47 protein-coding genes and 1 tRNA gene (2 of these 48 cut by a window edge) are annotated in these 57,671 nt (G+C 73.1%); 13 read left to right on the top strand and 35 right to left on the bottom strand.

Features of this window, described 5'->3' with window-relative positions; all coding sequences use genetic code 11:
* The 3 genes in view from ABZ805_RS05915 to ABZ805_RS05905 are tightly spaced (at most 55 nt apart) and all read left to right on the top strand, a layout consistent with a single transcriptional unit that may run on beyond the window.
* Positions 1 to 888, top strand: the 3' end of a protein-coding gene (locus tag ABZ805_RS05915; protein ID WP_358434975.1) for a YhgE/Pip domain-containing protein. 1,053 nt of this gene lie to the left of the window's left edge; the window shows 888 of its 1,941 coding nt (coding positions 1,054-1,941); the start codon falls outside the window, past its left edge; the stop codon is at positions 886 to 888.
* 50 nt (positions 889 to 938) lie between these two features.
* The gene (locus ABZ805_RS05910; protein ID WP_358434972.1) at positions 939 to 1,247 is read left to right on the top strand and encodes an antibiotic biosynthesis monooxygenase; all 309 of its coding nucleotides are present in this window, start codon (positions 939 to 941) and stop codon (positions 1,245 to 1,247) included.
* 55 nt (positions 1,248 to 1,302) lie between these two features.
* Positions 1,303 to 2,136: a Sir2 family NAD-dependent protein deacetylase gene (locus ABZ805_RS05905; protein WP_358434969.1), complete on the top strand. Its 834-nt coding sequence runs from the start codon at positions 1,303 to 1,305 to the stop codon at positions 2,134 to 2,136.
* A 241-nt stretch (positions 2,137 to 2,377) separates the two neighbouring features.
* Here ABZ805_RS05905 and ABZ805_RS05900 read toward each other — a convergent pair whose 3' ends face one another.
* Positions 2,378 to 3,367, bottom strand: a complete 990-nt coding sequence (locus ABZ805_RS05900; protein ID WP_358434967.1) for an endonuclease/exonuclease/phosphatase family protein — start codon at positions 3,365 to 3,367, stop codon at positions 2,378 to 2,380.
* A 106-nt stretch (positions 3,368 to 3,473) separates the two neighbouring features.
* Here ABZ805_RS05900 and ABZ805_RS05895 point away from each other — a divergent pair, with 106 nt between their 5' ends.
* Both ABZ805_RS05895 and ABZ805_RS05890 read left to right on the top strand, forming a co-directional pair.
* On the top strand, positions 3,474 to 4,430 hold the full coding sequence (locus ABZ805_RS05895; RefSeq protein ID WP_358434965.1) for an ATP-binding cassette domain-containing protein: 957 nt from the start codon (positions 3,474 to 3,476) through the stop codon (positions 4,428 to 4,430).
* A complete protein-coding gene (locus tag ABZ805_RS05890; RefSeq protein ID WP_358434963.1) occupies positions 4,427 to 5,251 on the top strand; it encodes an ABC transporter permease in 825 nt (274 codons plus the stop codon). Before ABZ805_RS05895 ends, ABZ805_RS05890 begins: the two co-directional genes overlap by 4 nt.
* Positions 5,252 to 5,293: 42 nt before the next feature.
* Here the strand turns inward: ABZ805_RS05890 and ABZ805_RS05885 are convergent, their stop codons facing one another.
* The gene (locus ABZ805_RS05885) at positions 5,294 to 8,416 is read right to left on the bottom strand and encodes a BTAD domain-containing putative transcriptional regulator (protein WP_358434961.1); all 3,123 of its coding nucleotides are present in this window, start codon (positions 8,414 to 8,416) and stop codon (positions 5,294 to 5,296) included.
* Positions 8,417 to 8,954: 538 nt separating this feature from the next.
* On the opposite strand from ABZ805_RS05885, the gene ABZ805_RS05880 reads away from it, so the two are divergent.
* Positions 8,955 to 9,683 carry a DedA family protein gene (locus ABZ805_RS05880; RefSeq protein ID WP_358434959.1) on the top strand — a complete coding sequence of 243 codons (729 nt, stop codon included), beginning with the start codon at positions 8,955 to 8,957 and terminating at the stop codon, positions 9,681 to 9,683.
* A 105-nt stretch (positions 9,684 to 9,788) separates the two neighbouring features.
* Here ABZ805_RS05880 and ABZ805_RS05875 read toward each other — a convergent pair whose 3' ends face one another.
* The 3 genes from ABZ805_RS05875 to ABZ805_RS05865 all read right to left on the bottom strand — a co-directional run bounded on the left by ABZ805_RS05875 (position 9,789) and on the right by ABZ805_RS05865 (position 10,540).
* Positions 9,789 to 9,974: a DUF397 domain-containing protein gene (locus ABZ805_RS05875; protein ID WP_358434957.1), complete on the bottom strand. Its 186-nt coding sequence runs from the start codon at positions 9,972 to 9,974 to the stop codon at positions 9,789 to 9,791.
* A gap of 81 nt (positions 9,975 to 10,055) precedes the next feature.
* On the bottom strand, positions 10,056 to 10,241 hold the full coding sequence (locus ABZ805_RS05870; protein ID WP_358434955.1) for a DUF397 domain-containing protein: 186 nt from the start codon (positions 10,239 to 10,241) through the stop codon (positions 10,056 to 10,058).
* Positions 10,217 to 10,540: a Scr1 family TA system antitoxin-like transcriptional regulator gene (locus ABZ805_RS05865; RefSeq protein ID WP_358434953.1), complete on the bottom strand. Its 324-nt coding sequence runs from the start codon at positions 10,538 to 10,540 to the stop codon at positions 10,217 to 10,219. The genes ABZ805_RS05870 and ABZ805_RS05865 overlap by 25 nt, the downstream gene beginning before the upstream one ends.
* On the opposite strand from ABZ805_RS05865, the gene ABZ805_RS05860 reads away from it, so the two are divergent.
* Positions 10,517 to 10,705: a hypothetical protein gene (locus ABZ805_RS05860; RefSeq protein ID WP_358434951.1), complete on the top strand. Its 189-nt coding sequence runs from the start codon at positions 10,517 to 10,519 to the stop codon at positions 10,703 to 10,705. The genes ABZ805_RS05865 and ABZ805_RS05860 overlap by 24 nt on opposite strands.
* Positions 10,706 to 10,835: 130 nt before the next feature.
* Here the strand turns inward: ABZ805_RS05860 and ABZ805_RS05855 are convergent, their stop codons facing one another.
* The 12 genes from ABZ805_RS05855 to ABZ805_RS05800 form a co-directional block, all read right to left on the bottom strand.
* Positions 10,836 to 13,394 (bottom strand): ATP-dependent Clp protease ATP-binding subunit, encoded by a 2,559-nt coding sequence (locus ABZ805_RS05855; protein WP_358434949.1) that lies wholly within the window; start codon positions 13,392 to 13,394, stop codon positions 10,836 to 10,838.
* A gap of 287 nt (positions 13,395 to 13,681) precedes the next feature.
* Positions 13,682 to 14,536: an ABC transporter ATP-binding protein gene (locus ABZ805_RS05850; protein ID WP_358434947.1), complete on the bottom strand. Its 855-nt coding sequence runs from the start codon at positions 14,534 to 14,536 to the stop codon at positions 13,682 to 13,684.
* The gene (locus ABZ805_RS05845) at positions 14,533 to 15,624 is read right to left on the bottom strand and encodes an iron chelate uptake ABC transporter family permease subunit (RefSeq protein ID WP_358434945.1); all 1,092 of its coding nucleotides are present in this window, start codon (positions 15,622 to 15,624) and stop codon (positions 14,533 to 14,535) included. Before ABZ805_RS05845 ends, ABZ805_RS05850 begins: the two co-directional genes overlap by 4 nt.
* Positions 15,621 to 16,601 carry an iron ABC transporter permease gene (locus ABZ805_RS05840; protein ID WP_358435094.1) on the bottom strand — a complete coding sequence of 327 codons (981 nt, stop codon included), beginning with the start codon at positions 16,599 to 16,601 and terminating at the stop codon, positions 15,621 to 15,623. Before ABZ805_RS05840 ends, ABZ805_RS05845 begins: the two co-directional genes overlap by 4 nt.
* A gap of 1,009 nt (positions 16,602 to 17,610) precedes the next feature.
* Positions 17,611 to 17,964 (bottom strand): Lsr2 family protein, encoded by a 354-nt coding sequence (locus ABZ805_RS05835; protein WP_184483511.1) that lies wholly within the window; start codon positions 17,962 to 17,964, stop codon positions 17,611 to 17,613.
* Positions 17,965 to 18,680: 716 nt separating this feature from the next.
* Positions 18,681 to 19,472 carry a type III pantothenate kinase gene (locus ABZ805_RS05830; protein ID WP_358434942.1) on the bottom strand — a complete coding sequence of 264 codons (792 nt, stop codon included), beginning with the start codon at positions 19,470 to 19,472 and terminating at the stop codon, positions 18,681 to 18,683.
* Between the two features lie 28 nt (positions 19,473 to 19,500).
* Positions 19,501 to 19,965 (bottom strand): aspartate 1-decarboxylase, encoded by a 465-nt coding sequence (gene panD, locus ABZ805_RS05825; RefSeq protein ID WP_358434940.1) that lies wholly within the window; start codon positions 19,963 to 19,965, stop codon positions 19,501 to 19,503.
* Positions 19,966 to 20,019: 54 nt separating this feature from the next.
* Positions 20,020 to 20,916, bottom strand: coding sequence for a pantoate--beta-alanine ligase (gene panC, locus ABZ805_RS05820; RefSeq protein WP_358434938.1), 897 nt, complete (start codon positions 20,914 to 20,916; stop codon positions 20,020 to 20,022).
* Positions 20,913 to 21,824, bottom strand: coding sequence for a DUF2520 domain-containing protein (locus ABZ805_RS05815; protein ID WP_358434935.1), 912 nt, complete (start codon positions 21,822 to 21,824; stop codon positions 20,913 to 20,915). The genes panC and ABZ805_RS05815 overlap by 4 nt, the downstream gene beginning before the upstream one ends.
* Before the next feature lie 129 nt (positions 21,825 to 21,953).
* Positions 21,954 to 23,438, bottom strand: a complete 1,485-nt coding sequence (locus ABZ805_RS05810) for a PrsW family intramembrane metalloprotease (RefSeq protein WP_358434933.1) — start codon at positions 23,436 to 23,438, stop codon at positions 21,954 to 21,956.
* Positions 23,439 to 23,580: 142 nt separating this feature from the next.
* Positions 23,581 to 24,699, bottom strand: a complete 1,119-nt coding sequence (locus tag ABZ805_RS05805) for a DUF6779 domain-containing protein (protein WP_358434931.1) — start codon at positions 24,697 to 24,699, stop codon at positions 23,581 to 23,583.
* 228 nt (positions 24,700 to 24,927) lie between these two features.
* On the bottom strand, positions 24,928 to 25,395 hold the full coding sequence (locus ABZ805_RS05800; RefSeq protein ID WP_358435091.1) for a DUF3180 domain-containing protein: 468 nt from the start codon (positions 25,393 to 25,395) through the stop codon (positions 24,928 to 24,930).
* Between the two features lie 132 nt (positions 25,396 to 25,527).
* Between ABZ805_RS05800 and ABZ805_RS05795 the strand changes: the two genes are divergently transcribed.
* The gene (locus ABZ805_RS05795) at positions 25,528 to 26,472 is read left to right on the top strand and encodes a MerR family transcriptional regulator (RefSeq protein ID WP_358434928.1); all 945 of its coding nucleotides are present in this window, start codon (positions 25,528 to 25,530) and stop codon (positions 26,470 to 26,472) included.
* Between the two features lie 48 nt (positions 26,473 to 26,520).
* Here the strand turns inward: ABZ805_RS05795 and folK are convergent, their stop codons facing one another.
* From folK to dacB, 9 genes are all read right to left on the bottom strand, one after another.
* A complete protein-coding gene (gene folK, locus ABZ805_RS05790) occupies positions 26,521 to 27,018 on the bottom strand; it encodes a 2-amino-4-hydroxy-6-hydroxymethyldihydropteridine diphosphokinase (protein ID WP_358434925.1) in 498 nt (165 codons plus the stop codon).
* A complete protein-coding gene (gene folB, locus ABZ805_RS05785; RefSeq protein WP_358434922.1) occupies positions 27,015 to 27,398 on the bottom strand; it encodes a dihydroneopterin aldolase in 384 nt (127 codons plus the stop codon). Before folB ends, folK begins: the two co-directional genes overlap by 4 nt.
* The gene (folP, locus tag ABZ805_RS05780; protein WP_358434919.1) at positions 27,391 to 28,236 is read right to left on the bottom strand and encodes a dihydropteroate synthase; all 846 of its coding nucleotides are present in this window, start codon (positions 28,234 to 28,236) and stop codon (positions 27,391 to 27,393) included. Before folP ends, folB begins: the two co-directional genes overlap by 8 nt.
* Entirely contained in the window at positions 28,236 to 28,865 is a 630-nt protein-coding gene (gene folE, locus ABZ805_RS05775) for a GTP cyclohydrolase I FolE (RefSeq protein ID WP_358434916.1), read from the bottom strand. The genes folP and folE overlap by 1 nt, the downstream gene beginning before the upstream one ends.
* An 88-nt stretch (positions 28,866 to 28,953) precedes the next feature.
* On the bottom strand, positions 28,954 to 31,434 hold the full coding sequence (gene ftsH, locus ABZ805_RS05770) for an ATP-dependent zinc metalloprotease FtsH (protein WP_358434913.1): 2,481 nt from the start codon (positions 31,432 to 31,434) through the stop codon (positions 28,954 to 28,956).
* 219 nt (positions 31,435 to 31,653) lie between these two features.
* Positions 31,654 to 32,211 carry a hypoxanthine phosphoribosyltransferase gene (hpt, locus tag ABZ805_RS05765; RefSeq protein WP_358434910.1) on the bottom strand — a complete coding sequence of 186 codons (558 nt, stop codon included), beginning with the start codon at positions 32,209 to 32,211 and terminating at the stop codon, positions 31,654 to 31,656.
* A 35-nt stretch (positions 32,212 to 32,246) separates the two neighbouring features.
* Positions 32,247 to 33,263: a tRNA lysidine(34) synthetase TilS gene (tilS, locus tag ABZ805_RS05760; protein ID WP_358434907.1), complete on the bottom strand. Its 1,017-nt coding sequence runs from the start codon at positions 33,261 to 33,263 to the stop codon at positions 32,247 to 32,249.
* A 637-nt stretch (positions 33,264 to 33,900) separates the two neighbouring features.
* Positions 33,901 to 34,986, bottom strand: a complete 1,086-nt coding sequence (locus tag ABZ805_RS05755) for a zinc-dependent metalloprotease (RefSeq protein ID WP_358435088.1) — start codon at positions 34,984 to 34,986, stop codon at positions 33,901 to 33,903.
* Positions 34,987 to 35,074: 88 nt separating this feature from the next.
* Positions 35,075 to 40,354, bottom strand: coding sequence for a D-alanyl-D-alanine carboxypeptidase/D-alanyl-D-alanine-endopeptidase (dacB, locus tag ABZ805_RS05750; RefSeq protein ID WP_358434904.1), 5,280 nt, complete (start codon positions 40,352 to 40,354; stop codon positions 35,075 to 35,077).
* A 510-nt stretch (positions 40,355 to 40,864) separates the two neighbouring features.
* Between dacB and ABZ805_RS05745 the strand changes: the two genes are divergently transcribed.
* Positions 40,865 to 41,356, top strand: coding sequence for an inorganic diphosphatase (locus tag ABZ805_RS05745; protein WP_358434902.1), 492 nt, complete (start codon positions 40,865 to 40,867; stop codon positions 41,354 to 41,356).
* Between the two features lie 67 nt (positions 41,357 to 41,423).
* Here the strand turns inward: ABZ805_RS05745 and ABZ805_RS05740 are convergent, their stop codons facing one another.
* Genes ABZ805_RS05740 through kduI form a run of 3 tightly spaced genes read right to left on the bottom strand, consistent with a single transcriptional unit; the run spans position 41,424 to position 43,793 of the window.
* The gene (locus ABZ805_RS05740) at positions 41,424 to 42,200 is read right to left on the bottom strand and encodes an IclR family transcriptional regulator (protein ID WP_358434899.1); all 777 of its coding nucleotides are present in this window, start codon (positions 42,198 to 42,200) and stop codon (positions 41,424 to 41,426) included.
* The gene (kduD, locus tag ABZ805_RS05735; protein ID WP_358434897.1) at positions 42,197 to 42,955 is read right to left on the bottom strand and encodes a 2-dehydro-3-deoxy-D-gluconate 5-dehydrogenase KduD; all 759 of its coding nucleotides are present in this window, start codon (positions 42,953 to 42,955) and stop codon (positions 42,197 to 42,199) included. Before kduD ends, ABZ805_RS05740 begins: the two co-directional genes overlap by 4 nt.
* Positions 42,956 to 42,971: 16 nt before the next feature.
* Positions 42,972 to 43,793, bottom strand: a complete 822-nt coding sequence (gene kduI / locus ABZ805_RS05730) for a 5-dehydro-4-deoxy-D-glucuronate isomerase (RefSeq protein ID WP_358434894.1) — start codon at positions 43,791 to 43,793, stop codon at positions 42,972 to 42,974.
* A 158-nt stretch (positions 43,794 to 43,951) separates the two neighbouring features.
* Between kduI and ABZ805_RS05725 the strand changes: the two genes are divergently transcribed.
* Positions 43,952 to 45,607 (top strand): L-lactate permease, encoded by a 1,656-nt coding sequence (locus ABZ805_RS05725; RefSeq protein WP_358434891.1) that lies wholly within the window; start codon positions 43,952 to 43,954, stop codon positions 45,605 to 45,607.
* A gap of 100 nt (positions 45,608 to 45,707) precedes the next feature.
* Here ABZ805_RS05725 and ABZ805_RS05720 read toward each other — a convergent pair whose 3' ends face one another.
* Positions 45,708 to 47,198, bottom strand: a complete 1,491-nt coding sequence (locus ABZ805_RS05720; protein WP_358434888.1) for a hypothetical protein — start codon at positions 47,196 to 47,198, stop codon at positions 45,708 to 45,710.
* A 174-nt stretch (positions 47,199 to 47,372) separates the two neighbouring features.
* Here ABZ805_RS05720 and ABZ805_RS05715 point away from each other — a divergent pair.
* The 3 genes from ABZ805_RS05715 (at position 47,373) to ABZ805_RS05705 (ending at position 49,951) form a co-directional block, all read left to right on the top strand.
* Positions 47,373 to 47,446, top strand: a tRNA-Thr gene (locus ABZ805_RS05715).
* Between the two features lie 778 nt (positions 47,447 to 48,224).
* Positions 48,225 to 49,058 carry a DUF4231 domain-containing protein gene (locus ABZ805_RS05710; protein WP_358434885.1) on the top strand — a complete coding sequence of 278 codons (834 nt, stop codon included), beginning with the start codon at positions 48,225 to 48,227 and terminating at the stop codon, positions 49,056 to 49,058.
* Positions 49,059 to 49,225: 167 nt separating this feature from the next.
* A complete protein-coding gene (locus ABZ805_RS05705) occupies positions 49,226 to 49,951 on the top strand; it encodes a hypothetical protein (protein WP_358434882.1) in 726 nt (241 codons plus the stop codon).
* Positions 49,952 to 50,249: 298 nt separating this feature from the next.
* On the opposite strand, the gene ABZ805_RS05700 is transcribed toward ABZ805_RS05705, so the two are convergent.
* From ABZ805_RS05700 to ABZ805_RS05680, 5 genes are all read right to left on the bottom strand, one after another.
* Positions 50,250 to 51,491, bottom strand: coding sequence for a DNA polymerase III subunit delta' (locus tag ABZ805_RS05700; RefSeq protein ID WP_358434879.1), 1,242 nt, complete (start codon positions 51,489 to 51,491; stop codon positions 50,250 to 50,252).
* Positions 51,492 to 51,589: 98 nt separating this feature from the next.
* On the bottom strand, positions 51,590 to 54,469 hold the full coding sequence (gene topA / locus ABZ805_RS05695; RefSeq protein ID WP_358434877.1) for a type I DNA topoisomerase: 2,880 nt from the start codon (positions 54,467 to 54,469) through the stop codon (positions 51,590 to 51,592).
* 277 nt (positions 54,470 to 54,746) lie between these two features.
* On the bottom strand, positions 54,747 to 55,331 hold the full coding sequence (locus tag ABZ805_RS05690) for a hypothetical protein (protein WP_358434874.1): 585 nt from the start codon (positions 55,329 to 55,331) through the stop codon (positions 54,747 to 54,749).
* Between the two features lie 93 nt (positions 55,332 to 55,424).
* On the bottom strand, positions 55,425 to 56,102 hold the full coding sequence (locus ABZ805_RS05685) for a hypothetical protein (RefSeq protein ID WP_358434871.1): 678 nt from the start codon (positions 56,100 to 56,102) through the stop codon (positions 55,425 to 55,427).
* 178 nt (positions 56,103 to 56,280) lie between these two features.
* Positions 56,281 to 57,671, bottom strand: the 3' portion of a protein-coding gene (locus ABZ805_RS05680) for a sodium-translocating pyrophosphatase (RefSeq protein ID WP_358435086.1). The gene runs 919 nt beyond the window's last position; the window shows 1,391 of its 2,310 coding nt (coding positions 920-2,310); its start codon lies beyond the right edge, outside the window; its stop codon occupies positions 56,281 to 56,283.

The raw sequence follows: 57,671 nt of genomic DNA, 5'->3' as shown, positions 1-57,671 counted from the left end.
GCGAACGACCTCACCGAACCGGCCGGCCGGCTGCGGATCGCGTCCGCGGAGCTCACCGGCGGCTCCGGCGGGCTCACCCAGGGCGTGAACGCGCTGGTCGCGAACATCGGCGTCGCCCAGACCAGCTCGGGCCAGCTGCACGACGGCGCGCGGCGCCTCGCCGACCAGGTGCGGGACAGCCTGGACCGGATGCCGCCCGCCGGTCCGACGGAGGTCGCGCGGGCCTCCGGCGAACTCGGCACGCCGTCGGTGGTGCGGGCGACGACGCTGAACTCGGCCGACGTGTACGGGCGCGGGGTGGCGCCGCTGTTCTTCGCGATCGCGCTGTGGGTGTTCGGGCTGTTCGCCTACCTGCTGTTCGCGCCGCTGAACCGGCGGGCGCTGGGTGGGCGCACCAATCCGCTGTCCATCGCCGTCGGCGGCCTGCTGCCCGCGGCGGCGCTCGGGGTGATCGGCGGGCTGGTGCTGCTGGGCGCGGCGGACCTGGTGCTCGGGCTCGACCCGGTGGACCTGCCCGCCGCGGTGGGGCTGGTCGCGCTGGCGGCGGCCGCGTTCACCGCGGTGAACCACTTCCTGCGGGCGGCGTTCGGCGTGGTCGGCGGGCTGGTGTCGGTGACGTTGATGCTGGTGCAGATCACCGCCTCCGGCGGGCTGTACCCGGTGGAGACCGCACCGGCGCCGTTCCAGGCGCTGCACCAGGTGCTGCCGATGAGCTACCTGGTGGACGGGCTGCGGGTCGCGTTCACCGGCGGCGAGTCCGCGCACCTGGCGCGGGACGCGATCGTGCTCGGCGGGGTGCTCATCGGGTTCCTGCTGCTGACCTCGCTGGTGGTGCTGCGGCACCGGACGTGGACGATCGGCAGGCTGCACCCGCAGCTGGAGCTGTGAGCCCCGCTGCGCTGCTCGTCAGGCCCGGGGCGGACCCGTAGGCTGCGTACATGGCTGTTGTGAAGATCAACGCGATCGAGGTCCCCGAGGGCTCCGGCCCCGAACTGGAGAAGCGCTTCGCCGGGCGCCACGGCTCGGTGGAGGACTCCCCCGGTTTCCTCGGCTTCGAGCTGCTGCGGCCCGTGCAGGGCGACACCCGGTACTTCGTCTACACGAAGTGGGAGTCCGAAGAGGACTTCCAGAACTGGGCGCAGGGCCCGGCGAAGGCCGCGCACTCCGGCGAGCACAAGAACACCGTCGCCACCGGCTCCAGCCTGCTGGAGTTCGAGGTCGTCCAGGAGAAGCACAAGGACGCGTGAGCGTTCTCCCGGGCGGGCACCGCGCCCGCCCGGGATCCGAGGGGTGAGGAGCGCGGTGAGCACGGACGCGGTCGCCGCCGCGGCGGCGGAGATCGCCGGGGCGGAAGCGCTGCTGGTGTGCGCGGGCGCGGGGATCGGTGTCGACTCCGGGCTCCCCGACTTCCGCGGCGACGCCGGTTTCTGGCGGGCGTACCCGCCGTACGAGCGGCTCGGGTTGAGCTTCGTCGAGGTCGCCGATCCGGTGCACTTCGCCGAAGATCCCGCGCTCGCGTGGGGTTTCTACGGGCACCGGCTCGGGCTGTACCGCGCGACGGTGCCGCACGAGGGCTTCGCGATCCTGCACCGGTGGGCGCGGCGGATGCCGCTCGGCGCGCGGGTGTTCACCTCGAACGTCGACGGCCAGTTCCAGGTCGCCGGGTTCGCGCCGGAGCACGTCGCCGAGTGCCACGGCAGCATCCACCGGTTGCAGTGCCTGGAACCGTGCACCGACGACGTGTGGTCGGCCGCCGACGTCTCGGTGCGGGTCGATCCGGCGACGATGCGCGCGGAATCCCCGCTGCCCGCCTGCCGGAACTGCGGCGGCACGGCGCGGCCGAACATCTTGATGTTCGGGGACTGGAGCTGGGTCGCCGGGGACGCGCAGCCGCGGCTGGACGCGCTGCAGGCGTGGCGGCGGTCGCTGCGGGCGGCGCGGCTGGTGGTGGTGGAGCTCGGCGCGGGCACCGCGGTGCCGACGGTGCGCAGGCACGCCGAACTGGCCTCGGCCGCGTCCGGGGCGCTGATCCGCATCAACCCGCGCGAACCCGACGTGCGCCACGGCCGCGGCCTCTCCCTGCCGCAGCCCGCGCTGCCGGCCTTGCGCGCCATCGATGCCGCGCTCAACGCATGAACGCCCGCCACTGCGAGCACAACACCCGGCGAGCAGAGCCGCGCCACCGCAGATCGTGCCTGCTTCCGGTCGGCGCGAAGCGCTGAGCCGCCGACCACGCACGCACCCGGACCACCCGCGGGTTCTCAGCGGGATTCGCGCGAGGACGGCTTTTCCCCTCGTGGCGGAGCCGCTCGGGAAAACGATCCCGCAGCGAGAGTCCCGCTGAGGTTCCCCAGGGCGGGACGAGTCCGGCGCGGCCTCAGCCAGGGATCACCAGGTGGGTGCTGATGGCGCGGTGGTCGCTGCCGGGGACGTCGTGCACCTGGTAGTCCTGCGGGACGAGGCCTTCGCTGATCAGCACGTGGTCGATGGTGACGCGCGGCGTCCAGCCCGCGCCCCAGGTCGGGGCGAGCCCGTCCCCGGTGACCTCGGCGACGTCGGCGTAGCCGCCGCCCAGCAGCGCCCGCAGCGGCGAGTTGTCCAGCGTCGCGTTGAAATCCCCGGCGAGGATCCGCGGCACGGCGCGCTCCCCCGGCGGGCGCGGCAGCGCGTCGATCTCCTGCCGCCAGCGGCCGGCCGTGTCCGCCCCCATCGGGTAGAGCGGGTGCACCGCGACGAACTCGACCTCGCGCCCGCCCGGCAGCCGGATCAGCGCGGACGGCTGGGCCAGCGAGGTCGGCGGCACCAGCGCCAGCTCGCGCAGCGGGAACCGGGACGCGATGCCGCTGCCGTCGGCCCGCGGCCCGCTGTGCAGCACCCGGTGCGGGAGCAGGTCGGCGAGCCCGGCGCGGTCCAGCGCGGCGGCGGCCTCCGGGGTGAGCTCCTGCAGGCTCAGCACGTCGACCCGCCCGTCCCGCACCAGGTCCACGACCCGTTCCGCGTCGGCCCGGCCGAAAAACAGGTTGACCGACAGCACGCGCAGCGGTGAACCTTGCACCGGTGTCGGCGAATCCGGGATCGCCCGGGGGAGCACCAGGACCGCCAGCACCACCGACAGCAGACCCACCAGCAGCGTGCTCAGCCACCGGCGCAGCGCCAGGCCCAGCACGGTCAGCACGACCCCCACCGGCACGGCGTACGGCAGGGTCGCGGTCAGCGCGATCAGGTAGCGGTTCGCGGTGTCGAACCCCAGCAGCGCGGGTGCCGCCCACGCGGCGGTGCCGAGCACGGCGAGCACGAACAGCGCGGTCGCGCACCCGTTCTTGCGGCGCGGCGCTCCGGTCTCGGGTTCGGCGACCGCCGCGTCCATCCAGCACCCCCGATGTCGTGCGGCTCACCCGCGCCGTCAGCGCGCTGTGCGCGCGTTGTCAGCGGCACCCCCGATGGTGGGGAGCATAGCGAATCGAGGAGGCGGGATGTCCTACGCGATCCAGGCAGAGGGCCTGGTGAAACGCTTCGGCGCGACCACCGCGCTGGACGGCGTCGACCTGGCCGCGCCGACCGGCTCGATCCTCGGGGTGCTGGGGCCGAACGGGGCGGGCAAGACGACGGCGGTGCGCATCCTGGCGACGCTGCTGCGGCCGGACGCGGGCCGGGCCACCGTGGCGGGGCGCGACCTGCAGCGGGAGGCGGTGGCGGTGCGCGGCCGCATCGGGCTGACCGGGCAGTACGCGTCGGTGGACGAGGAGCTGACCGGGGTGGAGAACCTGGTGCTCATCGGCCGGTTGCTGGAGCTGCCGCGGCGGGACGCGCGGGCGCGGGCGGCGGAGCTGCTGGAGCGCTTCGGGCTCACCGACGCGGGCGGCCGCGCGATCAAGACCTATTCGGGCGGGATGCGCAGGCGGCTGGACCTGGCCGCCAGCATCGTCGGCAGGCCCGAGGTGCTGTACCTGGACGAGCCGACGACCGGGCTGGACCCGCGCAGCCGCAACCAGGTGTGGGACATGGTCACCGGGCTCACCGACGAGGGCGTCACGGTCCTGCTGACCACCCAGTACCTGGAGGAGGCCGACCAGCTGGCCGACCGGATCAGCGTGATCGACCACGGCCGGGTGGTGGCGGAGGGCCGCGCCGACGAGCTCAAGCGCCGCACCGGCAAGCAGACCCTGCAGGTGCGGCCCAGCGGCGCGGAGGACGTGCCGGAGGTGCGGCGCATCGTCGCCGAGCTCACCGGCGCGCAGCCGGCCACCGCCGACGACGGCGGCCTGATCACCGCGCCGGTGGACGATCCGGTGCTGCTGTCGACCCTGGTCCGCAGGCTCGACGACGCGGGGATCACCGCCGACGAACTCGCCTTGCGGCTGCCCAGCCTGGACGAGGTGTTCCTCGCCCTGACCGGGAAGCCCGCCGCGGAAGAGGGGACCGCAGCATGACCAGCACGATCGAACGCGCCACCGGGACCGAGGCGTCCCCGCACCCGCAGGAGCGCATCGGACCGCTGCGCACCGTGCGGCACGGGCTGACGCTCGCCGGGCGCAGCGTGCTCAAGATCCGCAAGTCGCCGGAGGGGCTGCTGGACGTCACGCTGCAGCCGATCCTGTTCCTGGTGATGTTCGTGTACCTGTTCGGCGGCGCGATCGCCCAGGACACCGGCGCCTACCTGCAGCAGACGCTGCCGGGCGTGATGGCGATGAACATGATCTTCGGCAGCCTCGGCACCGGGATGCAGCTCAACACCGACATCAGCAAGGGCGTCTTCGACCGGTTCCGTAGCCTGCCCATCGCCCGCTCCGCGCCGCTGATCGGGGCGGTGTTCGGCGACGTGGTGCGCTACGTGGTGTCGGTGGCGGTGCTGCTGGCGGTGGCGACGCTGATGGGGTTCCGCATCGAGACCGGGCCGCTGCAGGCGTTCGCCGCGTTCCTGGTCGCGCTGGCGTTCGCGCTCTCGATGTGCTGGATCACGGTGTTCCTCGGAATGCTGATCCGCAGCCAGCAGGCGCTGCCGGGCGTGGCGATGGCGTTCATGTTCCCGCTGACGATGGGCAGCAACGTGTTCGTGCCGACGGAGACGATGCCGGGCTGGTTGCAGGCGTGGGTGCAGGTGAACCCGGTGACGCAGCTGGCGGACACCGCGCGCGGGCTGATGATCGGCGGGCCGGTGGCCGGTCCGCTCACGGCGACCGTGATCTGGATGGTGGTGTTGACCGCGGTGTTCTTCCCGCTGGCGATGTGGGCCTACCGGAAGCGGGTGTGAGTTCGCCGGGCGGGAGGCTCTCGGGGGGTCTCCCGCCCGCGTTCACCCCCGGTCGCGGTCCAGCGCGGAGCGGAGCTCGGCGTGGGCCGCGGCCCTCGGCTGCGCCGCCGCGGCGTCGAAGACCGCCCGGTGCGGTTCTCCGGTGGACGCCAGGCGGTCCCGGGTCCGGCGCACGTCCGGATCGCCTTCGTCGAGGGCGCCGCGCAGCGCGACGGCCAGCCCGAGCAGCCGCGCCGTCCCGGCCGGGTCGCCGGCGTGCCACCGCCAGCGCGCCGCGCACTCCGCGACGGCCGCCGCCTCCGGCATGCTCCGGATGCCGACACCGCCGTCGAGGGCCTTCGCGAGCAGCGCCGGAACCTCGTCGAGGCGATCCCGGTCGAGCAGGGCCCCGGCGCGTTGCCGCAGCAGCGCGGGACGCAGCAGCGCACCTTCGTGCTCGTCCACCACGGCGCGCTCCGCCTCGTCCAGGTACCGCTCGGCCGCGTCCGGACCGCCTTCCTGCCGCGCGCATTCGGCGAGACCGGTCAACGCCCACACCGCGAACCACGGCCTGCCGGGCGCCGCGATCTCCCCGGCCCGTTCCAGTTCGGCGCGAGCGCGCGCGAGGTCGCCGGCCCGCACCCGCTCGATCCCGATGCGCACCATGATCGTGACCAGGTCCGCCTCGGAGCGCAGCTGCCGGATCGTCTCCAGCGCCTCCACCATCAGGTCGATCGCGCCCGCGTGATCACCGCGCATCGAGCGGAGGCCGGCGAGGCTGCTGATGCTCTGCGCCCGCCCCCACCGGTCGCCGATCCGGCGGAACGCGTCCGCCGCGGTGCGCAGGTCCTCTTCGGCGGTCCGCGGGTCGCCGCCGTGCTCGGCGCTGACGGCTCGCTCGAACACGGCCGCGGCCCGCACCCACGGGTCGGGGTGCGCCGCGGCGAGCTCGATGACGCGCCGCACCTCGGCAGGTTCGCCGAGGAACAGCCACGCCCCCGCCTCCAGCAGCGCGGAAAGCCGGTAGCGGTGCATCGCCCCGCTCGCCGCGGCCGCGCGGGCAGCGGACCGGACCTGCTCGGCCCAGCCCTCGCCGCTGCCCGCCAGCGCTCGTCCGAGCCGCACGACCGCCCTGGCCTGCGGTGCGGCCGGGCCGGGGAGCTCGGCGACGGCCGTGAACCGGGCGATCACCTCCTCGTTCCACGCGGACACCGACCAGTACCAGGACAGCGCGGCGACCAGCCGCAGCCCGCGGTCGGCGTCGCCCGCGTCGACGGCCCGGTGCAGCGCGGCCAGCAGGTTGTCGTGGTCGGCGTCGAGCCGGTCCATCAGGTCGAGCTGCTCGGCCCCGTACAGGCCCGGTTCGGCTTCTTCGGCGACGGCGAGGAAGTGCGCGAGGTGCGCGTCGCGGGCCCGGTCGGCCTCGCCGTCGTCGAGGCAGCGCTGCCAGCAGTAGGCGCGGACCGTCTCCAGCATCCGGTAGCGGCCGTGCTCGACCACGGTCACCAGGGACTTCTCCACCAGCGAGGACAGCAGGTAGAACACGTCGGCGGCGGGCAGTTCCGCATCGGCGCACACCGCGGTCACCGCGTCGGCGCGGACCGCGCCGGTGCACACCGACATCCGGGCCGCGAGCCGCCGCTCCCGCTCGTCGAGCAAGTCCCAGCTCCAGTCGACGACGGCCCGCAGCGTGCGGTGCCGCGGCATCGCCGCCCGGTTCCCGCCGGTGAGCAGCCGGAACCGGTCGTCGAGCCGGTCCGCGATCTGCCGCAGCGGCATCGATCGCAGCCGGGCGGCGGCGAGTTCGATGGCCAGCGGGATGCCGTCCAGCCGCAGGCACACCTCGACGACGTCGGGCGCGGTGTCCGCGGTGAGCGCGAAGCCGGGGCTCGCGGCGGCGGCGCGGTCGGCGAACAGCCGCACGGCGGCCGACGCGGCCGGGTCGGTCCCGTCGGCGGGCAGCGCCAGCGGGCCGACGGGCAGCAGCTCCTCCCCGGGCAGGGCGAGCGGTTCGCGGCTGGTGGCGAGCACCCGCAGGTCGGGGCGGCGGCCGAGGAGCTCGTGCGCGAGCCCGGCGGCCGCGTCGATGACGTGCTCGCAGTTGTCGAGGACGAGCAGCGCGGGTTCGGCGCCGAGCGCGTCGGCGAGCCGGGCGGCGCCGGGCGCCTGCGGTGCCTCCAGCAGCCGGGTCTCGCGGATGCCGAGCGCGGCGAGCACGGCGGCGGTGAGGTCGCCGCCGTCGCGCACCGGCGCCAGCTCCGCGAACCACACCCGGCGGCCGGTGGTCTCGGCGGCGATCTCGGTGGCCAGCCGGGTCTTGCCCGCGCCGCCCGGGCCGAACAGGGTGACCAGCCGGGAGCGGTCGAGGGCCGCGCCGACCTGCGCGATCTCGTCCTCCCGGCCGACGAAGCTGCTCAGCCGGGCCGGGATGCCCGGGTGCGCCGCGGGCGTCGGCGGTTCGGGTTCGTCGTGCAGCAGCTCGGTGCGCAGCGCGGCCAGCCGCGCCGACGGGTCGGTGCCGAGCTCCTCGGCGAGCCGGGCGCGGTGCGCCTCGTAGGCGGCGAGCGCGTCGGCGCGGCGACCGGCGGCGTGCAGGGCGCGCAGCCGCAGCGCGGTGAGCCGTTCCCGCAACGGGTGCCGAGTGCAGAGCCCGTCCAGTTCGGCGATCACGTCCGCGTGCCCGCCGAGCAGCAGCTCGGCGTCGATCCGGTCCTCCACCGCGCCCAGCCGGGCTTCGTCGAGCCGCGCGACGTGGGGTGCCGCGAACGCGGTGTCGGCGAAGTCCACCAGCGGCTCACCGCGCCACAGGGCGAGCGCCTCCCGCAACGCCGCGGCGGCGCCTGCGGCATCCCCGCCGCGGAGCCGGTCCCGGCCTGCCGCCGCGAGCCGGTCGAACCGGTGCACGTCGACGTCCGCCGGTTCGAAGGCGTACCCCGCGGGCGTGGAGCTCAGCCGCAGGTCGCCGCTGCTGCGGCGGGCGCGGGAGACCAGCGATTGCAGCGCGTTCAGCGCCCCGGCCGGTTGCGCGGCGCCCCACAGGTCGGCGATGAGCGTGTCGGCGGGCACCGGGCGTCCCGCGTCGAGCGCGAGCCGTGCGAGCAGGGCGCGGACGCGCCTGCCGCCGACCTCGACGGGTTCCCCACCGGTCGCGTGCAGCCGGAACGGCCCCAGCATCGCCACTCGCACCCGTCCAGCTTGGCAGCAGGCGGGGCGGCGCAGGTGTGCACCGGTCCTGTGGACAACTCGGTGGATGGTTCGAGCTGCCCACAGCTGATCCACAACCCGGAACAGCCTTGCTGAGCTGCGAGGACACCGCGACGACCGGGCCGCGCGCGCTGCCTCGAACCGCGCCCAGCGCTGCGTTTTCGCAGTTCACGGCCGATTTCGCCGCCACGCCGCGATCGGGGGACGCCGATCGTCGGAGCCCACCGGCCCCGCGAACCCCTCCTCCGCGCACCCGTCCCCGAGTTGTCCACAGGTTCCATCCACAGGGGGCGGAGTTGTCCACAGCCCCGCTCCCCCACTGCCGCTGACGTGCGAGGGGGATCACACCGGACCACCCCCGGCGCACTGGGATCATGAAATAACGGACATACCGCATGACCGTGCCCGGCTCCCCCGTCGGCACGCCCGCGATCCCGTGTCCCGGCAGTCCGGCGGCCACGACCCGCCGACCGCCACCGAGACCCCAGCCGACTTCCCCCAGCCGACCTCCGGAGCCTCGATGCACTCGACCGCACTCGCTGCCGCAGCCGCCGAGCCGACCGGGTTCACCGGTTGGGTCGTCAGCGTGATGGAGACCCTGGGCGGCCCCGGCGCCGGCCTGATCATCGCGTTGGAGAACGTGTTCCCGCCGATCCCCAGCGAGCTGATCCTGCCGCTGGCCGGGTTCGCCGCCAGCCAGGGCGACATGAACATCGTCTCGGCGGTGCTGTGGACGACGATCGGCTCGATCGTCGGCGCCCTCGTCCTGTACTGGCTGGGCGCCTCGCTCGGGCGGGACCGGATGCGGCGGATCGCCGGACGGCTGCCGCTGGTGAAGGTCGCCGACGTCGACCGCACCGAGGCCTGGTTCGCGAAGCACGGGGTGAAGGCCGTGTTCCTCGGCCGGATGATCCCGCTGTTCCGCAGCTTCGTCTCGCTGCCCGCCGGGGTGGAGAAGATGCCGCTGCCGACGTTCGTGCTGTTCACGGCCTTGGGAAGCCTGATCTGGAACACGCTGTTCGTGGTGGCCGGCTACCTGCTCGGCGAGAACTGGTACCTGGTCGAGGAGTACGCGGGGATCGTCTCCAAGGTCGTCGTCGGCGCGGTCGTGGTGGCCCTCGTCCACTTCGTCGTCGCCCGCCTCCGCCGCGACCGCCGCGAGCGGGACCTGGCCGACGAGATCACCGAGGAACTCCCCCGCCTCGACCCCGGCGAGGCCCCCACCCAGCGGCTCCCGCGCATCCGCTGACCCGGGTGAATGGCCCATCCACCCGGTCCCGCCGGTCGAATGGGCCACTCACCTGAACCGGATCGGGTCAGCGCGCGGCGGGCGGGTCAGCGAGCGGCGGGCGGGTCAGCGCGCGCCGGGCAGCTCGGCGAGGAACCGGCGCCAGGCGGAGTGACCGACGCCGAGCCGACCACCCTCGGGGTCCTTCGAATCACGCACGAACACTCCACGGGCGGTGAAGCGAACCTCGACGCACGCATTGCTGGACCCGGAGCTTCGGGTGCTCTTGAACCAGCCGGTGTCGTAACCCATCACGGCACTCCCTCCGTCTTGATCAGCAGTAGACGACGGGACTCCCCGATTTCAAGAGCGGGTCAGCGAGCGGCGGACGGGTCAGCGCGCGCCGGGCAGCTCGGCGAGGAACCGGCGCCAGGCCACGTGGCTCACCCCGAGCCGACCACCCGCCCGATCCTTCGAATCCCGCACCCACACCCCGCGATCCGTCAGGCGGACCTCCACGCACATGTTGCTGGTCCCAGAGCTGCGCGTGCTCGTCAACCAGCCGGTGTCGTAGCCCATCGGTGCCAGCCCCTCATCTTCTCGGACAGGAGCTCGGCAGACTCCTCCGGAGACGCCGCCAGCTCTCGGAGCCGCTCCATCGCCCGGAACATCGGTGTCGGGTCCTCTTCATGATCGTAGTAGGTGGCGGGCGCGTGACTACCCTTGAACGCGATCCTCGGCGCCGATGCACCGAAATCCAACGTGATCAATCCTTCGCCCAGCACCGGGTTGTTCGGCACACCGCGCGGAACGACCTGCACGGTGACGTCGGATCGTTCGCCGAGCCGCAGCAGGTGGTCGAGCTGACCGCACAGCACCGACGGGCTGCCGACGACCTGGTCGAGAGAAAAGGGCGGAACGAACTCGTCCTCAGCTGCACCCGCCGCGGCTTCGACATCCTCGCCGCGGCCGTCCGCACCGCCGACGGCATCCTCGCCGCGACCGACGCCGAGTCCCCGGACATCGATGACGACGACGGGTGAACGGACGGTTCGCCCAGCAGGCCGGACGAACCCGTCCGGCCGCCCGAACCCGCCGCGACCGGGGCCGAACGCGAAGCGGCCCCCGCACCGGTGTGGTGCGAGGGCCGCGTTCGGGATCAGGAATCCGGGATCACTCCTCGGAGTTGTCCTCCCGCGAGGACTCCTCCGCGGAACCGCCCGAGGACGCCAGGTCCACCGGCGGCGAGTCCGGGACGGTGGACGGCTTCTGCTCACCGCGGAAGGTGAACACCGCCTCGTCGTCCTTGCCCTCGCCGTCCCAGTTGTCGACGTCCACGATGACGATCTGGCCGGCTTCGATCTCGCCGAACAGGATCTTCTCGGACAGCCGGTCCTCGATGTCGCGCTGGATGGTGCGGCGCAGCGGCCGGGCACCCAGCACCGGGTCGAAGCCGCGCTTGGCGAGCAGCCGCTTCGCCTTCGTCGTCAGCTCCAAGGACATGTCCTTGCCGCGCAGCGCCTTCTCCACCCGGCCCGCGAGGAGGTCGACCATCTCGATGATCTCGTTCTCGGTGAGCTGGTGGAAGACGATGACGTCGTCGATCCGGTTGAGGAACTCCGGACGGAAGTGCTTCTTCATCTCCTCGTGGACCTTGGACTTCATCCGCTCGTAGTTCGAGTCGGCGGAGTTGCCCGCGGAGAACCCGAGGCCCACGGCCTTCGAGATGTCCTGCGTCCCGAGGTTCGAGGTGAAGATCAGCACCGTGTTCTTGAAGTCCACCGTGCGGCCCTGGCCGTCGGTCAGGCGGCCGTCCTCCAACACCTGCAGCAGCGTGTTGTAGATCTCCTGGTGGGCCTTCTCGATCTCGTCGAACAGCACCACGGAGAACGGCTTGCGGCGGACCTTCTCGGTGAGCTGGCCGCCCTCTTCGTAGCCGACGTACCCCGGAGGGGCACCGAACAGCCGCGAAGCGGTGTAGCGGTCGTGGAACTCACCCATGTCGATCTGCACGAGCGCGTCGTCGTCGCCGAACAGGAACTCGGCCAGCGCCTTCGACAGCTCCGTCTTACCGACACCGGACGGACCGGCGAAGATGAACGAGCCCGAGGGGCGCTTCGGGTCCTTCAGCCCGGCACGGGTGCGGCGGATCGCCTGGGACACGGCCTTGACCGCGTCGTCCTGGCCGATGATCCGCTTGTGCAGCTCGTCCTCCATGCGGAGCAGCCGGGTGGTCTCCTCCTCGGTGAGCTTGAAGACGGGGATGCCGGTCCAGTTGGCCAGCACCTCGGCGATCTGCTCGTCGTCGACCTCCGCGACGACGTCCAGGTCACCGGCCTTCCACTGGGTCTCCCGCTCCTCCTTCTGCCCGAGGAGGGTCTTCTCCTCGTCGCGGAGGCGCGCGGCGCGCTCGAAGTCCTGGCCGTCGATGGCCGACTCCTTGTCCCGGCGCACGTCGGCGATCTTCTCGTCGAACTCGCGCAGGTCCGGCGGAGCGGTCATCCGGCGGATGCGCATCCGGGCCCCGGCCTCGTCGATCAGGTCGATCGCCTTGTCCGGCAGGTAGCGGTCGTTGATGTACCGGTCCGCCAGCGTCGAGGCCGCGACCAGCGCGCCGTCGGTGATGGACACCCGGTGGTGCGCCTCGTACCGGTCGCGCAGGCCCTTGAGGATCTCGATGGTGTGTTCCAGCGAGGGCTCGCCGACCTGGATCGGCTGGAAGCGGCGCTCCAGGGCCGGGTCCTTCTCGACGTACTTGCGGTACTCCTCAAGCGTGGTCGCACCGATGGTCTGCAGCTCACCGCGGGCCAGCATCGGCTTGAGGATGCTCGCGGCGTCTATGGCACCTTCGGCCGCTCCCGCTCCGACGAGGGTGTGGATCTCGTCGATGAACAGGATGATGTCGCCGCGGGTCTTGATCTCCTTGAGCACCTTCTTCAGGCGCTCTTCGAAGTCACCGCGGTAGCGGGAACCGGCGACCAGCGAGCCCAGGTCCAGCGTGTAGAGCTGCTTGTCCTTCAGCGTCTCGGGCACCTCGCCCTTGACGACCTTCTGCGCCAGGCCCTCGACGACGGCGGTCTTGCCGACGCCGGCCTCGCCGATGAGCACCGGGTTGTTCTTGGTGCGCCGCGAGAGCACCTGCATGATGCGCTCGATCTCCTTGTCCCGGCCGATGACCGGGTCGAGCTTCGATTCGCGGGCGCTCTGCGTCAGGTTCCGGCCGAACTGGTCCAGGACCAGCGACGACGACGGGGTGCCCTCGCCGCGGCCACCGGCCTCGGCGGGCTCCTTGCCCTGGTACCCGGACAGCAGCTGCAGCACCTGCTGGCGCACCCGGTTGAGGTCCGCGCCGAGCTTGACGAGCACCTGGGCGGCGACGCCCTCGCCCTCGCGGATCAGCCCGAGCAGGATGTGCTCGGTCCCGATGTAGTTGTGGCCGAGCTGCAACGCCTCCCGCAGCGACAGCTCCAGCACCTTCTTGGCCCGTGGGGTGAACGGGATGTGACCGCTCGGGGCCTGCTGGCCTTGGCCGATGATCTCCTCGACCTGCTGCCGCACGCCTTCCAGGGCGATCCCCAGCGACTCCAGCGCCTTAGCGGCGACACCCTCACCCTCGTGGATCAAGCCCAGGAGGATGTGCTCGGTGCCGATGTAGTTGTGGTTGAGCATCCGGGCCTCTTCTTGGGCCAGGACGACCACCCGCCTCGCGCGGTCGGTGAACCTCTCGAACATTCGCACTCCCTGACTGCTGCGCCGGCGGTGTTGTACCGGGACACGGCTCCTGCTCGCCGATGCCCGCGAAGGGTTCAGCACTCTGGGGTCCACTGTAGTAGCCGCACCCCGGCGGAGTCCGGACCCGCTGGCAGCCCGCCGCACCCGTTCGCCGCCTTGCCTGTCGTCCAACGAGCTGCCGACCTGCGACATTCCGCTCTGACCCGAACGAGGGCCGATGTCCGCTGAGCGCGAACAAGGCCCGGCGCAGCGGCACACGCCCACTCGTTCAGGTGGCCACGGTCGATCTAATCTCGCACGGAGGACGCCGCTCTGCCACCGATCGGTACCACCATCGGAGTATCCGTCACCGGATCGGGAATGACCCGGGCGTTCAGGCTGAAGACGTCCGCCAGCAGTTCCTCGGTGAGCACCTCGCCGGGCGCGCCCTGCGCCACGATCGCGCCGTCGCGCATCGCCACCAGCCGGTCCGCGTAGCGGGCCGCCAGGTTCAGGTCGTGCAGCACCATCACCACGGTGCGGCCGCTCTCGTCGTGCAACCGGCCGACCAGGTCCAGCACCTCCACCTGGTGCGCCAGGTCCAGGTACGTCGTCGGCTCGTCCAGCAGCAGCAGGTCGGTGCCCTGCGCCAGCGCCATCGACAGCCAGGCGCGCTGGCGCTGACCGCCGGAGAGCTCGTCCACCGCGCGCTCGGCGAGGTCGCCGATGCCGGTGAGCTCCAGCGCCTCGGCCACCGCCTGCTCGTCGTCCGAGGACCACTGCCGGTACCAGGCCTGGTGCGGGTGCCTGCCGCGCGCGACCAGGTCCGCCACCGTGAGCCCCTCCGGGGCCTGCGGCGACTGCGGCAGCAGGCCGAGCACCCGCGCGACCTCCTTCGTGGGCATCTTGTGGATCTGCTTGCCGTCCAGCAGCACCTGGCCCTGCTGCGGCGCCAGCAACCGGGCCAACGCCCGCAGCACCGTCGACTTGCCGCAGCCGTTCGGGCCGATCACGGCCGTGATGGTGCCGTCCGGCACGTCGATGTCGAGGCCGTCCACGACGACGCGGTCGCCGTAGGCCAGCCGCAACCGCTCGCCCCGGAGCCGCTGCCGCTGCCCGGCACCGGCCGCTTCCTGGCTGGGTGTGGACACGGGTGAGGTCATGCGCGGTCCTCCCGGTACCGACGGATGAGCAAGTAGATCAGGTACGGCGCGCCCAAGATCGCGGTGACGATGCCCACCGGCATCTCCGCCGCGCCGAACGCCGTCCTGGACAGCAGGTCGGCCGCCACCACCAGGGCGCCGCCGTACACCAGCGAGGCCACCAGCGGTGGTCGCGCCGACCGGGACAGCCGCAGCGCGATCTGCGGCGCGGCCAGCGCCACGAACTGCACCGGGCCCGCCGCCGCGGTCGCGATGGAGGCCAGCACCACGGCGGCGAGCAGCAGCAGGCCGCGCGCGAGGTCCATCCGCACCCCGAGCCCGCGCACCGTGTCGTCGTCGAACTGCAGGGCGCCGAGCGCGTGCGCGCCCAGCAGGGTCAGCGGCAGCAGCACGGCCAGCGCGATCGCCGTCGGCACCACGTGGTCCCAGCCGCGGGCGTTGAGGCTGCCCGTCAGCCACACCATCGCCCGCCCGGCGTCGTTCACGTCGCCCACCGTGAGCAGCCAGTAGATGGCGTTCCCGGCCAGCGCGGTGACGCCCACGCCGACCAGCACGATCCGGTACGAGTCCACGCCGCCGCGGTACGCCAGCCCGTAGATCGCGAGCCCGGCCACCAGCCCCCCGGCGAGCGCGATCATCGGCAGCCCCACCGCCTCGGCGAGCCCGCCCAGCGCACCCGCGGTGCCGCCGAACACGATCACCGCGACCGCGGCCGCCCCGGCACCGGAGGTGATGCCGAGCATGTCCGGGCTGGCCAGCGGGTTGCGCGCCACCGCCTGGGTGATCGCGCCGGACAGGCCGAGCGCCGCGCCCACCAGCACCGCGGTCAGCGCCCGCGGCATCCGCAGCCCGAACACCACGTAGTGGTCGGCGTAGTCGCCGCCGCCGAACAGCGTGACCAGCACCTGCCCGGGGCTCAGCTGGTACTCGCCGAGCCCGATGTCCAGCAGCACGCAGCCCAGCAGCAGCACCAGCCCGGCGAGCAGCACCAGCAGCGGCCGCGGCCGCAGCACCCCGGAGGCCGGCCCCACCCGCAGCGGACGGCGCCCGGTCACCCGGCGTTCGGGGGCGTCCAGAACCTGAGTCACAGCCGCACCAGCTTCCTGCGCCGCACCAACGCGATGAAGAACGGGGCGCCGACCATCGCCAGCATCACCCCGACCTGGACTTCGGCGGGCCGCGCGACGAGGCGACCCGCGATGTCGGCGAGCAGCACCAGCGAGGACCCCATCAGCGCCGCGAACGGCAGCAGCCAGCGGTGGTCGGCGCCGGTGAAGAACCGCGCGATGTGCGGCACCACCAGGCCCACGAAGCTGATCGGCCCGCACACCGCGGCGGAGGCGCCCACCAGCACCGCGATCGCCAGCACGCCGAGCCTGCGGGTCACCGCGACCCGGTGCCCGAGGCCGCGGGCCACGTCGTCGCCCAGCGACAGCGCGTTCAGCCCGGTCGCGTTCGCCAGCCCCAGCACGAGCCCGGCGACCAGGAACGGCAGCACCTGCCAGATGACGGCCGGGTCGGTGACCGCGATCGAACCGACCTTCCAGAACCGGTAGGTGTCCAGGCTCTGCTGGTCGCTGAGCACCAGCGCCGAGGTGAGCGCCTGCAGCAGCGCGCTGATCGCCATGCCCGCGAGCGCCAGCGTCACCGGAGTGGCGCCCGCGCGGCCCATCGAACCGATCGCGAACACCGCCAGCGCGCCCAGCAGGGCGCCGCCGAAGCCGAACCAGATGTAGCCGAACAGGCTGCTGATGCCGAACGCGTACACCGCCAGGACCACGGCGAGCGCCGCGCCCTGGGTGATGCCGAGGATGCCGGGGTCGGCGATGGGGTTGCGGGTGTGGCCCTGCATCAGCGCACCCGCGAGCCCGAGCGCGGCGCCGACGAGCACGCCGACGACGGTGCGCGGCAGCCGCAGCTCCCAGATGATCAGCGCGTTCTCCGAGCCCGCGGGCGCGACGAGTTCGGTCCACACCTCGCCGAGCGGGATGGACTTGGCGCCGACGGCGATGCTCAGCGCGCAGCTGACCACGAGCACGCCGAGCAGCACGCCCAGGCCGAGCAGCCTGCGTCTGCGGCGCGCGCCGAGCCGGGCGGCCGGTGCTTCCGGCGCCTCGCGCTCGGTGCCGGGTGGGCTCCCGACGGTTCCGCTGCGGCTCAAGGTCCCACTCCCACGTCGTCCGGTTCCGCCACTCGGCCAAGTTAGGTTAGGCCGTCCTAAGGCTAGCCGACGGGTCCGGGCGGGCGGACGGTTTCTCCCACGCCCGCTGCCGCACTCCGCGTCACGCCGCGATCACTCGCGCGGGACCAGCAGGACCGGAACCGGCCAACCGGAACCTCCCGTGGGGAAACCGATTTCCCGGGTTCCGCATCGATTCGGGTACTCGATCTCCAAGGGTTTTCCCTCGCCTGCGCGGATCGGCCGAGTCCGGCCCCGGCAATCTTGCGGCGGACGCGGGCTCGCGAAGGATGAAATCCCGGCGATAGCGCCGAACGGATCACGCTCGTGAATCCGGTTCACGAACACCGGCACCGCCGATTTCACCGCGTGGACGGCGGGATACCCCGGACGGCGGGCGGACGTTCGCGGAATCCGCGCGGAACGACCGCACCCGGACGCGGAAGGACGGAAAAACGGCGGCCGAACGTGCGGAACATCATCCCCGCCCGCCGCGGGCACCGGCGCGCACAAACGATCGGGGCCACCGGCCAGAACGATCCGGCTCGACAAACCGGACACCACGACAAACGGGCCGCGACCGCCTTCGGCGGTGAGATTCCGATCCAGGAACGATCCGCCCGCGGCCGCGGCGGCTCATCAGCATTCCTGCCGCGAACGAACATCGGATCGGCTGCGGCCACCGGGAAGAATCCGGATCCGGCATCCGGTGGAGGCGTTCGAACCCGGATCGGATGCGGCAGATCAGGTGACGGGGAACCTGCTGACCGGTTCCGCGACCGCGCCGGGGCGCGGCGCCACCGGAGTTCCGGCGGCGCGGCGCGGCGGAACGGCCGCCGCGAACGCGCAGGGGGCGCCGGGAATCCCCGGCGCCCCCGTCCGCGTCCGCACGGCTTCAGTTCGCCTTGTGGTACTGGTCCACGATGTCCGCCGGGATCCGGCCGCGGTCCGAGACCTTGAGGCCGCGCTTGCGGGCCCATTCCCGGATGGCCTGGTTCTGCTCCCGGTCCGCGCTGGTGGAACCGCCCGCGGCACGGCCGGCCGCAGCGGGGCGCGGGCCGGGCTTCTTCCGCCCGCCCGCGCGACGTGCGCTGGAGACGTAGCCGGACAGCGCGTCGCGCAGCTCGCTCGCATTGTCGTTGGAAAGGTCGATCTGGTACGAGACGCCGTCCAGCGCGAACTCGACCGTTTCATCGGCCTGGCCGCCGTCGAGATCGTCGACGAGCGTGACCGTAACCTTCTGCGCCATGGTGGCAGTCCTCCCCGGAGCTTTCTGTGAATAACGCCGATGACGGCATGACCACCGCCGAGAGCTCTCCGCCGAGAGCGCCCCGAATCCGCAGCTCGACCCGGGCCATACCGGACTGCCCCAACTGAACCGCCCGGCAGAGCCGCGCAATCCGAACGCCCCACCGGACTCTCCGGCCGACCTTGCAGTGAGCCCTTCGGCTTCCGCCGGTTTCGTCGGCCGGAGCACGGGAGGGCAAGCCGCCCGGGACCGGCCTGATGGAGTTCGACAGGAGTTTTGGACAGCTGACCAAGAATAGCCGTCATCGAAGCCTTCACCGAACATTGTCACGGTCAGGTTAGCGCAGCCACTCCACAAACGCACTCACCCCGCCGAGGAAAAACCCCGGTGTCCCCCGGATCGGGTCATTCCGGGCCTCCACCGGAAGCGGATCGAGCGACCGATACCGCTTCCGCCGCACTACATCAACGATGTCGCCAGGCCATTCCCGCACTTCGCGTCCGCGTCATTCCGCACTCATCGGCAAGCAGAAAGTGCGCACTCACCGGGCGGGACCTCGGCCGCCGCGCACTCCTCGCGCTGCGCATCGCGCCCTTCCGGCAAGTGGCCAAGAAGTATCGGACCGACCGGCAGTAGTCGTGAGCGGTTAACGACCGTCCGCATCCGGAATCGGCTTTCCGCCGCGGACCGCCCGCAGCGGGAAAAGAACACCCGGATCAGCGGAAGTTGCGGTCGTAGACCAGCCGCAGGCCCAGCAACGTCAGGTCCGGCACGTGGTCGGTGATCGTCTGCGATTCGGCGACCACCAGCGGCGCCAGCCCGCCCGTGGCCAGCACCGCCGCGGTCCCGCCGTGGGTCGATTCCAGTTCGGCCACGATCCGCCGCACCAGGCCGTCCACCTGGCCGGCGAAACCGAACAGGATGCCGGATTGCAGGCATTCCACCGTGTTCTTGCCGATCACCGACCGCGGCCGGGTCAGCTCGACCTTGCGCAACTGCGCGGCCCGCGAGGCGAGCGCGTCCAGCGAGATCTCCACGCCCGGCGCGAACGCCCCGCCGAGGAACTCGCCCTTCGACGAGATGACGTCGACGTTCGTGGACGTGCCGAAATCGACCACCACGCAGTTCGTCGCGTGCAGGTGGTGCGCGGCGAGGGTGTTGATCACCCGGTCCGCGCCGACCTCCTTCGGGTTGTCGACCAGCAGCGGGACCCCGGTGCGCACGCCCGGCTCCACCACGATCCGCGGCACCCCGTCCCAGTAGCGGTCGAGCATCACCCGCAGCTCGCGCAGCAGCGCGGGAACGGTGGACAGCGCGGAGATGCCGGTGATCCGCTCGGCGTGCTCACCGAGGAGACCGCGCACGGTCAGCGCCATCTCGTCGGCCGTCATCCGCGGCTCGGTGCGCATCCGCCAGTCCCGCACCAGGCCGCCGCGGGGTTCCTCGGACCCGGTGTCGTACAGGCCGAGGGTGATGTTGGTGTTACCGACGTCCAGCGCGAGCAGCACCGGCGTACCTCCCGGGGTCGGAGCGGGGTCAGGCCTCGGGGGCCGCGAGCAGTGCGTCCAGCTTCGCGGCGTCGTCCGTCTCGGCCGGTGCGGCGCCGCTGACCAGGCCGGACCCGGCGGGAGCCGCGGCCGGGTCGGTGCCGTGCTCCAGCACCGCGTTGTCGGCATCCACGAAGATCACCTTCGGCCGGTAGGAGCGGGCCTCCACCTCGTCCATCACCCCGTAGGCGATGAGGATCACCAGGTCACCGGGCTGCACCAGGTGCGCGGCGGCCCCGTTGATGCCGATCACGCCGGAGCCGCGCTCGCCGGTGATCACGTAGGTCTCCAGCCGGGCGCCGTTGGTGACGTCGACGATCGCGACCTGCTCGCCTTCCAGCAGGTCGGCGGCGTCCATCAGGTCGGCGTCCACCGTCACCGAGCCGACGTAGTGCAGGTCGGCCTGGGTCACCGTGGCGCGGTGGATCTTGGACTTGAGCATGGTGCGGAACATCGCGAACTACTCCCCTCACCGCCCGCGGCGGTCGGAAGATCGTGGGCCGGGCTGCTACTCCACCGGGCCGAGCTGGACGAGCGCGTTGTCGAGGAGCCGGGTGCCGCCGACCTGGGCCGCCACCAGCAGCCGCGCCTCGCCGGTGGCGGGCGCCGGGCCGAGGTCGGTGTCCCGCAGCTCCAGGTAGTCGGTCGCCACCAGCGGTTCGGAGTCCAGCGCGGCGCGCGCCGCCGCCAGCACCGCCGCCGCGCCGGAGCGGCCCGCGTGCACCCCGGCCGCCATCGCCGCGGACAGCGCGAGCGCCGCGCGCCGCTGGTCCGCGTCGAGGTAGGCGTTGCGGGACGACAGCGCGAGCCCGTCGGCCTGGCGCACGATCGGCACGCCCTGGATCCTGGTGTCGAAGTTCAGATCCCGCGCCATCCGGCGCACCAGCACCAGCTGCTGGTAGTCCTTCTCCCCGAACAGCGCCAGGTCCGGGCGCACGATGCCGATCAGCTTCGCGACGACGGTGAGCATCCCGTCGAAGTGCCCCGGCCTGCTCGCGCCCTCCAGCTGCTCGCCGAGCGAGCCCGCGGTGAGGCCGATCTGCCGGTCCGCGGCGTACATGTCGGCGGGTTCGGGGGCGAGCACCAGCTCGACGCCTTCGGCGCGGCACGCCTCCAGGTCCGCCTCGAAGGTGCGGGGGTAGCGGTCCAGGTCCTCGCCCGCGCCGAATTGCAGCGGGTTCACGAAGATCGACACCACCGTGACCGCGGCGGGCACCTTGCGGGCAGCGCGGATCAGCTCCAGGTGCCCTTCGTGCAGCGCGCCCATCGTCGGCACCAGCGTGATCGGGCGGCCGGTCGCGCGCAGCGCGCGCGTCACCTTCGCCAGCTCCGCCGGACGCCGGTGCACGGTGAGTTCCCGCGCGGTGTAACCGGGGCCCGCGCCCACCCCGTCGGCCGTGGTCATCGCTGCTCCTCGTCGAGTACTTCGTGCACTTCGGTGGCGGACCGGGCGTCGAGCAGACCGGCCTGCTCGGCGCGGTCGGCGGTCCGCCGCGCCATCGCCGCGTAGCCGGCGACCATCTCCGGCGCCGATTCCCGCAGCGAACCGAGGTGCGCGCGGACCGTGCCCACATCACCCCGGGACACCGGTCCGGTGAGGCCGCGGTCGCCGAAGCGCAGCGCGTTGTCCAGCGAGGCGGACAGCACCGGGGCCATCACCCGGTCCGGGATCTCGATCCCGGCGCTGCGCAGCAGGTCCGCGCACTCGTTGACCAGGGTGATCAGGTGGTTCGCACCGTGCGAGAGCGCCGCGTGGTAGATCCGGCGGGCGTGCTCGGGGACGCGGACCGGTTCGGCGCCGAGCTCCAGCGCGAGCACCTCGCCGACGTTCCACGCCGCCTCGTCGTCCGGGGCGGTCACCGCGGCGCAGGCCGTCGCCAGCCGCTCCACGTCCTCGGCCCGGCCGGTGAAGGTCATCGCGGGGTGCAGCGCCAAGGTCAGCACGCCCAGCTCGGCGGCGGGTTCCAGCGGGGCCACGCCGTGGGCGCCGCAGGTGTGCAGCAGGATCTGCCCGGCGCGCAGCGAACCGGTGGCGACCAGGCCGCGCACCAGGCCGGGCAGCACGTCGTCGGGAACCGCGAGCACCACCAGATCGGCGGCGTCGGCGACCTCGTCGGGCGGGCGCACCGGCACCGCGGGCAGCAGCTCCTCGGCTCGGCGCAGCGAGGCGTCCGACACCGCGGACACCGCCACCACCTCGTGCCCGGCGCGCGCGAGCGCCGCCCCGAGCACCGCACCCACCCGGCCCGCGGACACCACTCCGACCCGGAGCCGGGGTCCCGCGCCTCGACCTGGCGGACGTCCGGCAGACATCGACACGTCGTCCTCCCAACCGTTCCAGTCCCGCAGCGGGTACCGGACAGCAGCGCGAGAGTAGCCCGCCGCGGGGCGTCCGCGTCGCGGCGGGTGGCGAGGACCACCCGGTCCGCGCGGACGTCCGGATCAGCCGCGCGGCGGGTGTCCGCCGTGCTCGCCGGGGCGCGGCGGGGCCTGCCTCGGCGGGCCGGCCTGCGGGTTCGGCGGCCTGCCCGGCGGGCCCTGCGGGGGCCTGCCGCCCGGCTGCTGCCTGACCTGCTGCGGCGGGGTCGGCTGCGGTGGGGCGGGGCGCCGCTGCTCACCGGCGAGGTCCGGCCGGGAGCGGGTGGCGCGGTCCGGCTGCGGTGCCGCCGGTTCGACCGGGCGCTGCGGGCGGGCACCCGGGCGGCGCACACTCTGCGTCAGCTCGTGGATCTTCACCCGCGCCGTCTGGAACGCGTCCTGCGAACCGACCGCGGACCGGCGCGCGGCCTTCAACTCCTCGATCAGCTTCTCCCGGCGCGCGCGGCGGACGGCGCTGGTGGTGCGGCCTTCCGCGGCCCGGTGCTGCAGGAACGCCAGCTCGGTCACCGCGATCTGGTAGTCCCGCACGGCCTTCGCCGGTTCCGCGCCCGCGCTCTGCCGGACCTTGCGCTGCCAGCCGCGGCGGCCCGCCAGCGAGGCCAGCATCTCCACCTCGCTGCGCGGGATCAGCCCGGCGCGCTGCAGCACCGGCAACTGGTCGGCGACGATCCGCTGCTCCCGCTTGCGCTGCCACACCACCAGCCAGCCGGTGCCCGCGAAGATCGGCAGCATGATCAGGAAGTACACGTTGAGGAAACCGGTGCCGCCGAGCAGCGTCGACGCGTTCCACGCCGCGTGCAGCAGCACCGCCACCAGGAACCCGGCGGCGGGCCACAGCACCCGCTTCGTCGTGTCCGTGGTCCGCGAGGCCAGCCCGATGCCGATGCCGACCATCGAGGTGAACAGCGGGTGCGAGAACGGCGCCAAGACCCCGCGCAGGATGAACACGGCGATCACCCCACCGGCCGCATTGCCCCAGCCGCCCTCGGAGAAGGCCTTGCCGAAGTACAGGATGTTCTCGGTGAACGCGAACCCGGCCGCGGTCAGCCCCGCGTAGACGATGCCGTCGACGAGCCCGTTGAACTCGGAGCGCCGCCAGAACCACAGCGACACCACGAACAGCGCCTTCGCGCCCTCCTCGACCAGCGGCGCCATCAGCGCCCGCTCGAAGAACAGGTGCTCGCTCGGCCCGAACAGCAGCTCGCCCAGCCCGACCACCGAACCGTTGAGCAGCAGCGCGCAGCCCGTCGCTCCCCCGGCGCCCCACAGGAACGCGCCGAGCATCAGGATCGGCGGCTCCGGTTCCCACCGGTCGATCCACACGATCGCGGCGAACACCACGCCGACCGGGATCAGCGCCGCCAGCGCGCCCACCAACGCGGGCAGCACCCCGACCCTGGAGGTGGCGACACCCACCATGACCAGGCCGATGATGCCGAGCAGCAGCAGCCCGGCCACCGGCCAGCCGACCGCGGAATGCTTGCGGGTCTGCAACCTGCGCGCGCCGGAGAGGTCGGGCGCAGGACCGGGGAGATCAGGTGTGGACACGTCCGAAACCCTAGAACGCGGCCGCGGGGGGCCACACCGCCTGGGGGCGAATCCCGCGCTCCTCGGACGCGGCTCCGGTCAGGGGACCGGCTGCCGGGACCGAGCGGCGCAAGCGGCTGGACCGATCACCTCGGCGGTCCGCTCAGCCGCGGCGCCTGCGGCGGCGCTTCGATTCGCGCCCGTCGCCGGAGTCGCCGTAGGCGGCGAGCAGGTCGGTGACCGAGGTGCCCTCGGTGTGCGCGCCGGCCGCGACCTGGCTGGTGGGCAGCCGGCGGTCGGCGGCCTCGGCGGCCTCCGGCGCGGCAGGCGCGGGAGGTGCAGCGGGCACGGCAGGCGCGACGGGTTCGGGAGCGCTCTCGGGAACCTGCGCGGCGGGCTGCGCCGGGGTGGGGTCGGTGGGCGGCTGCGGCGCGGGATGCGCGGCCTGCGGGGCCGGTTCCGGTTCGGGCCGAACCGGGCGCAACCGGTCCGAAGTGGACTCGGGCCAGGCGCCCTGCGCGCCGGCGGGCGGCGGCTGCGGGCGGCGGGCTTCGGCGGGCTGCCGCGGCGCGGGCCTGCCGTGCGGGGGCCGGGACTTGCGGGGCTTCGACGGCCGCGGCGGCGGCTGCTCCACCTGCGGCGGCTGCGGAGCGGGTTCGGCGGGCTGCTCCACCTGGCCCTGGTGGGCGGGGGGCAGCTGCCTGCCGCGCCCGTCGGGGTGCTGGATGATCCGCGGCTGCGCGCCGGTGTCGCCGACGATCCGCTGCTGGGTGCCGGTGTCGCCGACGATCCGCGGTTGCTCGCCGGTCGCAGGCCGTTCCGGCAGCGACCGGACGCGGGTGGATTCGGCGCGCAGCGCGACCCGCTCGAACAGCACGTCGCCGCCGAGCATGTGCTCCAGGTTCTGCCGCAGCGCGCGGAGTTCCGCCTTCAGCGCCTGGATCTCCGCGTCGGACTCGGCGGCCGCGGTGCGCCGGGCCTCCACTTCGGCCGCCGCTTCGAACTCGCGGCGCGCGGCGATCTCCCGTTCCAGTTCGAGCTCGTAGACGCGCTGCCGTTCCGCTTCCCGCTCCACCGCCGCGGCGGCCTTGCCGCGCAGCTTCGCGACGCCGAACGCGCCGAGCAGCGCCGCCCACAGCGCGGCGACCAGACCGAGCTTGAGCACCCGGGAATCGTTGCTCACCACCAGGATCGCGGTCGCTGCGGCGGCGAGGACGAGGGCACCGACCCACAGCACCGACGGTCGCTGATCAGCGGCTGCGGAACGGGCGGAGTCGGACATGACCACACGGTACCCGGCCTTTATCCGATCGAGACCCGCAGGGAACGCGACGATCACCGGTTCGTCAAGGCGGCCCACACCGGAACGCCCGAACGGAGCAGCGTTTCGTTGGCGCGCAAGAGGAATCCCCGTTCCCGCGGGTGCCGCCGCCGAGCGCCGGGGCCGCGCCACCCCACCGGTTCCGCGCCGCTGGCGGCGAACGCGCCGTGGCCGCGCGACGACCGCCGGTCAGCGATCCTCGTCGTCGTACGGCTCCTCCGGGTCGTCGGGGTTGCGCAACGAGCTCTCCAGCCACAACCCCGCGGCCACCAGCGCCGCCGCGCTGATCAGGCCGACCACCGCCGCCGTGGTGTCCTCCCCCGCCGCCTGCACCGAATCCCGGATCGGCAGCAGGTAGCCGAGCAGCCCGCCCCACACGCCACCCATGATCGAACCGACCAGGGAGGACGCCTTCGCCAGCGCGACCGCGCGCGCCGCGGGCAGCGCGTCCACCGGTTCGGTGCCGGGCTTGCGCTTGATGCGCGGCCGCAGGGTCACCGCCAGCAGCACGTCGACGACCGCGATCAGCAGCAGCGTCGCGCCCGCGAGCGCGGGAAGCCGCGGCAGGCCGCCGTAGGCGAGGCTCGCGCCGACGTAGGCCAGGACGGCCGCGACCAGCGCCGCGACGACCAGCTGCCGCGCCGGGGTGAACTGCATCCGCTCTTGCTGCCGTGGTGCCACGATCCCAGCATCGCAGAACGCGTGAAGCGGGCGGCGGCAGCCGGTGGGCCGCCCGGTCCGGAAAACGGGCTTGAGCCTCCACCGGCTGGAGGGTCGAGGGTCTGGGACGTGGACGACGCGCAGCGCTACACGATCGGAGAGCTCTCCCGGCGGACCGGGCTGAGCGTGAAGACCATCCGGTTCTACTCCGACAGCGGTGTCGTGCCGCCCACCGACCGCACGCACGCGGGCTACCGGCGCTACGACGTGGCATCGATCGCGAAGCTGGAACTGGTGCGCACCCTGCGCGAACTCGGCGCCGGCTTGGACGAGGTGCGCCGGGTGCTGGCCGCGGAGACCACGGTGCGGCGGCTCGCCGAGACCCAGCTGGTCCTGCTGGAGGACCAGCTGCGGTTGCTGCGGACCCGGCGCGCCGTGCTGCGGGCGGTCGCACGACTGGACGAACCGACCGAAGGGGTGAAGCTCATGCACAAGCTGGCGACGATGTCCGACGCCGAGCGCGACCGGATCATCGACGAGTTCTGGGACGGGACGATCGGCGGCCTCGACGTGGACGCCGAGTTCGCGGCCTGGATGCGCTCGGCGAAACCGGCCCTGCCGGACGACCCGAGCACCGAGCAGGTGGAGGCGTGGATCGAGCTCGCCGAGCTCGTCACCGACGACGACTTCCGCCGCGCCGTCCGCGAGCTGTGGGAGCAGCAGGCCGCGCAGCGCGCCACGGGCGAGCACGCGCCACCGGTGCAGAAGCAGGAGCAGGCGGCCGAGTGGTGGGCGCTGTTCGACGCGATCCGGGAAGCGCAGGAGGCCGGGCACGAACCCGGCTCCGCCCGCGGCAGGGAGATCGCCGAGCGCGGCGCGGCGCTGTGGGCCGAGCAGCGCGGCGCCGCGGACGACGCGGCGGGCCGCGCCGAGCTCGTCGCGGAGTTCGGCAAGCCGTACGACGAACGGATGTCCCGCTACTGGGAGCTGCTCGCGATCATCAACGGCTGGCCGCCGCACCCCACCACGGAACGCCAGACCCGCTGGCTCGCCGAAGCGGTGCGCGCGCTCTGATCCCGCAGGGTGGGCGGACCCGCTGCTCGCGGGCCGTCCACCTGCGGATCAGGGGCGGAGCAGGAGATCGTCGCGGCGGGTCACGGCGGCGACGTCGGCGGCGGGCAGCGCCTCGATCAGCTCGGCGATCGGGCCGTGCCCGGGCAGGACCGCGGCCGGTTCCAGCACCGCCCACGGGACGAGCACCGTCGCCCGTTCCGGCGTCCCCGGGTGGGGCAGCAGCAGCTCCGGATCGTCGCTGCGCACGCCGTCCACCAGCACCACGTCCACGTCGAGGGTGCGCGGGCCCCAGCGCTGCTCGCGCACCCGCTCGGCCGCGCGCTCCAGCTCCTGGCCGCGCCGCAACCAGCCCCACTCGTCGACGCCGTCGGCCCGCACCACCAGCACCGCGTTGAGGAAGTCCGGCTGGTCCAGCACGCCCCACGGCGCGGTCTCGTACACCGGCGACACGGCCTCGACCGCGTCCCCGAACCCGGCGACCGCGGACCGCAGGTGCGCCAGCCGGTCCCCCAGGTTCGATCCGAGGGACAGCACCGCCCGGCTCACGCCGCGCCCCCGCGGGCCGCGCGCCGCGACCGGCGGATGGTGACCGCCACGTCGGCGAAGGTCAGCGGGATCGGCGCGGACGGCTTGTGGATCGTGACCTCGGCCGCGTGCGCCCGGTGGTCGGCCATGATGCCGTCGGCGATCTCCGCGGCCACCGTCTCGATCAGGTCGCGCGCCGGGCCCGCGACGACGTCGGCGGCCCGCTGCGCCAGCTCGCCGTAGTTCAGCGTCTGCGCCAGGTCGTCGGAGGCGGCCGCACCGGCCAGATCCGCCCACACGGTGATGTCGACCAGGAAATCCTGGCCGTCCCGCTTCTCGTGCTCGAACACGCCGTGGTTGCCGCGCACCCGCAACCCGGTCAGCGCGATCCGGTCAGCCAACGGTCCCTCCCGCGTTCCAGGCCGCGGCCACCGCGACCGCGTCCAGCGAACTCCGCACGTCGTGCACCCGCACCGCCCACGCACCGCGATCCGCGGCCAGCGCCGACACGGCCGCCGTCGCCGTCTCCCGGCCCGCCGCCGGGCGCGGCTCGCCGTCCGCACCGGCCAGCAGCCCGCCGAGGAAGCGCTTGCGGGACGCGCCCACCAGCACCGGGAACCCCAGGTCCACGAACTCGCCCAGCCGGTGCAGCAGCGCCCAGTCGTGCTCGCCGGTCTTCGCGAAGCCCAGGCCGGGGTCGAGCACGATCGCGTCCTCCCGCACCCCCGCCCGCAGCGCCGCGTCCACCTGCGCGAGCAGTTCGGCGCGCACCTCGGCGACCACATCGCCGTAGGCGGCCAGCGAACCCATGTCCTTGCTGTGCCCGCGCCAGTGCATCAGCACCCACGGCAGCCCGGTGTCCGCGGCGACCCGCGCCATGTCCGGATCGGCCAGCCCGCCCGACACGTCGTTGATCACCGAGGCACCCGCGGCGGCGGTGGCGGCCGCGACCTCGGCCCGGGTGGTGTCCACGCTCACCGGCACCCCGGCGGCGACGAGCTCCGCCACCACCGGCAGCACCCGTTCGACCTCGGTGGCCGCGGCGACCCGGTCCGCGCCCGGCCGCGTCGACTCGCCGCCCACGTCGACGATGTCCGCGCCCAGCTCGAACATCTCCACGCCGTGCTCCACCGCGGCCTTCACGTCCAGGTAGCGGCCGCCGTCGGAGAACGAATCGGGCGTCACGTTCAGCACGCCCATCACGGCGCAGCGCTGCGGCCGCGGCAGGAACGCACCCATCACGAGCCTCTGATCAGCGACAGCGCTTCGGACCGGGAGGACGCGGAGCTGCGGAAGATGCCGCGCACCGCGGACGTCGTCGTGGTCGACCCGGCCTTGCGCACCCCGCGCATCCCCATGCACAGGTGCTCGGCGTCCACCACCACGATCACGCCGCGCGGTTCGAGCTTGCGCACCAGCGCGTCCGCGACCTGCGAGGTCAGCCGCTCCTGCACCTGCGGGCGCTTCGCGTACAGGTCGACCAGCCGCGCCAGCTTCGACAGGCCGGTGACCCGGCCCTTCTCGTTCGGGATGTAGCCGATGTGCGCGACCCCGTGGAACGGCAGCAGGTGGTGCTCGCACTGCGAGTACATCGGGATGTCGCGGACCAGCACGAGCTCTTCGTGCGCCTCGTCGAAGGTGCGGTCCAGCACCTCGTCCGGGTCGGTGTAGAGCCCGGCGAACAACTCTTCGTAGGCGCGGGCCACCCGCTGGGGCGTCTCCCGCAGGCCTTCCCGATCCGGGTCCTCCCCGGCCGCGAGCAGCAGCTCCCGGATCGCCGCCGCGGCGCGCTCCTGGTCGAATGCGGGCCGCTCGAAACCGCCCCGGGCGTCGTCCTGCCCGGGCTGCTCACCGAGACTGCTGGTCACGTGTCGTTCCTCCACCGGCTCACCGCACCGAAGAGGGGCACCGCCGACGTGCGACGGTGCCCCTCTTCCGGTCTTGTCGCTCGGGCGCTCAGCGACCGCTCTCGCCCTTGTCCTCTCCCCGTTGCTCCGGGTCCGGGGACTGCTGGGACTCCGGGGACTGCTGCGGGGTCTGCTGCTGGTCGGGCCCGGTGCTCGCCGCGTCCTGCTGCGCACCCTGCTGGGCCTGCTGCGCACCGGCGGCGGGGTTCTGCTCCGGGGGCTGCTGCTGCGGCCGCTCCCACGACGGGACCCACTGCTGGTACTGCTGCTGGCCGGTCCCGCCCGGGGCCGTCGCCGGCGTCCAGCCGGGCGGGGCTCCGTAGTTCGGCGGCACCGCCTGCGGCTGGCCGTACTGGCCCGGCTGCCCCTGCGGGGCCTGCCCGTACGGCTGCTGCCCCTGCGGGGGCTGCTGGCCGTACGGCTGCTGGACCTGCGGCTGCTGGACCTGCTGGGGCTGGCCCTGCGGGTGCGGGAACTGCACGGTGCCCTGCCCGCCCTGCGGCTGGTCCTGGTTGTGCTGACCGGCCGGAACCGCGCCCGCGGGCACCGAACCGTTCGGCACCGGGTCGCTGAACCGCGGCGTCTCGACCGGCGGGGGCCACGGCTCGCCGCGTTCGATGGCCAGCTCGCCCGGGGTCTTGATCGGCGGCTTCTCCGACGGGGTGCGCCCGCCGAAGTCGTTGAACGCCGTGATCCGGGGCCGCTTCTCGACCTTGGCGAAGATCCGCTCCAGGTCCTTGCGGACCAGCGTCTCCTTCTCCAGGACCTCCAGCACGAGCTCGTCGAGGACGTCGCGGTAGGTGTTGAGCACCTCCCACGCCTCGGTGTGCGCGGCCTCGATGAGCTTGCGCACTTCCTCGTCGATCTCGTGCGCGACCTCGAGCGAGTAGTTCGGCTGCTGCCCGGCGGAGCGGCCCAGGAACGGGTCGCCCTCCTCCTTGCCGTACTTGACGGCGCCGAGGCGCGCGGTCATGCCGTACTCGGTGACCATCGCGCGGGCGATCTTGGTCGCCTGCTCGATGTCGCTGGAGGCGCCGGTGGTGGGCTCGTGGAACACGAGCTCCTCCGCGGACCGGCCGCCGAGCGCGAACACCAGGCGCCCGATCATCTCCGAGCGGGTCATCATGTCCTTGTCGTCCTCGGGGACGACGAGGGCGTGCCCGCCGGTGCGGCCGCGCGGCAGGATCGTGAGCTTGTAGACCGGGTCCACGTCGGGCATCGCCCAGGCGGCCAGCGCGTGCCCGCCCTCGTGGTACGCGGTGATCTTCTTGTCCCGCTCCGAAATGATCTTGCTCTTGCGGCGCGGGCCGCCGATCACCCGGTCGACCGACTCCTCCAGCGCGGCACCGGTGATCAGCTGGCCGTTCTCGCGGGCCGTGAGCAGCGCGGCCTCGTTGACCACGTTCTCCAGGTCGGCGCCGGAGAACCCGACGGTGCGCTTGGCCAGGCCCTCCATGTCGGCGTCCTGCGCCAGCGGCTTGCCCTTCGAGTGCACGCCCAGGATCGCCTTGCGGCCCCGCAGGTCCGGCGCCGAAACGGGGATCTGCCGGTCGAAGCGGCCCGGGCGCAGCAGCGCCGGGTCCAGGATGTCCGGCCGGTTCGTCGCGGCGATCAGGATGATGCCGCCGCGCGAGTCGAACCCGTCCATCTCCACCAGCAGCTGGTTCAGCGTCTGCTCGCGCTCGTCGTGCCCACCGCCGAGGCCCGCACCGCGCTGGCGGCCGACCGCGTCGATCTCGTCGACGAAGATGATGCACGGCGCGTTCTGCTTGGCCTGCTCGAACAGGTCGCGGACGCGGGAGGCGCCGACACCGACGAACATCTCCACGAAGTCCGAACCGGAGATCGAGTAGAACGGCACGCCTGCCTCACCGGCGACCGCGCGCGCCAGCAGCGTCTTGCCGGTGCCGGGCGGGCCGTACAGCAGCACGCCCTTCGGGATCTTCGCGCCCAGCGCCTGGTAGCGGCCCGGGTTCTGCAGGAAGTCCTTGATCTCGTGCAGTTCCTCGACGGCCTCGTCCGCACCGGCGACGTCGTTGAACAGCGTCTTGGGCATGTCCTTGGTGAGCTGCTTGGCCTTGGACTTGCCGAAGTTCATCACCCGGTTCCCGCCGCCCTGGACGTTGTTCATCATCCACATGAGGACGAGAACGAGCAGGCCGATCGGGAGCAGGTAGATCAGCATCTGCGTCCAGAACGAGTCCTGGGTGACTTCGGTGTTCCACTTCTCGACGTTCGACCGGCGGATGTCGTCGACCACGGCGTCGGTGGCACCGGCGGGGTACTGCGCCATCAGCTGTTCGCTGTTGGCGAAGTTCTGGCCCTGCTTGAGGGTCAGCAGTACCCGCTGTTCCTTGTCCTGGATGGTCGCCTCGGCCACCTTGCCCTCGGAAATCTGCCGGAGGGCGTCTGAGGTCGAAACCGGCTGGTAGCCCTTCGTCTCGTCGAAGAGCACGCTGAGGCTCATGATCAGCGCTAATCCCGCCAGGATCCAGAGCAGCGGGTTACGGAGCAGGCGCTTGAGGTCCATTCACTTGCGGCCGGCGGTCGGCCTCGACCCTCCCTGACTTCACTTCGGGCAACGGCACCGGTGAACGGCGCACGAACCGTCGCCGCCGTCAACCCCCTCGGACCAGCGTACCGGCCGCGGCGAGCGCGCCACCACGCCGAGCGTTGTGCAGGTCGGCAACCCTACCCCGGATCGGAACCGGACCTTTCTCGCACCCGGCCCGGCCTGCGAGGAACGCGGCTACCGCCCGGAGGTGTAGACCTTCGGGTCGAGGGTGCCGATGTAGGGCAGGTCCCGGTACCGCTCCGCGTAGTCCAGGCCGTAGCCGACGACGAACTCGTTCGGGATGTCGAACCCGACGTAGCGGACCGGCACGTCCACCTGCACGGCGTCCGGCTTGCGCAGCAGCGTGCACACCTCCAGCGAGGCGGGGTTGCGCGCGGTCAGGTTCTTCAGCAGCCAGGACAGCGTGAGTCCGGAGTCGATGATGTCCTCGACGATCAGCACGTGCCTGCCCGCGATGTCCCGGTCCAGGTCCTTCAGGATCCGCACCACGCCCGAGGACGAAGTGGACGAGCCGTACGAGCTCACCGCCATGAACTCCAGCTGCGCGGGCCGCGGCAGCGCCCTGGCCAGGTCGGTCATGAACATGACCGCGCCCTTGAGCACGCCCACCAGCAGCAGGTCACCGCCCTGCGCGTCCTGGAAGTCCTCGGCGACCTGCGCGGCCAGTTCGGCCGTCTTGTCCTGGATCTGCTGCTCGGTGATGAGCACCGAAGCGATGTCGCCGTCGTACACCGGACCGGCTTCCCCTCTCGCTGTTGGACGGACGTTCATCCACCGATCACCCGACCGGCGGTTCCCCGTCCACCACGTTCCACCTGAAGCGTGCCATGCGTCCGGCGGAGCACAAAGCCGCCCGGGAGCGCGTGCGGGCCCTGACCGCGCCACGCGCCCGCGAGCGCGTCCGCGGAGCGCAGGTGCGCGTCGGACACCTCGGCAACCCCGCGTTCCAGCAACCAGCCGCGCAGCACCCGCCTGCGGAGCGCGGGCGGGTGCTCGGCGAGGGCCGTCGCATCCAGGTCCGCACCCCGTTCGACCTGCGCGCGGACCGCGGCGGCGAGCTCGTCGAAGGCGTCGGCGTCGTCCTGCAGCTGGCGGGCGGTGCGGGCCAGCGCACCGGCGACGCCGCCGTGCAGCACGTCCTCCAGCAGCGGCAGGACCGCTGTGCGCAACCGCACACGCGTGAACCGGCTCTCGCCGTTGTGCGGGTCCTGCCACGGCACGAGCCCGGCTTCGGCGCAGGCCCGCTCGGTCGTCTCCCGCGGCACGTCCAGCAGCGGCCGCGCCCACGGCGGGGACCACGGGCGCATCCCGGCGATGGACCGGGCGCCGGATCCCCGGCCGAGCCCCAGCAGCACCGTTTCGGCCTGGTCGTCGCGGGTGTGGCCGAGCAGCACCGCGCCGCCGTCGGGGCGGTCCGCGTCCAGCGCCGCGTACCGGGCCCGGCGGGCGGCGGCTTCCGGCCCACCGCGGCCGGTGACCTGCACCGGCAGCACCCGCACGTCGCCGATGCCGAGCTCGGCGAGCTGCGCGGCGGCCCGCTCGGCCACCGCCGCGGAGTCCGGCTGCAGGCCGTGGTCGACGATCCGCGCGCGCACCCGCAGGTCGCGGCCGCGCGCGAGGTGGGCCGTGGCGGCGGCGAGCGCCAGCGAGTCGGCACCGCCCGAGCAGGCGACCACCAGCGGGGCGCCGCGCAGCGCGGGGTGGGCGGCTAGGAGGTCGCGGACGGCGGTCCGCACGGCCAGCAGCGCCGGCCCCGCGGCGCGCTCGGATCGGCCGGAGGTCACCGGCCCATTCTGATCGGCCCGCGCCCCGCGCCACGACCCAGGTCAGCGGCCCGCTCACCCGCGCGGCCCGGGCCGATGGCCGTACGCCCGGCCGCGCCCGGGCGCTCGGGTACGCCCGCGTGCTCGGGCGCGGCCGTCTGCTCAGGCGCGGGCGGGTTCTCGGGGGCCGCCGTGTTCGGACGTGGACGGATTCCCGGGGTTGCCGAGTCCCCGGGGGCGGACAGGTTTCCGGCGGACCGGTCGTCGAGATCTCCACCCCTTCGCGGGTCCCCGGGCGCGGACGGGTTCCCGAGTGCGGCCGGGTGCTCGGGGGTGGACAGGTTCCCGGGGCCGCCGGGTTCGGGGGACGAACAGGTTCCGGAGTTCGGACAGGTCCCCAAGCGTGGTCGGGTTCCCGAATACGGACAGATCCCCAAGCGCGGCCGGGTTCCCAGGTGCGGACGGATTCCCCGGTTCGGTCCCGGTTCCTGGACGCGGACGGATTCCCAGGTGCCCGCCGTGTGTTCGGGGGGCGAACAGATCACCGGGCACGGACAGGTCCCCAGGCACAGCCCAGTTCCCGGAGCGGACGGATTCTCAGGCGCCGGCGGGTTCCCGGGCGCGGCCGGGCGCGGCGGCGCGGACGGATCGCGGGCGGTCAGCCGTGGACGCGGCGCAGCCAGGACGCGGGGTCGGTGGTCTCGACGCGCGTCGGCAGGTGCTCCGGGGAGGTCCACACCGCGTTGAAGCCGTCCATCCCCACCCGGTCGACGACGTGCCGGGTGAACGCGGCGCCCTGCGCGTACTGCCGCATCTTGGCGTCCACGCCGAGCAGGCTGCGCAGCAGCCGGTCCAGCACCCCGCCGCCCTGGCGGCGCTCGGTGAACCGGCGGCGGATGGTGGCGACGCTGGGCACCACGCTCGGCCCGACCGCGTCCATCACGTGGTCCGCGTGCCCCTCCAGCAGGGTGGACAGCGCCAGGATGCGGTCCAGCGCGGCGCGCTGCCGCGGCCCCTGCAGCAGTTCGACCAGGCCGAGCACACCGGGGCTGGACTGCGCGTCCGGCCCGGACCGCACGCCGCGCACGACCGCGGGCAGCCTGCTCAGCAGCTCACCGGGCGAGGACTCCAGGTCCGAGAGCAGCTCGCCGAGGCTGTCGGCGAAGTGGTCCCGCAGCCACGGCACCGCGTTGAACTGCAACCGGTGCGTCGACTCGTGCAGGCACACCCACATCGTGAAGTCGTCGACGGGCACGTCCAGCGCCCGCTGCGCGGCGACGATGTTCGGCGCCACCAGCAGCAGCCGACCCGGCCGGGTACCGCGCTCGCTGGGCAGGAACGGGTCGTACTGGCCGAGGACCTTGGTACCCAGGTAGGACAGCACCAGCCCGGCCTGGAGGCCCGCTCCCCGGGCGCCCAGCCCGCCGAGCGGATCACCGCCGGAACCCCGGGAGCGCAGCGCCATCCCGGTGATCTCGGAGAGGCCCTGCGCGGCCGCCCGCACCCACTCCCGGCGGTCCACCACGTCCCCTTCGAGCACCGGCAGGTCCAGGCCGAGCCCGGTCAGCTCCCGCACGTGCGTTTCGGCGGCCACCCCGGCCCGGCGCAACGCGCGGACCGCGTGCACCGCGTCCTCGCGGGGGATGTCGGGTCCGCTGTGCATCAACCGGCCGGCGGTCGCCGCCGCCAGGTCCCAGTCCAGCGAGCGCTGCGCGTCATCCCGGCCGTGCGGTCGGGGCGGCAGCGTGGCGGAGCGCGGAGTCACGGAATCGACGGTACTCCGATCGCGGGCCCCGGCGACACCACCGGCCGTGCCCGCGACAGGCCCGCGATCAGCGGCAACCGCACTGCTGGACGGCCGCGACGACCTCGTCGAGCGCGGGCCGGACCTGTCCGGAAGAGCTGTCGCTGTTGGACATCAGCGCGAACACCAGCAGCCTGCCGTCCTCGGTGAGGATCGTCCCGGACAGGCTGTTCGCCCCGTCGAGGGTGCCGGTCTTGGCGCGGATCCAACCCCGGCCCGAGCCGTCGGCGTAGCGGTCGGTGAGGCTGCCGGAGCCACCGGCGACGGGCAGGCCGGTGAGCAGCGCCCGCAGCTTCGCGCTCCTGGCAGGCAGGCCGCCGTCGCGCTCCGGCTCGGCGGCACTGGTCATCAGCCCGGCCAGCACCTTCGCCGGAATGCGGTCCTCAGTGGACAGACCGCTGCCGTCGGACATCCGCACGCCGGTGAGGTCGACGTGGTTGCGCTGCAGCACCTCGCGCACCGCCTGGACCGCACCGGCGAAGGACGGTTCCTTCCCGGTCTTGATCGCGACCTCGCGGCCCAGCGCCTCGGCCAGCACGTTGTCCGAGTGGATCAGCGTGCTCTCGACCAGCTTGCGCATCGTCGCGGACTGCACCGCGCCGAGCCGCTGCGCACCGCGCGGCGCGGTCCCCTCGGACACCGCGGAGGCGGGCACGCCGAGCCGCTGCGCGAGTTCCCGCCCGGCCTGCTCGGCGGGGTGCTGGGTCCGCTGGTCGTACTCCGCGGTCGGGTCGCCGGTGCGCCCGCCGTCGGCCATCACCGACTCCATCGGCGCCATGATCCCGGCGGGGACGTCGGCGGGCAGCCAGCCCGGGGCCAGCGACGGCCCCCGGTAGCGGCTGGTGTCCACCTGGATCGAGGTGACCTGGCCGCCGGTCGCGGCCCGCACCTGCTCGGCGAGGTCGTCGAAGCGGCCCGCGCCCGGGTACACCGACTCCTGGCCCGCGGGCATCGTCGACAGCGTCGGGTCGCCGCCGCCGACGAGCACCACGCTGCCGGGCTGCGCGCCGCGCACCACCTCGGTGGTGAACCGGGCGTCGTGGTCGAGCTCCAGCATCGCGGCGCTGGTGGTGAGCAGCTTGCCGGTGGAGGCGGGCATCATCGGCGTGTCCTGCTGCCGCTCCCACAGCGTCTTCCCGGAGCGCACGTCGACGACCACGCCGGTGACCGGGTCCAGCACCGGGTTCGACAGCGGCCCGCTGACCGCCGCCGCGATGCCCGAGCCCGTCGGTTCGGGCGCGTCCGTCCCGATCGGCCGGATCGACGGGGACAGGTGCACCGGGGCGGGCGGATCGGCCAGCTGCGCGGCGCTGATCCCGTTGACCAGGGCCGGGACGCCGACGGCGAGGCCCGCGCCGAGCACGACCACCGTCAGCACCGCGAGCAGCACCGTGGCGCGCTTGCGGCGCGGTGCGGGGACCGCTGCGGCGGGAGCGTCGTGCTGCTCGTCGTGGTCCTGGTAGCGGTCGTCCCCGTAGTGGTCGTCCTGGTAGCGGTCGTCCTCGTGCGGTTCGGCCTGCTGCGCGGAGTGCTCCTCCGACCGCGGGCGCTGCGGCGCGGCGGGCACGGCGAAGTCCTGCGGCTGCGCGGAACGCTGCGGCGGCTGCGGCGGCGGCTGCGGCGGGCGGTGCGGCGGCGGGACCGGGATGGAGCGCGGCGGCGCGGGCTGCGGGCTCTGCTGGCCCTGCTGGCCTTGCGGTCCTTGCTGGCCCTGCTGCCCTTGCTGCCTGCCGGGCGGCGGGCCGGAGAAGTCGGGGCGCCGGAACTGCTGGGTCCGCTCCGCGTCCGAGGGGCCGGGCACCGGGCGCGCGGGCTGCTGCGGCGCGGGCGGCACGATCGGGATGCGGGTGGTCGGCGGGCCCTGGTCGAAGGCCTGCGGGCGCGGGCGGTCGGCCGGGCGGTCCTGCGGCGGCTCGGTGCGGCTCCGCTGCTCCGGCCCGCCCTGCCGGGGGCCGGGCTGCGGCTGGCCGGGCTGCTGCTGGCCGGGCTGCTGCTGGTCCTGCTGCTGGCCGGGCTGCTGCTGGCCGGGCTGCTGCTGGCCGGGCTGCTGCTGGCCCGCCTTCCTCTGATCCGGCTGCTGCTGGTCCTGCTTCTGCTGGTCCGGTCGCTGCCGGCGGTCCTGCTGCTCGCGGCGCCGGGTCTCCTGCTCCAGGTCGGCGAGGCTGAACCGCTGGGTGTCCTCGATCCGCCGGAACTGCTGGGTCTGCTCGGCGGGCGGCGGGCCGATCGGCGTGCCGGAATCGGCGGTGAACGCGGAGTCCACCGCGGGCGGCTGCTCGACGCTCGGCCGCGGATCGGTGGACGAGGGCGGGGCGGCACCCGCATCGGCGGAGAACGCCGAGTCCACGGCCTCGTCCCGATCGCTCCCGGTCTCAGCGGGCTCGCTGGTCTCGGCGGGCTCCGGATCGGCTTCGACGCGGGCCTGCTCCGCGGTCGGCCACTCGTCGCGGACGCGCTCCTCGGCGACCTGGCCGCGATCGCCCCGGGCCGGCGCGTCGTCGACGACGGGCAGCCGGCCGGTCGCGGTGTCGGCGGTCGGATCCCGATCGGTGCCCGAGGTGGTGCCGCGGCCGGTGTCGCCGGTCGCGTCCTCGTCGGCCGTCGCGGCGCGGTCGGTCTCGGCGACCTGCTCGGTGGTGGTCCGGTCGGCGAGCGCGCCGCGGTCCAGGCGTTCCGTCGCGGGCGCGGTGGCGGGACGGTCCGTCGCGGCCGGGCGCTCGGTGGTGCCGGTCCGGTCGGCGTCCTGCCCGGTGCTCGGCGCCGCGGGCACCGGCTGCTGCGGTCCGGTGGCCTCGACGTCCTCGGTGAGTTCGGCCTGCGCGGCCACCACGGTGTCCGGGGGCACGTCCACGCCCGCGGCGGCACCACCGGTCTCGTCGTCCGCCGCGGCCGGTTCGGCCGGCGCCGAGGTGACCGGCTGCTGCGGCCCGGTGACCTCGACGTCCTCGACGAGTTCCGCCCGGCTGGCCGCGACGGCCTGCTGCACGTCGGTCGACTCGAGGTCCGGCGTCGCGGGCTCGGCCCGCTCCTCGGCAGTCCGCTTCGCCGGATCCCGCTCTTCAGCGGCCCGATCCTCGGTGGCCTGCTCCTCGGTGGCCCGTTCCTCGGTGGCCTGCTCCTCGGCAGTCCGATCCTCGGCAACCCGCTCCTCAGCGGCCCGCTCCTCGACGGCGGGCTGTTCGGCGGTGGGCTGGGCCGTGGGTGCCTGCTCGGGGTTCTCGTCCGCGCGGTCCTGATCCGCGGGTGTCCGCTCCGCAGATCGCGCCGCGGACGGCTGCGCCGCCCGCTCGGAGTCGTCCGATCCCTCGGCGCGGTCGGTCCGGTCCCACTCGGTCTCGTCCGCGTCCTGGTCGGCGGAGCGCTCGCTCGCGTCGCCGGTGCGGGCCTTCTCAGTGCCGTCCGCGTCCGCCTCGTCGGCCGCTCCGGTTCCGCTCGCCGAGCTCCCGTCGGCCCGGTCGGGTCCGGTGCCGGTGCTCGTCGCCCCGGATTCCGCGTCACCCCGGTCCGCATCGCTCCGGTCCGCATCGCTCCGGCCCGCGTCGTCCTGGCCCGCGTCACCCCGGGCTGCGTCGGCAGCGTCCGTTCGGGAACCGGTGTCGGCGGTGGTGCCCGTGAGCTCGGACCGGACGATGCGCTGGGTCGCGGTCGTCGAAGCCTGCTCGGCAGCGCGCTCCTGCCCGGACGCACCGCGCTCCGCCGAGCCGGACCCGGTCGTGCCCGCAGTGCGCTCCGCGTCCGGTTGCCGCGGTTCGGAGGACACCGAGTCCGCGGACCCCATGTCCGGTGACACCGCAACAGGTGACGCCGCATCCGCGGCTCCGCCGTCCGCCGGACGGGCGTCCGAGTCCGCGTCCCCCGCGGGCCGCGCTCCCGGCGAGCCCTCGCCCGCGCGCTCGTCCACCGAGTCCTGCCCTGCCGAACCCCGGCCCGCGGAACCTCGGCCCGTCGGCTCCTGGCCCGCCGCGGGCCGGCCTGCCGTGCCCTGCTCCGTCGGGCCCTGGTCTGCAGCGCCCTGCTCCGTCTGGCCCTGGCCTGCAGCGCGCTGCTCCGTCGCGCGCTGGTCTTGCGCGCCCTTCGTCGCGCCCTGGTCCGCAGCCTCGTCCGCGGCCTCGTCCGAACCGGCCGCGGTCGTGGCCGCCTCGCCGCCCGGCACGTCCCCGCTGAACGAGGTGTCCACGCCGCCGGAGATCCGCCCGGTCGCCTGGGATCCGGTCGCCTGGGATCCGGCCACCTGGGATCCGGTCGTCTGCCACCCGGAGAAGTCGTGCGCGGCGGCCTCCCGACCTGAGCCGGAGTCCACCGAACCGACGAAGCCGACCGGCCGGGACGTGGCCCCCGGCTTCGGCGCGGCCGGGACGTCGCCGCTGAGCGTGCCGCGGACGGTCGATCCGGATGCCCCGTCCCGGGCTCCGCCTGCCGAGTCCTCCGCGCCGGGGCTCGCCGCCCCGGCCGATCCGCCGCGGTGCTCGGGAGCGTCGTCCTGCTGCTCCGGGTCCTGCGTCGGGAAGTCCTGCTCGTCGCCAGCGGCGCCCGCGCCCGAACCGGCATCGCCCGAACCGGCGTCACCGGAACCGGCATCGCTCGATTCGGCGCCGCCCGATTCGGCGCCGCCCGATTCAGCGCCGCTCAACGCGGTGCGGCTCGAACCGGCGGTGTCCGATCCGACGCTGCTCGATCCGGCATTGCTGGATCCGCCATTGCTGGATCCACTGCTGCCAGGTTCGGCGTCATCAGCGCCGGTGCTGCTCGAACCGGCGTCATCCGGCACGTCTCGTTCGGCGTCGTCCTCCTCGGCTTCGGGCAGCCGACCGGACACGGTCCGCCCCAGGGCGCCGACCTTCGATCCGGCGGTGTCCCGACCGGAACCGGCCGATCCACCCGCCCCGGATTCGTCCTGTTCCGCACCGGAATCAGCGGAGTCGGCATCCGCCGATCCGGCCGAGCCGGACTGGGCATCCGCGGACTCGGCATCCGCGGACTCGGCATCCGCGGACTCGGCATCGGCGGGCTGGGCACCTCCGGAACCGGCGCCTCCGGACTCGACGACTCCCGAACCGGCATCGGCGGACTCGGCACCACCGGCACCGGAACTGCCGGCACCGGCCCGGGCGGACTCGGCATCGCCGGACTGGTCATCCTTGGGCTCGGCAGCTGCGGACTCGGCAACAGCGGCCGCGCCGGCAGCGGACCCGGAATCAGCGGCGGACTCCCTCGCCCCGGCCTCGGTGTCCTGCGCGGTCCTCGCGGTACCGGCGTCCCCGGTACCGGTGCCCGCCGCGCCGCTGGAGTCGGTTCGATCAGCCTTCACCGGCTGTCCATCGCCGGAAGGCTCCGATTCGTTCCCGCGCGCGGAACCGGCGTCCTCCTGGTCCTCGACCGGGAATCCGTCCGCGTCGCCCTCGGCGGGCCACTGCTGTTCGGAAGACTCGTCGCCCGGCGAACCTGCTGCTGAGGCGCTCGAGGACCCCTCGGTGGCATCGGGCTCGGACACCTCACCCCGGAGGCGGTGGGGTTCGGGCACGGGCTTCCTCCTCGACGGTTCGCCAGACTGCCAGATGCGAGCTGCCGCACTGCGGTGGGGCTCGGCGCGCGGCCGTGGTCCACACTAGACGTGGTCGTGCCGCATCACGGGCGGCCACTCCGACGTGTGAGCCTGCGGCTCGACCTCGGGTGACGCCGTGCGGTGACCGACGAAATCATCGCAGGTCAGGACACTGGCGATGTACGGGACCGGGATGCGGGACCGGCCTGGCAACGGCGGCCGGACGGTCGGGCACAGCCTCGACGAGCAAGCTGGCGAGAACGAGTGAGGAACCGCGTGGACTTCGACGTCACCATCGAGATCCCCAAGGGGAACCGGAACAAGTACGAGGTGGACCACAAATCCGGCCGGATCCGGCTGGACCGGACGTTGTTCACCGCCACCCAGTACCCGGCCGACTACGGCTTCGTCGAGGACACCCTCGGCGAGGACGGGGACCCGCTGGACGCACTGGTGCTGGTGCAGGAGCCCACCTTCCCCGGGTGCCTGATCACCGCGCGCGCGGTCGGCATGTTCCGGATGCGCGACGAGAAGGGCGGCGACGACAAGGTCATCTGCGTCCCCTCCGACGACCCGCGCCAGGAGCACCTGCGCGACATCCACCACCTGGCCGAGTTCTACCGGCTGGAGATCCAGCACTTCTTCGAGGTCTACAAGGACCTGGAGCCCGGCAAGAGCGTCGAAGGCGCCACCTGGGTCGGCCGCACCGAGGCCGAGGCCGAGATCAAGCGCTCCTACGAGCGTGCCAAGGAGCAGGGCGACCACTGACGCCCTGGACAGCCCGAAGGCCCTTCCCGCAAGCTCCGCGGGGAGGGCCTTCGCCGTGTCCGGGGGTTCACCGCCGGTGGCCGAGGGCCGTCGACACCTCGGCGGCGGCCGCCCGCACTCGGGGCCCGAACTCGCGCAGCTCGTCCATGCCGTGTTCCAGGGCGAGGGTGGAGACGCTGATCCCGCCGACCACGGCACCCGAGTGGTCCCGCACCGCGGCCCCGGTGCAGCGCACCCCGGCCTCGTTCTCCCCGTCGTCGAGGGCGTGCCCGGCGGCCCGCACCTCCGCGAGCTGGGCGGTCAGCTCCGGCCAGCCGGTCAGCGAGTTCGCGGTGCGCGCGGGCAGCTCGCCGGGGCCTGCCAGTGCCCGCGCCGCGTCCGGTTCCAGCTCCGCCAGCACCGCCTTGCCGATGGCACTGGTGTGCCAGGGCAACCGCATCCCGACCCGGGAACCCATCCGGTACGGCTTGTCCGGTTCGACCTTGTGCACGTACAGCAGCTCCCCGCCGAACCGCATCGCGAAGTGCACCGTGCAGCCGGTGTCGTCGCGCAGCCGCACCAGCGCCGGATCGGCCTGCACCGCCGGGTCGAAGCGGTAGAGCACCTTCCCCGCCAGCGCCAGCACCCGGTCCCCGGTGCGGTAGCCGCTGTCGTCGGTGCGCGCGAACCCGGTCTCCACCAGCACCCGCAGCAGCCGGTGCACCGTCGACTTGGGCAGGCCGGTAGCGGCGGCGAGCTCGGTGACGCCGCCGTGGTCGGGCAGCGCCTCCAGCACGCGCAGCGCTTTGCGGACGGCGCCGGGGCCGTCGGCGGTGGCCCCGGGGCCTTCGGAAGTGCCGGTCACCTGGCCATCCAACCACCGTCGACGACGAGGACGTGCCCGTTGACGTAGTCCGCCGCGCCGGAGGCCAGGAACACCGCGGCCCCGACCAGGTCGGCGGGTTCACCCCAGCGTCCGGCGGGGATGCGGGAGCCGATCTCGGCCGCCCGCTCCTCGTCGGCCCGCAGCGCGGCGGTGTTGTTCGTCCGGATGTAACCGGGCGCGATCGCATTGACCTGCACCCCGTGCGGCGCCCACTCGTTGGCGAGCGACTTGGTGAGCCCGGCGACGGCGTGCTTGGCGGCGGCGTAGGCGGGCACCCGCAGCCCGCCCTGGAAGGACAGCAACGACGCGATGTTGATGATCTTCCCGTGGCCGCGGGCCAGCATCCGCTCACCGGCGAGCCTGCAGAGCAGGAACACCGCGTCCAGGTCCACGTCCAGCACCCGCCGCCAGTCGGCGTGCGAGACCTGGGCCGCGGGCTGCCGGTGGATGATCCCGGCGTTGTTGACCAGCACGTCGATCGGCCGCCGGTCCAGCAGTGCCGCCAGTTCCGGTTCGGCGGCCGCGGGATCGGCGAGATCGACGCCGACGCCCTCGGCCCGCACCCCGAGCGCCCCGGCCTGCTCCGAAACCTCTCCGAGGTCGTCGGTGCGGCCCAGCAGCACCAGGTCGGCGCCCGCCCCGGCCAGCCCGAGCGCCACCGCCCGGCCGATGCCGGTGCGGGCGCCGGTGACCAGTGCGGTGCGCCCGCGCAGCGAGAACAGCTCGGCGTTCATGCCCACCTCCCGGCCGTCAGCGCAGATCCGCGGCGGCGACGTGATCCATGTCGTCGAACGACCGGTTCTCCCCCGCCATCGCCCAGACGAAACCGTACCGGTGCGTGCCCGCTCCACTGTGGATGGACCAGCTCGGGGAGATCACCGCCTGCTCGTTCGCGACCACCAAGTGCCGGGTGCGGTCCGGTTCGCCCAGCAGGTGCAGCACGCGGTGCTCGGCGGGCAGGTCGAAGTACAGGTAGCACTCGGTCCGCCGGTCGTGGGTGTGCGCGGGCATGGTGTTCCAGACACTGCCCGCGGCGAGTTCGGTGACGCCCATGACCAGCTGGTCCGACTCGATCCCCGCCGGGTGCACGTACTTGCGCAGCTCGCGGACGTTCGCGGTGGCCTGCTCGCCGAGCCGTGCGGGTGCGGTGTCGGCGTACCGCGCGATGCGCGTCGGGCGTTCGGTGCGGGCGGGCGCGGAGACCAGGTAGAACCGGGTTCCCGCGCCGCTGAAGGAGATCTCCCGGGTGCCGGGCCCGAAGTAGGCGCAGTCGCGGTGCTCCAGCCGGTGTTCGGCGCCGTCGGCGGTGACGGTGCCCGGGTCGCCGAGCGCGATCACCCCGAGTTCGCGGCGCTCGCAGAAGAACTCGGCGCGCAGCCCGGGTTCCACGCCCAGCCGCAGCGGTTCGCCGGGCAGCGGCACCGCGCCGCCCAGCACCACCCGGTCCTGGTGCGAGTGCACGGTGCGGACCTCACCGGGCGCGAACAGGTCCGGCACCAGGTAGTGCGCGCGCAGCTCGTCGGTGTCGAAGTGCGGGATCTGGGCGGGGTGCGTGGCGTGCCGGTTCTCCATGCGGGGCCTCCTGGGGCGCGGGTGCGGTTCGCCGGAATTGGGCCGGGCGGCCGATAGCCAGTCGCAGGTGATCGGGGTCACCATGGCCGTCACTGAACATGGAACCCCGTTCTGCTTTTCGGAACAACCCGCCGTTCGGCGGGTCCGCGGAGGTCGCCGTGCCGCCCTACCACCAGAACCCCGATCCCACCGGATCCCTGCCGCTGTCCGCACTGCTCGCGCTGCTCCCCCTGGTCACCCTGCTGTTCCTGCTCGGCGGACTGCGCTGGAAGGCGCACTGGGCGGGGCTGGCCACCCTCGGCGTCGCGCTGCTCGTCGCCGTCGGCGCCTACGGCATGCCGCCGCTGCTCGCGATCGACGCCGGGCTGTACGGCATGGCGCAGAGCCTGCTGCTCATCCTCTGGCTCACCTTCAACGCCATCTGGATCTACAACCTGACCGTGCACAGCGGGCACTTCGCGGTGCTGCGCCGGGCGTTCGGCACGCTCGGCGAGGACGTCCGGGTGCAGGCCATCGTCATCGCGTTCTGCTTCGGCGCGCTGCTCGAAGCGCTCGCCGGCGGCGGCGGGCCGGTCGCGATCTGCTCGGTCATGCTCATCGCGCTCGGCGTCGCACCGCTGAAGGCCGCCGCGCTCGCGCTGGTCGCCGACACCGCACCCGTCGCCTTCGGCGGCATGGGCAACCCGATCACCGTGCTCGGCGAGGTCACCGGGCTGCCCGCCGCCGAGTTCGGGGCGGTCGCCGGGCGGCAGGTCTCGGTGCTGGCCGTCGTCGTGCCGTTCGTGCTGCTGCTCGTCGCCGACGGGCGGCGCGGAGTGCGGCAGGCGTGGCCCGCGGCCCTGGTCGGCGGGCTCACGTTCGGCGTGGCCCAATACCTCACCTCGAACCACCTGTCGTACCAGCTCGCCGACATCGTGGCCGCCCTCGCGTCCGCCGGAGCGCTGCTGCTGTTGCTGCGGGTGTGGCGGCCCGCGGAACCCGTCGCGGCGGCGCGGCTCACCGAACGGGGCGGTGTCGCGACCGTCGGGGACGCGGAGCCAACCGGTGGTGGCGAAACCTCCGGCGCCGCACCGGATTCCCGCGCCGAGACGCTCCGCGCCTTCGCCCCCTACATGATCATCGTGCTGGTGTTCGCGCTCGCACAGATCGACGCCGTGAAAGCACCGCTGACGACGTTGACCTTAAGCTTCGACTGGCCTGGGCTGACCGTTCTCGACGCTGCGGGCGGGCCGGTGAGCACCGAGTACGAATTCGCCATCGGCTCCGCCACCGGCACGTTGCTGTTGATCTCCGGGCTGCTGTCGCTGCCGCTGCTGCGGGTCCGGCCCGCCGACGCGCTGCGCGTCTACGGGCGGACCCTGCGGCAGTTCGGCTGGGCGATCCTCGCGATCCTGGCCGTGTTCGCGCTGTCCTACGTGATGAACCTGTCCGGGCAGATCGGCACGCTCGGCGTGTGGCTCGCCGGAACCGGCGCGTTCTTCGCGTTCCTCTCACCCGTCGTCGGCTGGTTCGGAGTGACCATCACCGGCACCGACGCCGGGGCGAACGCCCTGTTCGGCGGATTGCAGACCACCGCGGCCGCGCAGATCGGCGCGGACCCGGTGCTGCTCGGCGCGGCGAACTCCTCCGGTGGCGTGATGGCGAAGATGATCTCGCCGCAGAACCTGGCGATCGGCACCGCGGCGGTCGGCCTGGTCGGCCGCGAAGGCGAGTTGTTCCGCCGCGTCTTCGGCTGGAGCCTGCTGCTCCTGCTGATCATGTGCGGGCTGGTGTACCTGCAATCCACCCCGGTGCTGAGCTGGATGCTGCCCTGACGACGCCCGGGGTGAACGGACCCGGTCTACCGGCCCGTTCACCCCGGCCGCCCAGGAGGGGGCGCCGTCCCCCGGTTCGGGGCAGGGGGACGACACCGCATCACCCGTGGCGGCGCGGCACTGCGGCCACCAGCACCGAACCGAGCAGCAGCAGGCCCGTGCCGGTCCAGAACAGCGGAACCGTGTAGTAGGCCCCGCTGGTCTTGGCGAGCGGCGGGGCTGCGGGGCCCTCCGCGGGCGGCCCGGGCTGCTCGGGTGCCGGAGAGGGCGGCACGTCGCAGTGCACGCCGCCCGCCGGCGCACCGGCGCGCGCGGACTGCTCGCCGAAGGAGACCTCCGCCAGCGCCGCGTCCGGCATGCCGAGCGCCGTGCCGGGCAGCAGCTTCAGGTCGAACATCCGGGCTCCGGCGCGCAGCTCGGTGCCGTTCGCCTGCTGGGTGAGTTCGCCGATGCTCAGCCGCAGCACCCCGATGTCGAGCACGCGGTCGTTCACGGCGGGACCCACGATCGGCAGCTCGCCGGGGACTCCGGGCAGCCCGATCGGCAGGTCCGCCTGCGGGTTCGCCGCGTCCAGCTCGACGAGCTCGCGGCCGCCCTGGGTCACCCGCAGCACCGGAGCCTCGTAGTCGACCGTGGAGGTCGCCGGGTCGCCGGTGGCGGTGACGGTCAGCGTCGGCTCGCTCACCACGTCGACCCGCAGCTCCTGCGGCGTGCCCGACAGCAGCCGCACGCTCGCCAGCTGCATCGTCGAGGTGGAGCGCACCGCCTTGCCGGCCACGCCCGGCACGTCCACCAGTTCGATCTCGGAGTGCGCGCGCACCGCGTCCGGCACGTTCACCAGCGAGCCCGCACCCGATTCGGTCGGTGCTCCGCCGGAGAGCAATCCGCCGAGCCGCGCGGGCGAGCCGGGAGCGCCTGCGAGCGCCGCGGGCTGGTCACCGTCCTGCTGCTGGGTGTCCGGCAGCGCGGGCAGCACGTTCACCGCGGAGAGGCTCGCCAGCGAACTGCTCGATTCCGAGATCGGTGACACGCACGGCCCGAGCCGCTCGTCCCACCGGGCGTGCGCGCTGCCTTCGAGCAGCCCGAGCTTCACCAGCGCGTCCGCGGGGGACGGCGGCGGCTGCACCCCGGTCGTCGCCGGTTCCGCGTGGTCCGGCACCGCGGTCTGCGAGACCGACGCGCCGGGGATCTGCGGTGCCCAGCCGCCGATCGCGGCGCCGAACGGCGAGGCCTCCGCGGTGGCGTGCTCGAAGGCGAAGTACGCCTCGGAGTCGGCCTTCGACTTCGCCAGCCCGAGCCCGAGCTCCAGCATCGCGTTCTTGCGCAGCGCGTCCCGGTACGCGGGATCGTCGAAGATCGTCTGACCGGGGACCGTGCCGGGCAGCACCCGCAGCACGCCGATCCCGGTGCCCGCCTCGGCCGTGATCGGTCCCGGCTGGACCGGCCCGTCGGACGCCGGGGGCTGGTCCGGGTCCACCGGCGTCGGCAGCGGCGTGGTGTCCGCGAACGCCGCGGGCAGGTTCAGCCCGGCGACGGCCAGCGAGACGGCCGTCACGGCGGCGAAACGACGCAGCGGTCGAGCTGATCGCATCCGACCTGCCTTCCCTAGGAGAACCGGTGACGATCGTCACCGAACCTCTCAACGACGAGCGCTCGTCCGAGTGACGGCGAAATTCGACGCAACCGGTGACACCCACCTCGGCGGCCGGCCCGCCCAACCCCTCCGCCGGGGCTGCCGGGGCACCCGCTACACTTGCTCCGCAACGCCGCCTTAGCTCAGTCGGCCAGAGCGACGCACTCGTAATGCGTAGGTCGAGGGTTCGATTCCCTCAGGCGGCTCGCCGAGAAGACCGCAGGCCCACCCCGGTGGACCTGCGGTCTTTTTTCATCCCCGCCCGCGCTCCACCGCGGGCCGTGACCGGAACCGGGTTTCCGCGCTCCCGACGGGGGACCGATCGCGGAAATCGCAGACCACGGCCATTCCACTCGGCCGCACCGAATTCCGCGTCCGCGGGTCATCCGCAGAGATCATCTCGGCATTCGGCGGCATTCGGCCGGGCCGAACTGAACTGCCGGAACGGCGAAGACCGCCGAATGGGAACGACCCCATCGACACCTTCGGAACGGACTCCCGGTCCCGATCCGAACATCGGCGACAACCGGTATCCGGAACGAATCCGGAAAACCGATTCGAGACCGCCCGAGACCAGTTGCCGAATCGACCCGAGAACCAGCCGCACGACTCCGCCGCACACCCCCGAACCACCTGCGACACCGACCGCCGCAGCCGCGGCCGACACCTCGGCGAGCACGCCTCGCGCCCCATAGCAGGAGGGTGCGATGAGCCGACCGTGGCCCACGTGGTTGGGCCGAACGGGCGCGCTGCCACAGTGGAGAGCCCCGATCCGGGGCGAGTAGTCACGGCGACTGAGCACTTGCGCCATCGACTGTTATCACTGGCGGGTTTTGGTGAAGAATCCTCACGACCGACCTGCGGTGATCACATGGTGCAACAGGGTGTAGGCCGATCAGCCCAATCAGCTATCACCCGACCGGTCGATTGTCGTCGTACTTGGGGAACTACTTCGATCACAGTGACGCCGGAAGGATCGATGTGATGGAGCGTTGGGACGCGGGCACGGGCATCATTGGGGGCGGGGTCATCGCCGGGGAAACCCAGCCGCAGGACTGGGAGCGCCGCATCAGCGAGCTGTCCGAACAGCTCTACCGAGCGCGCATCCTGCAACGACTCCTGCTGATCTGGGCCTATCCGGGGAACCTGGCCCTCACCGGGCTCTCGATCTCCGGGATCGTGCTGCTGGCACCCCCGGTGGCGGTCTCGGTGCTGGTCGCGGTGATCCCGGTGGGTTCGGTCGCCGCTTCGGCGCGCACCGCCTACCGGCACCACTTCTCGGTGCGGTCGGTCGCCGCCGAGCTCCGCGAGCTGGAACGCGCGCACCGCGAGCACCAGCTCGACGAGTGGAACGCGGGCGACCTGCTCGGCATGCGCAAGCGCTACCGGGCCGACCTGCCGGACGTGATCGAGCGGTACCGCACCGAAGCGGGCAGGCACCGCTGGAAGGACCACGTCCTGCACACCGTGGTCATCGCCGGTTCGATCATCAGCGCCACCGTCACGGCGGCCTCCGCGGCGGTCGCGGGCGCACGCTGGGCGGCGGTGGCGATCAGCCTGCTGGTGGCGGTCGCGGCGGCGTTCGGCGGCTACGCGAAGTACCGGGAACGCGCCGCGAGCCTGCAGCAGACCGCCGATGTGCTGGAGCGCGAGTACCACTCGGTCGAATTACGCGCGGGCCGGTACAGCAGGTTCGACGACGAAGGCGACGCCTACGCCGAATTCGCCGACACGGTCGAATCGCTGCGCGAAGAACAGGCCAAGCGCCAGCAGCACCTCAACCAGTCCATCGACGTCACGTCCGTCGCCGGACAGTGATTTCGCGATTCGCCGCACCTCACACGAACGGGTCGGAAATCGACCGCTCGCACACTTCTGGTCGACGCACCGCGACGGCTGTGATCGCTGAGTAGTGGCCGGTTTCCGCTCCGTACGCTGCGACCTCTGGCGCACAGGTGAGCGCCTGTGCAGAGAGGAGCAAGGCGATGAAACGCAGCCTCACGACGGCCGCCGCAGTGCTGGCGGGCGCCGGCGCCGTCGGCTTCGCCGGCACCGCGCACGCCGACTCGCAGTTCCCGGCCGAGCTGCCCGTGGACAACGGGATGGCCCAGACCGCCTTCCACGCAGCAGGAACCGTGCACGGCGCGCAGCAGACCGTCGGCGACGTGGTGCGCGCGCCGCAGGCCCTCGCCGAGCAGGCAGGCAGCGCCACCGGCCGCACCGGCGGCGGCAACGTCGTCGGCGACGCGCTGCAGGACTTCACCGAAGCCCACACCCACCCGGTCACCACCCAGGGCGCCCACCTCCCGGTCGGCGGCGTCCTCCCCGCCCCGCAGAGCGCCCGCTCCGGCGTGACGCCGGTGGACGGCATCGCGAAGGACCAGGACGTGCGCGGCATCGTCGACAGCGTCGACGACTTCGGCACCTCGATGATCGGCCTCATCAACTCGCTGCCCGCGGACCAGGTGAACACCAACACCGACTCCCAGAGCGGCCAGCCCGGCAAGCCCGGCACCGGCGGCGAGAACGGCTCCAACGGCCAGCCCGGTGGTAGCAGCAGCGCCGTCAACACCAAGCCGGCCGTGGCCGGCACGCCCAAGAGCGGCCTGCTCGACCTGAGCAACGCGGGCGGCGTGGTCGGCAAGCCGCTGGCCGACGGCCTGGCAGGCACCCCGCTGGCCGGCCTCGCCGGCCTCGGTCAGCGCGGCTGACCCACGAGACCACGGCCCCCGCGCTCTGGGAGGAGGGTGCGGGGGCCTTTCTCTGCGCGCGGTCGGTCCTCGGGCGTAGTCGACCCCGGGCACGATCAGCCCTGGCCCGGGGCCAACCCTGCGGACGCTCAGCCCGGCGAACGGCAGACCTCGGGCGCACGATCAGCCCTAGGCTCGCGATCATGCCTGTTCGCACGGTCAGCCCGGGTGCAAGGTCAGCCCTGCGCACGGCCGGCCAGGGTGCACGGTCAGCCCCCGTGGAAGGTCAGCCCTCTGGAAGGCCAGCCCTCGTGCACGGTCAGCCCTGGTGCAGGGTCGCGACCATCGCCTCTACCGCGATGATCGGCTTCACGTTCCGGGTGAGCGCGGTGCGGCACTCCAACACCGCCTCCAGCCGCCGCAACGTCGACTCCGATGTCCACTGCGACGCGGCCTTCGCCACGTCCGAGGCGTAGTCCGGGTGGTTCAGCGGTGCCGGTGAGCCCGACCGGGACACCAAGACGTCCCGGTAGAACCCGGCGAGGTCCACCAGCGCCAGGTCCAGCGCGTCGCGCTGCGAGCGCGTGGCGCGCGACTTCTGCTTCTTCTCCAGCTCCTTCAGCGCCGCGTTCGCGCCGCGGGTGGCCGAAGCCGTGCCCTTGCCGGTGCCGCCCGCGCCCATCGCGGTGCGCAGCTCGTCCTTCTCCGCCTCGTTGCGGTCCTCGTTCGCCGAGGTCGCCTCCGTCTCGGAGGACTTCACCAGCCCACTCGCCGCGGTGAACACGTCGGAGAACCGGCGCAGCCCCACCGGAATGCTCAGCACCCGGTCCCGCCGATCCCGCGCCTCCTGGTCGGTGGCCAGCCGCCGGGCCCGGCCGATGTGCCCGCCGCACACCGACGCCGCCCAGCGGGCCGTCTCGTCGTCGACGTCATCGCGCTCCCGCAGCACCTCGGCGATCGCCCCGGCCAGCGGGGTGCGCAGCTGCATCGCGCGGCACCGGGAGCGGATCGTGACCGGCACGTCCTCCGGGTGGTCCGAGGGCGCGCACAGCAGGAACACGGTGCGGTCCGGCGGTTCTTCGACGGCCTTCAGCAGCGCGTTCGCCGCGCCTTCGGTGAGCCGGTCCGAGTCCTCGATCAGCACCACCCGCCACTGGCCGGTGGTGGGCCTGCGCGCCGCGGCCTGCACCAGGGACCGCATCTCGCGCACCGAGATCGTCAGGCCTTCCGGCACCACGACCTTCACGTCCGCGTGCGTCCCCGCCTGCACCGTCCGGCAGGCCGAACAGCGGCCGCAACCGGGCTGTTCGCCCGGCTCCAGGCACTGCAGCGCTGCGGCGAACGCGCGGGCGGCGACCGAACGACCCGAACCGGGTGGCCCGGTGAACAGCCACGCGTGCGTCATCGCGCCCGCCGGAGCAGGCTCGCCGCGGACCTGGAGGTGGGCGGCCTGCGCGGCGGCGAACAGGATGCGCACCGCGTCGGGCTGGCCGACGATGTCCGCCCACACTCCGGTGGCCGGGGGGACTTCGCCCGCTACCGGGTCGGGGGACTGCGCCACCACGTCACCTCCGGAGTCGTCGCGCCGCCTGCGTCGACACGCACTGTACGAGGCCGCGCCGACACCGGATCAGCGACCCGGCGCCCCCGGAGCCGCGGTCAGCTGCCGCTGGTGGACGAGGTGCTGCGGGTCGAGGACGAGCGGGAACCGCTCGCCCGGGACGCCGGGCTATTCGTCGACTTCGCGGTGCTGCTCTTCGCGGTGCCGGACTTCGCGGTGGTGGACTTCGCGGTGGTGGACTTCGACGTCCCCGACTTGGTCGCGGTCGACTTCGACGCCGTCTTGGTCGTCGACTTCTTCGCCGTCGTCTTCGTGCCCGTGCTCTTCGTCGACTTCGCCGTGCTGCTCTTCGCGGTCGACTTCGTCGTCTTCTTCTTCGCCGGGGCCTTCGCCCGCCGCTCCGCGATCAGCTCGACGGCCCGGTCCATGGTCAGCGATTCGACCTCGTCGCCCTTGCGCAGCGAGGCGTTCGTCTCGCCGTCGGTGACGTACGGGCCGAACCGGCCGTCCTTGATGACCAGCGGCTTGCCGGTGTCCGGCTCCTCGCCGAGCTCCCGCAGCGGCGGTGCCGCGGCCCGGCGGCCGCGCTGCTTCGGCTGGGCGTAGATCTTCAGCGCCTCGTCGACGGTCACCGTGAAGATCTGGTCCTCGGTCTCCAGCGACCGCGAATCGGTCCCGCGCTTGAGGTACGGGCCGTAGCGGCCGTTCTGCGCGGTGATCTCCTCACCGGACTCCGGGTCGGTGCCCACCACGCGCGGCAGCGACAGCAGCTTCAGCGCGTCGTCGATGGTCACGGTGTCCAGCGACATCGACTTGAGCAAGCTTCCGGTGCGCGGCTTCGACTTGTCGCCCTCGGGCAGGACCTCGGTGACGTACGGGCCGAACCGGCCCTCCTTCGCCATCACCTCGTGGCCGGTCTCCGGGTCGGTGCCGAGGCTGCGGCCCTCCATCGGCGTCGCGAACAGCTTCTCCGCGACCTCCGAGCTGAGCTCGTCCGGTGGCAGGTCGTCCGGCAGGTTCGCCCGCTGCGACTCCTCCGCGCTCAGCGGCCGCTCCAGGTACGGGCCGTAGCGGCCCACCCGCACGTAGACGGTGCGGCCCTCGTCGTCGGTGAACATCGGGATGGAATTCACCTCGCGGGCGTCGATCTGCTCCACGCTGGAACCGACGAGCTTCTTGAGCCCGCCCGCGCGGCCGATCGAATCGCCCGGACCGACCTCACCGCCGAAGTAGAAGCCGGACAGCCACTTGGTGCGCTGCTGGCGGCCCTCGGCGATGCGGTCCAGCTCGTCCTCCAGCGCCGCGGTGAAGTCGTAGTCCACCAGCCTGCCGAAGTGCTGCTCCATCAGCCCGACCACGGCGAACGCCACCCAGGACGGGACCAGCGCGGAGCCCTTCTTCCACACGTAGCCGCGCTCCTGCACGGTGCTGATGATCGACGCGTAGGTGGAGGGGCGGCCGATGCCCAGCTCCTCCAGCGCCTTCACCAGGCTCGCCTCGGTGTAGCGGGCGGGCGGGTTCGTGCTGTGCCCGTCCGGCTCCAGCTCGGCCGCGGTGATCGCCTGGCCCTGGCTGAGCCGCGGCAGCCGCGACTCGGCGTCGTCGGCGACCCCACCGGCCTCCGAGTCCACCGACTCCACGTACGCCTTGAGGAACCCGGCGAAGGTGATGGTGCGGCCGGACGCGGCGAACGTGCACTCCTCGCCGGAGGTCGCGGTGCCGGTGATGCGCACCGACAGCGTGGTGCCCTTCGCGTCCGCCATCTGCGAGGCGATGGTGCGCTGCCAGATCAGCTCGTAGAGCTTGAACCCGTCGACGTCCAGCTCGTTCGCGACCTGGCCGGGGGTGCGGAAGCTCTCGCCCGCCGGGCGGATCGCCTCGTGCGCCTCCTGGGCGTTCTTGACCTTGCGGTTGTACTGGCGGGGCTGCGGCGACAGGTGGCTGTCCCCGTAGAGCTCCCTGGCCTGGTTGCGCGCCGCGCTGATCGCCGTCTCGGACAGCGTCGTCGAGTCGGTACGCATGTAGGTGATGTAGCCGTTCTCGTACAGCCGCTGCGCGGTGCGCATCGTGCGGTCCGCCGAGAAGCGCAGCTTGCGGCTCGCCTCCTGCTGCAGCGTGGAGGTCATGAACGGCGCGTACGGCTTCCGCGTGTACGGCTTCTCCTCGACGCTGGAGACGCTGAGCCGCGCGTCGGTGAGCGCGGTCGCGAGGCGCCGCGCCTCCTGCTCGTCCAGCGGCTTCACGTCGGCGTTCTTCAACCGGCCGTCCGGGCCGAAGTCGCGCCCGGTGGCGACCTTCGAGCCGTCCACCGTGACCAGGCGAGCGCCGAAGCGCGGCGGCTCAGCGCTCGCGCCGGCGTCCATCGTCGCCGAGATGTCCCAGTAGGAGGCGGGCACGAACCTGATGCGCTCCCGCTCCCGCTCCACCACGATCCGGGTGGCCACGGACTGCACGCGGCCCGCCGAGAGCTTCGGCATGACCTTCTTCCACAGCACCGGGCTGACCTCGTAGCCGTACAGCCGGTCCAGGATGCGGCGGGTCTCCTGCGCGTCGACCAGGTCCTGGTCGAGGTCGCGCGGGTTCGCGGCGGCGGCCTGGATGGCGGACTCGGTGATCTCGTGGAACACCATGCGCCGGACCGGCACCTTCGGCTTCAGCGTCTCCATCAGGTGCCAGGCGATCGCCTCGCCCTCGCGGTCGCCGTCCGTCGCGAGGTAGAGCTCGTCGACTTCCTTCAGCGCGTCCTTCAGCTCGCTGACCGTGGCCTTCTTGTCCGCGGTCACCAGGTACAGCGGCTCGAAGTCGTTCTCCACGTCCACGCCGAGGCGCGCCCAGGACTGACCCTTGTACTTGGCGGGCACGTCGGCGGCGCCGCGCGGCAGGTCGCGGATGTGCCCCCGGGAGGACTCGACCACGAAGTTGGCGCCCAGGTAGGAGGCGATCTTGCGTGCCTTGGCCGGGGACTCGACGATGACCAACCGCCGACGTCCGGAGTCCGTCCCGCCGGAGGACCCCGAAGCCCGGCCGTTACCGCCGCTCTGCTTCGCCCGTGTCGACCCAGCCACGCTTACCTGCTCTCTTCTCGCGGAGGCGTCCGATCCGCCAGTGTGCACCGCATAGCACCCCGGGTGCCGCACCCAGGGAGGCACAGCGTGGCACACAACACGCCTGCGCTCGCGCCTTTCGTTCCGTACGAACGTATCGGGTGCCGGTCGTGTTCCGTTGCGTGACCTGCCCCGACCTGTGGCGTGATCCTCAGGAGACGAGTGGCCACGTTCGCTCGATCGCACCATCGGGTGTCGGGCCGACCAGCTCCGCGAGCCGCTCGATCCGGCGCCGTCCGGTGACGCGCAGCGCAGGTCCGCCCGCCCGTGGACCCATGCACCGCGCGGGCAGTCCGGCCCTGGCCAGGGCCACCGCGAGCGGCTCGTAGGTCTCCGGCGCGTGCGGGTCCAGGCCGAGCAGGTACCCGCCCGGCACCGGCCTGCCCGCGGCCAGCGCCCACAACCGCAGCGCCGCCCCGTCCGGGGCGAAGTCCGCGGGGACCGACTTCACCGCGCCGCGCAGCCACTGGCCGGCCAGGCCGGTCAGGTCGGCGCGGAACGCGGTTCGCACCAGAGGGTGACCCTCTTCGGAGCGACCGAGCTCGGCCGCCACCCCGCGGTCGTCGCAGGCGCGCACCAGCGAGCGGGCGCGCCAGTCGTCGACGACCACCACGGACAGCCGGGCCGCGGTGCCGCGGCCGAACCCGACGGCCTGACCCGGGCCGCACAGCAATCCCGCGAGGTCGGCCACCCGGGGGTGGCGAGCCTCGGCGGAAAAGAAGGACAGCTGGTCCACGATGCGTGATCGTAGAACGTCCGTTCGAGCTTGACCAGGGCCTCCGCCCGGACGAGGGATCGATCAGCCCCGTTCGGGCGGGATCGGCGGCCGTCAGCCCGGGGGCTGCTGCTGCGGCTGCTGCTGTTGCTGCTGGAGCTGCTGCTCCTGCTGGGCGGCCGTCGCGGTCAGCTGCTGGCACTGCGGCGCCTTCATCGCGGCGTCGTTGAGCTGCTGGTTCTTGGAGAACTCGGCGAACTGCGCGCTGAAGTCGAGCTGCTGGCCCTTCTTCAGCTCGTCCTGCACCCCGGTCATGCCGGTGGTGAACGCCTGCTCGTTGGAGGTGTCGACCTGCTCGGCCTTGCCCTTCGCCGCGGACAGGATGTCGCGGACCTGGGTGAACCCGTCCACGAACGTGCCTGCCACCTGATCGGCGCCCTGGATCGGCGAGGGGCCGATCTGCTGCAGCCCGGTGACCGTCTGGTCCGCGGCGTCGTGCGCGGCGGTCATCTGCGCGATCGACGAGGCCTTGAAGGTCTCGGTGTTCGTCTTGTCCACCTGCGGGGACTGCTGCTGCGCGGCGGAGAAACCGCCGACGAGACCGCACAGCTGCCCGGCCCAGGCCACGCCGTCGGCGCTCGCCTGCGCGGGCTCGCCCTGCTCCTGCTGCTGCGGCTGTTGCTGCTGTTCCTGCTGCGGCGGGGCGGGCTGCTGCGGTTCGCCCTGGGAGCAGCCGGCCAGCGCCAGCGGGACCGCGGCGAGCACCGCGACGGACGTCGAACGGATATTCATGCGCATTCCCTCAGGTCGGGTCGACGTGCTCCCCGACTCTCCCGCACCCGGACGGCCGCCCCCGGAACCGGGGCCCCGCCGAACGGAGTTCCACCAGCGCACACGCCGGAGGGGCGCCCGGCGAGCTCGCCGAACGCCCCTCCCCGCCGCACCGCGCCCGCAGGCCGGGCGGCGCCGATCAGGTCGCGCCGTTGACGATCTTGTCGTCGTCCGCGGGCGCGTCCGAGATCGCCGTGCTGCGCCGCTTGGACACCACGATGGCGCCCACCACGACCAGCGCCGCCACCACCGCGATCGCGATCCGCATCGCGGGCGACGCCGAATCGCCCACCGACAGCGTGACCACCGCAGGGGCGATCAGCACCGACACCAGGTTCATCACCTTCAGCAGCGGGTTGATCGCCGGGCCCGCGGTGTCCTTGAACGGGTCGCCGACGGTGTCGCCGATGACCGTGGCCGCGTGCGCCTCGGACCCCTTGCCGCCGTGGTGCCCGTCCTCGACCAGCTTCTTCGAGTTGTCCCAGGCACCACCGGAGTTCGCCAGGAAGATCGCCATCAGCGTGCCCGTGGCGATCGCACCGGCCAGGTACCCGGCCAGCGGGCCCACGCCCAGGCCGAAGCCCACCGCGATCGGCGCCAGCACCGCCAGCAGCCCGGGCGTGGCCAGCTCCCGCAACGAGTCGCGGGTGCAGATGTCGACCACCCGGTGGTACTCCGGACGAGTGGAGCCGTCCATGATCCCCGGGTTCTGCTTGAACTGCCGCCGCACCTCGTAGACCACGGCGCCCGCCGCCCGGGACACCGCGTTGATCGCCAGCCCGGAGAACAGGAACACCACCGCGGCCCCGATCACGATGCCGACCAGCACGTTCGGCGCGAACACCTGGTACGCGTCCGCGGTGATCGTGCTGGAGACCGCGCGGGCCGCCTGCACGATCGCGTCCTGGTAGGCGCCGAACAGCGCGGTCGCCGCCAGCACGGCGGTGGCGATCGCGATGCCCTTGGTGATCGCCTTCGTGGTGTTGCCGACCGCGTCCAGCTCGGTCAGGATCTTCGCCCCGTCGCCCTCGAACTCACCGGACATCTCCGCGATGCCCTGCGCGTTGTCCGCCACCGGGCCGAAGGTGTCCATCGCGACGATCACGCCGACCGTGGTCAGCAGGCCGCACCCGGCCAGCGCGATCGCGAACAGCGCCACCGTCAGCGTCGTGGACAGCAGGAAGGCGCCGAACACCGCCGCGCCGATCACCAGCGCCGTGTACACGGACGACTCGAACCCGACCGACAGGCCGGTGAGGATCACCGTGGCCGCACCGGTCTTCGACGATTCGCCGACGTCCTGCACCGGGCGGTGCTCGGTGGCGGTGAAGTAGCCGGTCAGCTTGAGGATCACCGCGGCCAGCAGGATGCCGATGAGCACCGCGGCGAGCGCGATCAGCGCCGGGCTGCCGCTGGCACCCGCGACCTCCGGGGAGGCCCCGGCCAGCTCGGAGAACGAGCTCGGCAGGTACACCAGCGCGGCCACCGCGCACAGCACCGCCGAGATCCCCGCGGAGATGAAGAAGGAGC

It is taken from the genome of Saccharopolyspora sp. NPDC047091, from assembly GCF_040643635.1.
Taxonomy (GTDB): domain Bacteria; phylum Actinomycetota; class Actinomycetes; order Mycobacteriales; family Pseudonocardiaceae; genus Saccharopolyspora_C.
Note: the sequence above shows the minus strand (reverse complement) of the source record. Positions and strands in the feature narration are given on the sequence as shown.

Coding starts and splice junctions, on each gene's coding strand:
- ABZ805_RS05910 (WP_358434972.1), top strand. CDS start 939: ATGGCTGTTGTGAAGATCAACGCGATCGAGGTCCCCGAGGGCTCCGGC.
- ABZ805_RS05900 (WP_358434967.1), bottom strand. CDS start 3,367: ATGGACGCGGCGGTCGCCGAACCCGAGACCGGAGCGCCGCGCCGCAAG.
- ABZ805_RS05895 (WP_358434965.1), top strand. CDS start 3,474: ATGTCCTACGCGATCCAGGCAGAGGGCCTGGTGAAACGCTTCGGCGCG.
- ABZ805_RS05890 (WP_358434963.1), top strand. CDS start 4,427: ATGACCAGCACGATCGAACGCGCCACCGGGACCGAGGCGTCCCCGCAC.
- ABZ805_RS05880 (WP_358434959.1), top strand. CDS start 8,955: ATGCACTCGACCGCACTCGCTGCCGCAGCCGCCGAGCCGACCGGGTTC.
- ABZ805_RS05875 (WP_358434957.1), bottom strand. CDS start 9,974: ATGGGTTACGACACCGGCTGGTTCAAGAGCACCCGAAGCTCCGGGTCC.
- ABZ805_RS05870 (WP_358434955.1), bottom strand. CDS start 10,241: ATGGGCTACGACACCGGCTGGTTGACGAGCACGCGCAGCTCTGGGACC.
- ABZ805_RS05855 (WP_358434949.1), bottom strand. CDS start 13,394: ATGTTCGAGAGGTTCACCGACCGCGCGAGGCGGGTGGTCGTCCTGGCC.
- ABZ805_RS05850 (WP_358434947.1), bottom strand. CDS start 14,536: ATGACCTCACCCGTGTCCACACCCAGCCAGGAAGCGGCCGGTGCCGGG.
- ABZ805_RS05835 (WP_184483511.1), bottom strand. CDS start 17,964: ATGGCGCAGAAGGTTACGGTCACGCTCGTCGACGATCTCGACGGCGGC.
- panD (WP_358434940.1), bottom strand. CDS start 19,965: ATGTTCCGCACCATGCTCAAGTCCAAGATCCACCGCGCCACGGTGACC.
- panC (WP_358434938.1), bottom strand. CDS start 20,916: ATGACCACGGCCGACGGGGTGGGCGCGGGCCCCGGTTACACCGCGCGG.
- ABZ805_RS05815 (WP_358434935.1), bottom strand. CDS start 21,824: ATGTCTGCCGGACGTCCGCCAGGTCGAGGCGCGGGACCCCGGCTCCGG.
- ABZ805_RS05805 (WP_358434931.1), bottom strand. CDS start 24,699: ATGTCCGACTCCGCCCGTTCCGCAGCCGCTGATCAGCGACCGTCGGTG.
- ABZ805_RS05800 (WP_358435091.1), bottom strand. CDS start 25,395: ATGCAGTTCACCCCGGCGCGGCAGCTGGTCGTCGCGGCGCTGGTCGCG.
- folP (WP_358434919.1), bottom strand. CDS start 28,236: ATGGGTGCGTTCCTGCCGCGGCCGCAGCGCTGCGCCGTGATGGGCGTG.
- ftsH (WP_358434913.1), bottom strand. CDS start 31,434: ATGGACCTCAAGCGCCTGCTCCGTAACCCGCTGCTCTGGATCCTGGCG.
- kduD (WP_358434897.1), bottom strand. CDS start 42,955: ATGAACGCCGAGCTGTTCTCGCTGCGCGGGCGCACCGCACTGGTCACC.
- kduI (WP_358434894.1), bottom strand. CDS start 43,793: ATGGAGAACCGGCACGCCACGCACCCCGCCCAGATCCCGCACTTCGAC.
- ABZ805_RS05720 (WP_358434888.1), bottom strand. CDS start 47,198: ATGCGATCAGCTCGACCGCTGCGTCGTTTCGCCGCCGTGACGGCCGTC.
- ABZ805_RS05710 (WP_358434885.1), top strand. CDS start 48,225: ATGGAGCGTTGGGACGCGGGCACGGGCATCATTGGGGGCGGGGTCATC.
- ABZ805_RS05705 (WP_358434882.1), top strand. CDS start 49,226: ATGAAACGCAGCCTCACGACGGCCGCCGCAGTGCTGGCGGGCGCCGGC.
- ABZ805_RS05685 (WP_358434871.1), bottom strand. CDS start 56,102: ATGAATATCCGTTCGACGTCCGTCGCGGTGCTCGCCGCGGTCCCGCTG.